At 64.3% G+C, this 45,096-nt stretch carries 41 protein-coding genes; 15 read left to right on the plus strand and 26 right to left on the minus strand.

Translation table 11 applies throughout. The annotated features are described in order from the left end of the window. The first annotated feature begins 86 nt into the window (after window positions 1-86). A complete protein-coding gene (locus RHODMAR_RS14055; protein ID WP_232433661.1) occupies window positions 87-1,511 on the plus strand; it encodes an RNB domain-containing ribonuclease in 1,425 nt (474 codons plus the stop codon). Here RHODMAR_RS14055 and pip read toward each other — a convergent pair. The 4 genes from pip to RHODMAR_RS14075 form a co-directional block, all read right to left on the minus strand. After that, window positions 1,501-2,457, minus strand: coding sequence for a prolyl aminopeptidase (pip, locus tag RHODMAR_RS14060; protein WP_008715634.1), 957 nt, complete (start codon window positions 2,455-2,457; stop codon window positions 1,501-1,503). The two genes, RHODMAR_RS14055 and pip, sit on opposite strands and share 11 nt — an antisense overlap. Continuing rightward, entirely contained in the window at window positions 2,458-2,904 is a 447-nt protein-coding gene (locus RHODMAR_RS14065) for a hypothetical protein (protein WP_008715636.1), read from the minus strand. A gap of 41 nt (window positions 2,905-2,945) precedes the next feature. Next, window positions 2,946-3,797: a 3-methyl-2-oxobutanoate hydroxymethyltransferase gene (gene panB, locus RHODMAR_RS14070; protein WP_008715637.1), complete on the minus strand. Its 852-nt coding sequence runs from the start codon at window positions 3,795-3,797 to the stop codon at window positions 2,946-2,948. Window positions 3,798-3,916: 119 nt separating this feature from the next. Next, window positions 3,917-5,665 carry an NAD+ synthase gene (locus RHODMAR_RS14075; protein ID WP_008715640.1) on the minus strand — a complete coding sequence of 583 codons (1,749 nt, stop codon included), beginning with the start codon at window positions 5,663-5,665 and terminating at the stop codon, window positions 3,917-3,919. Between the two features lie 75 nt (window positions 5,666-5,740). Between RHODMAR_RS14075 and RHODMAR_RS14080 the strand changes: the two genes are divergently transcribed. From RHODMAR_RS14080 to RHODMAR_RS14090, 3 genes are all read left to right on the plus strand, one after another. Next, window positions 5,741-7,294 carry an alpha/beta hydrolase gene (locus RHODMAR_RS14080; protein ID WP_042939241.1) on the plus strand — a complete coding sequence of 518 codons (1,554 nt, stop codon included), beginning with the start codon at window positions 5,741-5,743 and terminating at the stop codon, window positions 7,292-7,294. A gap of 102 nt (window positions 7,295-7,396) precedes the next feature. After that, window positions 7,397-8,737: a type I glutamate--ammonia ligase gene (gene glnA, locus RHODMAR_RS14085; RefSeq protein ID WP_042939226.1), complete on the plus strand. Its 1,341-nt coding sequence runs from the start codon at window positions 7,397-7,399 to the stop codon at window positions 8,735-8,737. A 146-nt stretch (window positions 8,738-8,883) separates the two neighbouring features. After that, on the plus strand, window positions 8,884-11,931 hold the full coding sequence (locus RHODMAR_RS14090) for a bifunctional [glutamine synthetase] adenylyltransferase/[glutamine synthetase]-adenylyl-L-tyrosine phosphorylase (RefSeq protein ID WP_008715647.1): 3,048 nt from the start codon (window positions 8,884-8,886) through the stop codon (window positions 11,929-11,931). Here the strand turns inward: RHODMAR_RS14090 and RHODMAR_RS14095 are convergent. The 5 genes from RHODMAR_RS14095 to glnA (RHODMAR_RS14115) all read right to left on the minus strand — a co-directional run bounded on the left by RHODMAR_RS14095 (window position 11,928) and on the right by glnA (RHODMAR_RS14115) (window position 17,202). Beyond that, the gene (locus RHODMAR_RS14095) at window positions 11,928-12,911 is read right to left on the minus strand and encodes a glycine betaine ABC transporter substrate-binding protein (RefSeq protein ID WP_008715648.1); all 984 of its coding nucleotides are present in this window, start codon (window positions 12,909-12,911) and stop codon (window positions 11,928-11,930) included. The genes RHODMAR_RS14090 and RHODMAR_RS14095 overlap by 4 nt on opposite strands. Next, entirely contained in the window at window positions 12,911-13,654 is a 744-nt protein-coding gene (locus RHODMAR_RS14100) for an ABC transporter permease (RefSeq protein WP_042939244.1), read from the minus strand. Before RHODMAR_RS14100 ends, RHODMAR_RS14095 begins: the two co-directional genes overlap by 1 nt. Window positions 13,655-13,719: 65 nt before the next feature. Continuing rightward, on the minus strand, window positions 13,720-14,934 hold the full coding sequence (locus RHODMAR_RS14105) for an ABC transporter ATP-binding protein (protein ID WP_008715651.1): 1,215 nt from the start codon (window positions 14,932-14,934) through the stop codon (window positions 13,720-13,722). Continuing rightward, window positions 14,927-15,577 carry an ABC transporter permease gene (locus tag RHODMAR_RS14110; protein WP_008715656.1) on the minus strand — a complete coding sequence of 217 codons (651 nt, stop codon included), beginning with the start codon at window positions 15,575-15,577 and terminating at the stop codon, window positions 14,927-14,929. Before RHODMAR_RS14110 ends, RHODMAR_RS14105 begins: the two co-directional genes overlap by 8 nt. A gap of 188 nt (window positions 15,578-15,765) precedes the next feature. Beyond that, window positions 15,766-17,202, minus strand: coding sequence for a type I glutamate--ammonia ligase (glnA, locus tag RHODMAR_RS14115; RefSeq protein WP_008715657.1), 1,437 nt, complete (start codon window positions 17,200-17,202; stop codon window positions 15,766-15,768). A gap of 167 nt (window positions 17,203-17,369) precedes the next feature. Here glnA (RHODMAR_RS14115) and RHODMAR_RS14120 point away from each other — a divergent pair, with 167 nt between their 5' ends. Then, a complete protein-coding gene (locus RHODMAR_RS14120) occupies window positions 17,370-17,834 on the plus strand; it encodes an RDD family protein (protein ID WP_042939230.1) in 465 nt (154 codons plus the stop codon). Between the two features lie 52 nt (window positions 17,835-17,886). Here RHODMAR_RS14120 and RHODMAR_RS14125 read toward each other — a convergent pair whose 3' ends face one another. The 5 genes from RHODMAR_RS14125 to sucB all read right to left on the minus strand — a co-directional run bounded on the left by RHODMAR_RS14125 (window position 17,887) and on the right by sucB (window position 23,398). Then, window positions 17,887-18,642, minus strand: coding sequence for a DUF4191 domain-containing protein (locus RHODMAR_RS14125; RefSeq protein ID WP_008715660.1), 756 nt, complete (start codon window positions 18,640-18,642; stop codon window positions 17,887-17,889). Between the two features lie 61 nt (window positions 18,643-18,703). Next, complete coding sequence (lipA, locus tag RHODMAR_RS14130) at window positions 18,704-19,717, minus strand: lipoyl synthase (RefSeq protein ID WP_008715662.1); 1,014 nt, start codon at window positions 19,715-19,717, stop codon at window positions 18,704-18,706. 10 nt (window positions 19,718-19,727) lie between these two features. After that, a complete protein-coding gene (lipB, locus tag RHODMAR_RS14135) occupies window positions 19,728-20,507 on the minus strand; it encodes a lipoyl(octanoyl) transferase LipB (RefSeq protein ID WP_008715663.1) in 780 nt (259 codons plus the stop codon). Window positions 20,508-20,528: 21 nt separating this feature from the next. Further along, window positions 20,529-21,419 carry a TIGR01777 family oxidoreductase gene (locus tag RHODMAR_RS14140; protein ID WP_008715665.1) on the minus strand — a complete coding sequence of 297 codons (891 nt, stop codon included), beginning with the start codon at window positions 21,417-21,419 and terminating at the stop codon, window positions 20,529-20,531. A 152-nt stretch (window positions 21,420-21,571) separates the two neighbouring features. Further along, on the minus strand, window positions 21,572-23,398 hold the full coding sequence (gene sucB / locus RHODMAR_RS14145; RefSeq protein ID WP_008715667.1) for a 2-oxoglutarate dehydrogenase, E2 component, dihydrolipoamide succinyltransferase: 1,827 nt from the start codon (window positions 23,396-23,398) through the stop codon (window positions 21,572-21,574). A gap of 377 nt (window positions 23,399-23,775) precedes the next feature. On the opposite strand from sucB, the gene RHODMAR_RS14150 reads away from it, so the two are divergent. Then, window positions 23,776-24,117, plus strand: coding sequence for a hypothetical protein (locus RHODMAR_RS14150; RefSeq protein ID WP_042939246.1), 342 nt, complete (start codon window positions 23,776-23,778; stop codon window positions 24,115-24,117). 40 nt (window positions 24,118-24,157) lie between these two features. Here the strand turns inward: RHODMAR_RS14150 and RHODMAR_RS14155 are convergent, their stop codons facing one another. Beyond that, complete coding sequence (locus RHODMAR_RS14155) at window positions 24,158-25,681, minus strand: leucyl aminopeptidase (RefSeq protein WP_008715671.1); 1,524 nt, start codon at window positions 25,679-25,681, stop codon at window positions 24,158-24,160. A gap of 128 nt (window positions 25,682-25,809) precedes the next feature. Here RHODMAR_RS14155 and gcvT point away from each other — a divergent pair, with 128 nt between their 5' ends. Both gcvT and RHODMAR_RS14165 read left to right on the plus strand, forming a co-directional pair. Continuing rightward, entirely contained in the window at window positions 25,810-26,910 is a 1,101-nt protein-coding gene (gene gcvT, locus RHODMAR_RS14160; protein ID WP_042939247.1) for a glycine cleavage system aminomethyltransferase GcvT, read from the plus strand. Window positions 26,911-26,950: 40 nt separating this feature from the next. Then, window positions 26,951-28,054: a branched-chain amino acid aminotransferase gene (locus RHODMAR_RS14165; protein WP_008715674.1), complete on the plus strand. Its 1,104-nt coding sequence runs from the start codon at window positions 26,951-26,953 to the stop codon at window positions 28,052-28,054. Here RHODMAR_RS14165 and RHODMAR_RS14170 read toward each other — a convergent pair. From RHODMAR_RS14170 to RHODMAR_RS14185, 4 genes are read right to left on the minus strand one after another with little or no spacing between them, the layout of a single operon-like run. Continuing rightward, window positions 28,051-28,812, minus strand: a complete 762-nt coding sequence (locus RHODMAR_RS14170; RefSeq protein ID WP_008715676.1) for an adenosylcobinamide-GDP ribazoletransferase — start codon at window positions 28,810-28,812, stop codon at window positions 28,051-28,053. The genes RHODMAR_RS14165 and RHODMAR_RS14170 overlap by 4 nt on opposite strands. A gap of 2 nt (window positions 28,813-28,814) precedes the next feature. After that, window positions 28,815-29,933, minus strand: coding sequence for a nicotinate-nucleotide--dimethylbenzimidazole phosphoribosyltransferase (gene cobT / locus RHODMAR_RS14175; protein ID WP_008715678.1), 1,119 nt, complete (start codon window positions 29,931-29,933; stop codon window positions 28,815-28,817). Beyond that, window positions 29,930-30,499 (minus strand): bifunctional adenosylcobinamide kinase/adenosylcobinamide-phosphate guanylyltransferase, encoded by a 570-nt coding sequence (gene cobU / locus RHODMAR_RS14180; protein WP_008715679.1) that lies wholly within the window; start codon window positions 30,497-30,499, stop codon window positions 29,930-29,932. The genes cobT and cobU overlap by 4 nt, the downstream gene beginning before the upstream one ends. A 5-nt stretch (window positions 30,500-30,504) precedes the next feature. Further along, complete coding sequence (locus tag RHODMAR_RS14185) at window positions 30,505-31,164, minus strand: DUF3043 domain-containing protein (RefSeq protein WP_008715681.1); 660 nt, start codon at window positions 31,162-31,164, stop codon at window positions 30,505-30,507. Between the two features lie 101 nt (window positions 31,165-31,265). Here RHODMAR_RS14185 and RHODMAR_RS14190 point away from each other — a divergent pair, with 101 nt between their 5' ends. The 3 genes from RHODMAR_RS14190 (at window position 31,266) to RHODMAR_RS14200 (ending at window position 33,876) form a co-directional block, all read left to right on the plus strand. Then, the gene (locus RHODMAR_RS14190; RefSeq protein ID WP_042939232.1) at window positions 31,266-32,339 is read left to right on the plus strand and encodes a glycerate kinase family protein; all 1,074 of its coding nucleotides are present in this window, start codon (window positions 31,266-31,268) and stop codon (window positions 32,337-32,339) included. A gap of 66 nt (window positions 32,340-32,405) precedes the next feature. Next, entirely contained in the window at window positions 32,406-32,783 is a 378-nt protein-coding gene (locus RHODMAR_RS14195; RefSeq protein WP_008715685.1) for a HesB/IscA family protein, read from the plus strand. Window positions 32,784-32,901: 118 nt separating this feature from the next. Then, complete coding sequence (locus tag RHODMAR_RS14200; protein WP_008715686.1) at window positions 32,902-33,876, plus strand: carbohydrate kinase family protein; 975 nt, start codon at window positions 32,902-32,904, stop codon at window positions 33,874-33,876. A gap of 39 nt (window positions 33,877-33,915) precedes the next feature. Here RHODMAR_RS14200 and asnB read toward each other — a convergent pair whose 3' ends face one another. Beyond that, window positions 33,916-35,844 carry an asparagine synthase (glutamine-hydrolyzing) gene (asnB, locus tag RHODMAR_RS14205; protein ID WP_008715688.1) on the minus strand — a complete coding sequence of 643 codons (1,929 nt, stop codon included), beginning with the start codon at window positions 35,842-35,844 and terminating at the stop codon, window positions 33,916-33,918. A gap of 237 nt (window positions 35,845-36,081) precedes the next feature. Here asnB and ctaC point away from each other — a divergent pair, with 237 nt between their 5' ends. Both ctaC and RHODMAR_RS14215 read left to right on the plus strand, forming a co-directional pair. Further along, window positions 36,082-37,161, plus strand: coding sequence for an aa3-type cytochrome oxidase subunit II (gene ctaC, locus RHODMAR_RS14210; protein WP_042939250.1), 1,080 nt, complete (start codon window positions 36,082-36,084; stop codon window positions 37,159-37,161). Window positions 37,162-37,179: 18 nt separating this feature from the next. Then, window positions 37,180-37,596 (plus strand): cytochrome c oxidase subunit 4, encoded by a 417-nt coding sequence (locus RHODMAR_RS14215; RefSeq protein ID WP_008715692.1) that lies wholly within the window; start codon window positions 37,180-37,182, stop codon window positions 37,594-37,596. A gap of 164 nt (window positions 37,597-37,760) precedes the next feature. Here the strand turns inward: RHODMAR_RS14215 and RHODMAR_RS14220 are convergent, their stop codons facing one another. The 5 genes from RHODMAR_RS14220 to ctaE all read right to left on the minus strand — a co-directional run bounded on the left by RHODMAR_RS14220 (window position 37,761) and on the right by ctaE (window position 42,796). After that, window positions 37,761-38,036, minus strand: a complete 276-nt coding sequence (locus RHODMAR_RS14220; RefSeq protein ID WP_008715693.1) for a helix-turn-helix domain-containing protein — start codon at window positions 38,034-38,036, stop codon at window positions 37,761-37,763. Window positions 38,037-38,281: 245 nt separating this feature from the next. Then, a complete protein-coding gene (qcrB, locus tag RHODMAR_RS14225; protein WP_008715696.1) occupies window positions 38,282-40,081 on the minus strand; it encodes a cytochrome bc1 complex cytochrome b subunit in 1,800 nt (599 codons plus the stop codon). Beyond that, a complete protein-coding gene (qcrA, locus tag RHODMAR_RS14230) occupies window positions 40,078-41,256 on the minus strand; it encodes a cytochrome bc1 complex Rieske iron-sulfur subunit (protein ID WP_008715698.1) in 1,179 nt (392 codons plus the stop codon). Before qcrA ends, qcrB begins: the two co-directional genes overlap by 4 nt. After that, the gene (gene qcrC, locus RHODMAR_RS14235) at window positions 41,253-42,101 is read right to left on the minus strand and encodes a cytochrome bc1 complex diheme cytochrome c subunit (protein WP_042939235.1); all 849 of its coding nucleotides are present in this window, start codon (window positions 42,099-42,101) and stop codon (window positions 41,253-41,255) included. The genes qcrA and qcrC overlap by 4 nt, the downstream gene beginning before the upstream one ends. An 83-nt stretch (window positions 42,102-42,184) precedes the next feature. Beyond that, window positions 42,185-42,796: an aa3-type cytochrome oxidase subunit III gene (ctaE, locus tag RHODMAR_RS14240; protein ID WP_042939237.1), complete on the minus strand. Its 612-nt coding sequence runs from the start codon at window positions 42,794-42,796 to the stop codon at window positions 42,185-42,187. Between the two features lie 151 nt (window positions 42,797-42,947). On the opposite strand from ctaE, the gene RHODMAR_RS14245 reads away from it, so the two are divergent. Further along, window positions 42,948-43,424 carry a hypothetical protein gene (locus tag RHODMAR_RS14245; protein ID WP_008715702.1) on the plus strand — a complete coding sequence of 159 codons (477 nt, stop codon included), beginning with the start codon at window positions 42,948-42,950 and terminating at the stop codon, window positions 43,422-43,424. 49 nt (window positions 43,425-43,473) lie between these two features. Next, on the plus strand, window positions 43,474-44,535 hold the full coding sequence (trpD, locus tag RHODMAR_RS14250) for an anthranilate phosphoribosyltransferase (RefSeq protein WP_008715703.1): 1,062 nt from the start codon (window positions 43,474-43,476) through the stop codon (window positions 44,533-44,535). A gap of 10 nt (window positions 44,536-44,545) precedes the next feature. Here trpD and RHODMAR_RS14255 read toward each other — a convergent pair whose 3' ends face one another. Next, complete coding sequence (locus tag RHODMAR_RS14255) at window positions 44,546-44,821, minus strand: Lrp/AsnC family transcriptional regulator (RefSeq protein WP_008715704.1); 276 nt, start codon at window positions 44,819-44,821, stop codon at window positions 44,546-44,548. Window positions 44,822-45,096 lie beyond the last annotated feature (275 nt).

Below are 45,096 nucleotides of genomic sequence, written 5' to 3' on the forward strand. Positions count from 1 at the left end.
GCCACCGCAGAGCGGGCTCTGAAGATCGCCGCTGCGCGCAACAAGGCCGCCGACTCCGACGACGACTGGAACAACTGACGGTGCTGCTGACCCGGCTGCGGGCTCCCAGCGTCGATTTCGGGGCCATCAGATCCGAGTTCGGCTTGTCCGAGGCCTTCGATGCGCAGGTGATGCAGGAGGCGATGGACGCCCGAGATCTGCACGCCGACAGCAGGATCGACCGTACCGACATTCCGTTCGTCACCATCGATCCGCCCGGTTCGAAGGATCTCGACCAGGCCGTACACATCGAGAAGACGTCGAACGGGTTGGTGGTGCACTACGCCATCGCCGATGTGGGTGCGCTGGTGGTGCCCGGGGGAGCGCTCGACCTGGAAACCCGACGGCGAGGCCAGACGTTCTACCTGCCGGACGGGTCGGTGCCGTTGCACCCGAGAGAGCTGTCGGAGGGCTCGGGGAGCTTGCTCGAGGGAGAGACACGCTGCGCCGCGCTGTGGACCATCGAACTGGACGATGTCGGTGAAGCGGTCGCCTGGACGGTGACCCGTGCGTTGGTGCGATCGGTTGCCCGGCTCGATTACGCCCAGGTACAAGCAGATGTCGATGCAGGCACACCACATCCGTCCATCGCGAACTTGGCGGAATTCGGATCGCAACGTGCGGCAGCAGCAATCCGCCGCGGAGCCATCGACATCACTTTGCCCGAGCAGGAAGTTGTGCCCGAAGGGCAGGGGTGGCGCGTCGCGCTGCAGCCACGCACGGCAGTGGACGGTTGGAACGCTGAGGTGTCGTTGTTGACGGGTATGTGTGCCGCCAGAATCATGCTCGACGCCGGAATCGGCATTGTCCGCACCCTTCCGCCCGCCTCTCCCGAGGCCCTCGAAGCCTTGAAGAACACCGCCGCCGCGCTCGGAATAGACTGGCCGGCAGGAGCATCCGCTGGAGCGGTACTGGCCGGGTTGCCTGCTGACGCGCCGTCGACCCTGGCGATGATGACCCGGGCAACCGGCTTGCTGCGCGGCGCGGACTACCTCGCCTTCGATCACTCGACGAACATCGCCGACCGAGACGAAACGGTGGAACACTCGGGCATCGGTGCGCCCTACGCCCATGTGACGGCACCGCTGCGGCGGCTGTCGGATCGTTTCACCACCGAGGTGTGCCTGGCCGTCGTGGCCGGTGAGTCGGCGCCGGACTGGGCGGCGCAGGCGCTACCCGAGTTGCCTGCCATCATGCGCGGATCCGACTCTGCGGCATCGAAAGTCGATCGCGCGTGCGTAGATTTCACCGAGGCGCACGTACTGAGGGACCGAGTGGGTGAGAGCTTCGATGCGGTCGTTCTCCGCGGTGCCGAGGGCAAGCGAGATGCGGAGGTGCTCGTCTCGGAGCCGATAGTCATCGGCAAGTGCGGCGGGGAACCACCCGCGGGAGAGTCGGTGACGGTCCGATTGGTCCAGGCCGACACCGACTCGAGAAAAGTCTCCTTCGACTATTCGCCCGTCACGGCCTGAGGCGATCGGTCGCCTCGACGAGGTGATGCACGATGCCCGGCTCGGCCGCCGAATGCCCTGCGTCGTCGACGATCACCAGATCTGCACCCGGCCAGGCCTTGTGCAGCGCCCAGGCGCTCGTCGCAGGACACACGACGTCGTAGCGGCCCTGCACGATGACGCCCGGAATGCCGTCGAGCAGGTGGGCGTCGCGTAGCAGTTGGTTCTCTTCCAGGAAGCAATTGTTGCGGAAGTAGTGATTCTCGATTCCGGCGAATGCCCTGGCGAATCGCGGGTCTGAATTACCCTGCACTGCATCCGGTTTCGGTAGCAGGTAGCTAGTCGCCGCCTCCCAGGACGACCATGCCACCGCCGCCCGGGTTGCGACGTCGTCGTCCTCGGACATCAGCTGCCGGTGATACGCCTCGACGAGGTCACCGTCACGCTCGTCCTCCGGGACCGGTTCGAGAAACTTCTCCCACAGATCGGGGAAGATGTGGCCGGCACCGCCCCGGTAATACCAGTCGATCTCGGATGGCCGAACCAGGAAGATTCCGCGCAACACGAGCCCGCGCACGCGCTCTCGGTGCGCCTGCGCATAGGCCAACGACAACGTCGATCCCCACGAACCGCCGAACACCAGCCAGGTATCGATACCCAGGTGCTCACGCAGCTTCTCCATGTCCGCGATCAACCGGTCGGTGGTGTTGACCGACAGATCGGCTCCATCGGCGATATGCGGGGTCGACAACCCGCAGCCCCGCTGATCGAACAAGACGATTCGGTAGGACTGCGGGTCGAAGTATCGCCGCTGCAGAGGATTGGTGGCACCGCCAGGCCCGCCGTGCACGAACACCACCGGCGCGCCGTCCGGGTTGCCGGAGACCTCCCAATAGACCCGTTGCCCCTCACCGACATCCAGGTGTCCGGTCTCGACAGGCTCGATCTCGGGATACAGAGAGCGCATCTAGAAGCCCACCAGTCCCGACGCCAGGTCCGGAATATCGAGCGAACGGATGGCCTCGTCACGCACGTCCGAGCAGGTGTCCTGGGTGATGTCGTCGACGATTGCGCGGTTCTGCACCACCTGCAGGTTGATGACGCCGCTCTGCGCGGCCCAGGTCTGCACCAGAATGTTCAGTCCACCGCGGCCCAGAGTGGGCCCCTGAACGCGCCAATTGGACAGCTGCGCTTCCAGATCGGTGCATAACTGCTGCTTCTGCGCGTCGGTGATCACCGCTTCCACCGGCGTCGTGGTGACCGTGGTGGTCGGTGCGATCGTCGTCGACGACGACGAACCGGTATTGGTCGTGTCGGTGCTGCATGCGCCCACCAGTGCGAGAAGCGCAGCCGCGCCTGCGAGAGCGACTGCGCCTCTACGTGCACCGAAGGTCGAACCCCGTCTGAGTGTCATGCCCCGAGTCTGCCATCTGTGCTCGGTGCAGACGAGCACGATCAGTAGCTGTGTTCGGGCCCCGGAAAGACTCCCGAACGGACCTCGGACATATACGTGGTTGCGGCCGTGCGCAGAGAATCTCCGACGTCGGCGAACTTCTTGACGAACTTCGCGGTCTTGCCGTTGGTGTAGCCGGCCATGTCCTGCCATACGAGGACCTGCGCGTCACATTCGTTTCCTGCGCCGATGCCGACGGTCGGAATGGTCAACTTGCGCGTGACCTGACCGGCGATGTCGGCGGGAACCATCTCCATGACGACGGCGAACGCACCCGCCTCCTGGACTGCGATGGCGTCGGCCACCAGCTGCTCGGACGCGTCACCGCGGCCCTGAACCCGGAAACCGCCGAGAGTGTTGACACTCTGCGGGGTGAAGCCCACGTGGGCCATGACCGGGATGCCTGCTGCAGTGATTGCCGCGATCTGGGCGGCGACGCGTTCGCCGCCTTCGAGCTTGACTGCTCCTGCGAGGCCTTCTTTCATGAAGCGGACCGCGGTCTCGAGGGCCTGCTGAGGCGAGGCCTCGTAGGTGCCGAATGGGAGATCAGCGACGACGAGGGCATGCGGCGCGCCGCGGACCACGCCGCGGACCAGCGGGAGCAGTTCGTCGACGGTGATCGGCACGGTGGTGTCGTAGCCGTAGACCACGTTTGCCGCGGAATCGCCGACGAGGAGAACTGGTACTCCGGCTTCCTCGAAGATGCGCGCACTCGAGTAGTCGTAGGCGGTGAGCATTCCCCAGCGTTCGCCGTCCGCCTTCATCTGCAGAAGGTGGTGGGTACGGGTCTTGCGGGTCAAGCCGGTGGCGGGTACGTCCTGGGTAGCGCCGCCGTACACAGAATTTTCGGACATCTTTGTCCCTTTCTGGTCCTCGAGGCCCGCTCGGCGGGTCCCCGGGATGGGGTGTGATGACATCGACGAGTCTGCCACCCATGCACGGCGCGGCGGGGCGCTACCGACAGTGCAATTGGTCACACCCGATCGGGGGTCTGCGCTGCTCGGTAGTCTCGCCAACCGTTGGTGATCGGCATGCGGCGATCCCGCCCGAAAGCGCGAGAGGTGACCTTGCTGCCGATCGGATACTGACGCCGTTTGTACTCCGACGCGTCGATCTTGCGCAGGATGTCTGCGACCACGTCGGCGTCGAAACCGGCCGCGACGATGTCCTCGAACCCCTGGTCGTGGTCGACATACCGAAATATGATGGCGTCGAGTTCGTCGTAGTCGGGCAGCGAATCGGTGTCGAGTTGGCCCGGCCTGAGCTCGGCGGACGGGGGCTTGTCGATGCTCGACTCGGGGATGGGAGGAATATCCCCACGCTCGGCCGCAGACTTGTTCCGCCACCGCGCCAGCTCCCACACCAGCGACTTCGGCACGTCCTTGATCGGCGCGAAACCGCCGACGGCATCGCCGTAGATCGTCGAATAGCCCACCGCCAGTTCTGATTTGTTGCCGGTAGCCAGTACCAGGTGGCCGGAGGTGTTCGACAGTGCCATCAACACCATGCCTCGGCATCGCGCCTGGATGTTTTCCTCGGCAAGGCCGGTCAGGTGCAGTTGGTCGACGTAGCAGGCGACCATGTCGGCAATCGGCTCGATGCTGAAGTGGATCCCGGTGCGCGACGCGAGATCCTCTGCGTCCGTGCGTGAATGATCCGAGGAGTACGTCGATGGCATCGACACCGCGTGTACCGCATCGCTACCGAGCGCATCGACGGCGATGGCTGCCACCACCGCGGAATCGATACCGCCGGACAAGCCGAGAGCAACCGACCGAAAGTTGTTCTTGTGCACATAGTCCCGCAAGCCGGTCACCAGAGCGCCCCACACCTGCTGCTCTACGCACGCGACGTCGGCCAGAGACGGTTCGGCTCGCTGCCAGCCGGTGATCGCCACGTCGGGAAGTGACACCCGATCGATGGTCCAGCCGGGGACCGCGGCCGCGTCCGGACGCGGATCAGTGGGGGTATCGACGTCGACGACAAGCAGGTGTTCGACGAACTGGGGGGAGCGGCCCCAGGTGGAACCGTCGGGGCCGACGACGAAGCTACCCCCGTCGAACACCAATTCGTCCTGGCCGCCGACCACGTTGACGTAGGCGATCGGAGCGCCGATCTCGGTGGCCCGGCGTTCTACTATGCCGCGCCTGACCTCGTCCTTGCCTTGCTCGAAGGGGCTGGCGTTGAGGCAGAGCAGCATGTCGACCCCGGCTGTGGCATAGGCCGAGACGGACCCGCCCGGTTGCCAGATGTCCTCGCACACAACGACACCGAGTCGTAGTCCGTTCACCGACGCGATGCTCAGGCGTGACCCGGGGGCGAAATAGCGAGCCTCGTCGAACACCCGGTAGGTGGGAAGCGAGTGCTTGTGGTAGCGAGATATCACCCGGCCGTCGACGATCATCGCAGCGCTGTTGCGTGAGCCCTCGGCGTCGCGATCGAGGTAACCCACCACCACGATGCGGTCGCCGCACCCGGCCGTGTCCAGCGCGGTAGCCAATTCGGTGAGGGCACGGGCCGATGCGGCCGCGAACGAGGGCCGCAGAGCCAGATCCTCGACGGGGTATCCCGTCAGGGCCATCTCGGGAAACACCACCACGTTGGCACCGTCGTGAGCGGCGCGGACCGTCCACTCGACGATCGCAGCGGAATTTCCCGCGAGATCGCCGACGACGGAATTGATCTGGGCCAGGGCGAGTCGAAGGGCCTGCACTGTGTCCACGCTAGTGCTCCGAGACCGTCCCCGCCGGGCAGTGAGAGCAATGCCCGGCTCGAAAGACCTGGCACGATCGTGACCATGAGAACGCGCACCAGGAGCTCGGCCGTGGCACTGTCCGCAGTCGCCGTGTTGCTCGCGGGCTGCTCCGGCCCCGAGCCCACTGCCGTACCGGAGAGCTCCGACGCCCCGGCATCGGTTGCCGGCCCGGTTCCCGCGGGACTCGAGACCTTTTACACGCAGACTCTGCAGTGGGAGTCCTGCGACCGCTACAACACCGATGGCAGCGAACTGGGCGGCGACGTCGAATGCGCGATGGTGACCGTGCCGCTCGACTACGCCGATCCCAGCGGCACGACGATCGAGGTCGCCATCTCCCGGACGCAGGCAACGGGCGAGAAGATCGGCTCGATACTGATGAATCCCGGTGGCCCCGGCTCCTCGGGGCTGTACCTGGCCACACAGGCCGGCGACACCGCCATCGCCGATCGTTTCGATCGCATCGGATTCGATCCGCGTGGGATCGGGGCCTCGGAACCGGAGGTGCGGTGCCTGACGCCCGACGAGGTCGACGCGGAGCGTCGTGAACCGGACGTCGACGTCAGCCCCGAAGGCATCGCAGCGACCGAGGCCGAACACCGGGATTACGCCGCGCAATGCGTCGAACGCACCGGGGCGGACCTGCTCGAGCATGTCGGTACCAGGGAAGTCGTCCGCGACATGGACGTCATCCGGGGGGTTCTGGGCGACGAGAAATTGACCTATGTCGGCTACTCGTACGGCACCCGAATCGGCACGGCGTATGCCGAGGAGTTCCCGTCGAACGTGCGGGCGATGGTGCTCGACGGTGCGCTCGACCCGGACCAGTCGCCCGTGGACGAGGCCGTCGCGCAAGGTGCGGCGTTCCAGACCGCGTTCGATCAATTCGCCGCCGACTGCGCACAGACCGACACCTGCCCGCTGGGAACCGATCCGGCTCAGGCCGTCGCACAGTTCCGGTCACTGGTCGACCCGTTGATCGACCAGCCGGCCGAGACGACCGATCCACGCGGGCTCAGCTACGACGACGCGATCACCGGAGCTCAGCAGGCGCTGTACTCGCAGCAGCTGTGGCGTCTGCTGCGGGCCGGATTGAGCGAGCTGCGCGACGGGCGGGGCGACACGCTGCTCCGGCTCGCCGATACCTACTCCGGGCGGCTCGAGGACGGCAGCTACACCAACATCGACGATGCGTTCAACGCCGTTCGATGCGTCGACGGCCCGCCGACCACCGACCGCGCAGCGGCCGACGAGGCCGACGCCAGGTTCCGTGCGGCCGCGCCGTATCTGGACGACGGCCGGGCCACGGGCGATGCGCCGCTCGACTTGTGCGCTTTCTGGCCGGTGCCCAACACGAGTGACCCGCACATCGTGGACGTGGAGGGACTGCCGACGCTGGTGGTGGTGTCGACGACCAACGATCCGGCCACGCCCTATCAGGCGGGAGTCGAACTGGCTTCGCAGCTGCGAGGGGACCTGGTGACCTACGAGGGAACGCAACACACGGTGGCGTTCTCGGGCGTCGAGTGCATCGACGATCCGCTGGTGAGTTACCTCGTCGATCTGGTGCCGCCGCGGGACGGATTGCGCTGCTGACGCGCTACCTCACCGACCGAAATGTGTTCGGAGAGTTCCACGAAGTGAGACCGAATTCACGATGTAACACAGATTTAACTCCGTTTGCTTACTCTCGCGTTCATGGATCGTCAAAAGGAATTCGTGCTCCGGACCTTAGAAGAGCGCGATATTCGTTTCGTCCGCCTTTGGTTCACCGATGTTCTCGGTTACCTGAAATCGGTGGCCATCGCCCCCGCGGAGCTCGAAGGAGCATTCGACGAGGGAATCGGCTTCGACGGTAGCGCTATCGAAGGATTCGCCCGCGTGTCCGAGGCGGACACCGTGGCCAAGCCGGATCCCTCGACGTTCCAGATCCTGCCGTGGTCCACCAGCAAGGGCCACCAGCACTCGGCGCGGATGTTCTGCGACATCGCCATGCCCGACGGCTCGCCGTCCTGGGCCGACTCCCGCCACGTGCTGCGTCGCCAGTTGAGCAAGGCCGCAGACCTCGGTTTCAGTTGCTACGTGCACCCGGAGATCGAGTTCTTCCTGCTCAAGGACGCCCCGCAGGACGGCTCGCCGCCCACCCCGGCCGACAATGGCGGCTACTTCGACCAGGCCGTGCACGACTCGGCCCCGAACTTCCGCAGGCACGCCATCGATGCACTCGAGTCGATGGGTATCTCGGTCGAGTTCAGTCATCACGAGGCCGCACCCGGCCAGCAGGAGATCGACCTGCGGTACGCCGACGCCCTGTCGATGGCGGACAACATCATGACCTTCCGTTACGTGGTCAAGGAAGTTGCCATCGAGGAGGGTGTGCGTGCAACGTTCATGCCCAAGCCGTTCAGCGACCAGGCCGGTTCGGCGATGCACACGCACATGAGCCTGTTCGAGGGCGACGCGAACGCCTTCCACAACCCGGACGATCCGATGCAGCTCTCCGAGACCGGCAAGTCCTTCATCGCCGGAATCCTCGAGCACGCGAACGAGATCAGCGCGGTGACCAACCAGTGGGTCAACTCCTACAAGCGGCTCGTGCGCGGCGGCGAGGCACCGACGGCAGCTTCCTGGGGACCGGCAAACCGTTCGGCCCTTATCCGCGTGCCGATGTACACCCCGAACAAGGCGTCCTCGCGACGCGTCGAGATCCGCAGTCCTGATTCTGCGTGCAACCCGTACCTCGCCTTCGCTGTGTTGCTCGCGGCCGGCCTGCGCGGAATCGAGAAGGGCTACACGCTGCCTCCCGAGGCCGAGGAAGACGTGTGGGCTCTGACCTCCGCGGAGCGTCGTGCCATGGGCTACAAGGAGCTGCCGGGCAACCTCGATCAGGCGCTGAACGCGATGGAGGGATCCGAACTGGTCGCCGAAGCACTGGGCGAGCACGTCTTCGACTTCTTCCTGCGCAACAAGCGTCGTGAGTGGGAGGAATACCGCAATCACGTCACGCCGTACGAGCTGAAGGCCTACCTGGGTCTGTAGTGCGACCCTGGGCATTTAACGGCGCGGCGTGGTCATGGGCTACGTTCTAGTCGATCGTGAATGGTAGTTCCGATGCCGGCGTGGGCACCCTCGCGTCGCATGTACTGACGACGAGGTAAATCTGTGGCACCCCGAGGTGGATTCTGATGGTGCGTCCTCCGACTTCCAGATCCATCGTTCCCGGACCGGGCCGTCTCGGTCTGGTCGAACAATCTGCTCCGTCCGATCTGCGCACCCTCGGTTGGACGGATGAAGAAAGCCTCGAACTGCTGTGGTCGCTGTCTCGCGCGCCCAACGCGGACCTCGCACTGCGCACCCTGGTGCGGTTGTACGAATTGCTCGGTTCCGGTTGGTCGGAGTTCGACACAGCGTTGCGAACCGACAAGGGATTTCGCGGGCGCATCCTGGGAACCATCGGCGCATCGAGTGCGCTCGCCGATCACCTCGTGGCCGACGACAGCACCTGGCGTCTACTGCTGACCAAGAAGGGTCAGAGCAGTGGAAACTCGGCGAAGATAGAGCTGCCCAGCAAGGCGACGCTGGTGGCGGAGCTCCTCGAGGTCGTCGGGGCAGAGCCCGAGACCGGACCCAATGCCGCACCCGACCTGTACCGCGCATCGCTGACCGGACCGCCCGCAGTGATCGCGCTGCGCAAGAAGTACCGCGACCAGATCATGGTGCTGGCTGCCTACGACCTCGCGGCAACCGTCGAGAACGAACCCGTCCTGCCCTACACGGTGGTCGGGTCGCAACTGTCGGACATGGCCGATGCAGCGCTCACTGCGGCGTTGGCCGTCGCCGTGGCCACCGTCTGCCCGGACGCCCCATGTCCGACGCGCCTGGCCGTCGTCGCGATGGGCAAGTGCGGCGCCCGCGAACTCAACTACGTCTCGGACGTCGATGTCGTGTTCGTCGCCGAGCCCGCGGACTCGCAGGCCAGCCGTATCGCGGGTGAAATGATGCGCATCGGCTCCTCCGCGTTCTTCGAGGTCGACGCGGCCCTGCGCCCCGAGGGCAAACGCGGCGAACTGGTCCGCACGCTGGATTCGCACGTGGCCTATTACAAGCGGTGGGCCAAGACCTGGGAGTTCCAGGCGCTGCTCAAGGCTCGGCCGATGACCGGTGACATCGCGCTCGGCAACGATTACGTCGACGCCGTCAACCCGATGGTGTGGCTGGCCAGCCAGCGCGATGACTTCGTGCCGGAGGTGCGCGCCATGCGCCGCCGAGTCGAGGAGATGGTGCCACCCGAGCTGCGCGAACGCGAGATCAAACTCGGCCGCGGCAGTTTGCGAGACGTCGAATTCGCCGTTCAGCTGCTGCAATTGGTCCACGGTCGAACCGACGAGTCGCTGCGCGTGCTCGGCACGACCGACGCACTGTCTGCCCTCACGGAGGGCGGGTACGTCGGCCGCGACGATGCGGCGAATCTCACCGCGTCCTACGAATTTCTTCGGCTGATCGAGCACCGCCTGCAGATGCAGAGAATGCGGCGGACGCACACGCTGCCTCCGCCGGACGACGAGGAAGCGCTGCGGTGGTTGGCGCGTTCGGCGCACATGCGCCCGGACGGCAATCGCGACGCCCTCGGTGTCCTCAACGCGGAGATCAAACGCAACGCGCAACGTATTCGGCGGCTGCACGCGAAGCTCTTCTATCGGCCGCTGCTGGACTCGGTGGTCAAGTTCGATTCCGAGACGGTGCGTCTGACTCCGGACGCGGCGACGCGTCAGCTCGCAGCCCTCGGCTATGCCACCCCGCAGAACGCACTGGGCCACTTGCGAGCACTCGTCGGCTCGGGCACTCGGCGCGGGCAAATTCAGGCGGTACTCCTCCCGACCCTGCTCGAATGGCTCGCCGACACCCCGGACCCGGATGCGGGATTGCTGCACTACCGGCGACTCTCGGAATCGGCAGGGGAGCAGACGTGGTTCCTGCGAGTGCTGCGCGACGAAGGCGCAGTAGCGCAGCGGCTCATGATCGTGCTCGGCTCCTCGGCGTACGTACCCGATCTGCTGATCAAGGCCCCCGAGGTCATCCGATTGTTCGCCGACGGACCCACCGGCCCTCGCCTACTCGACGTCGAACCGGAAGAGACATACCGCGCCATCCTGTCGTCCTCGGCTCGGTACGAGGATCCGGTGCGGGCGATCAATGCCGCCAGGGCGCTACGCCGTCATGAACTGGCCCGGGTCGCCTCGGCCGACATTCTCGGCATGCTCGATGTTCCTCAGGTGTGCCGGGCGCTGTCGTCGGTTTGGGCCGCGGTCATCAACGCGGCACTCGCAGCCGCCGTGCGCGCCAGCGAGAAAGAACGCGGAGAACCGGCACCGGCCAATCTGGCGGTGATCGGTATGGGACGGCTCGGCGGCGGTGAGCTGGGCTACGGTAGCGACGCCGACGTTCTGTTCGTCTGCGAGCCGGTGGACGGCATCGACGAGACCGTTGCGGTCAAGTGGGCCAACACGATTGCCGACCGCATCCGCAAATTGCTCGGCGCGCCCAGCACCGACCCGCCCCTCGAGGTCGATACCGGTCTGCGACCGGAAGGCAGAAGCGGGCCGGTGGTGCGCACCCTGTCGTCCTATGCCGCGTACTACTCGCAGTGGGCCCAGGCATGGGAGGTTCAGGCCTTGCTGCGGGCACACCAGGTCGCCGGCGACCAGGATCTCGGCATCCGGTTCCTGCTGATGGCAGACCAGGTGCGCTATCCCGAGGGCGGCGTATCCACCGACGCGGTCCGCGAGATCAGGCGAATCAAGGCGCGTATCGACTCCGAGCGACTGCCCAAGGGAGCCGACCCCGCCACGCACACCAAGCTCGGCCGCGGGGGACTGGCGGACATCGAGTGGACCGTCCAACTCATCCAGCTCAGGTACGCACACAAGGTTCACACGCTGCACAACACCTCGACATTGCAGTCGTTGGACGCGATCGGTGCGGCCGAGCTGATGAGCGAAACCGACGTGGAGTTGCTGCGCGAAGCCTGGATACTCGCGACGAAGGCGCGCAACGCTCTTGTCCTCGTGCGCGGTAAGCCGACCGACCAGCTCCCGGCACCGGGAGCTGTTCTGTCAGCCGTGGCGAAGGTCGCAGGCTGGCAGGACGGCGATGCAGGGGCGTTCCTCGACAACTACCTGCGCGTCACGCGTCGGGCAAAGGCAGTGGTGGAGCGAACGTTCGGTGGAAACTAGTCACCTTCGACGGTGACGAAGCCTTTCTCGACCATCCAGTCACGCGCGACGTCGGCCGGTTCGCGGCCGTCGACATCGACCTGCTTGTTGAGTTCGGTGATTTCGTCGTTTGTCAACGCCGCAGAGATCGGTGCGGTGATCTCGGCAATCTGCGGGTACTCTTCCGCGATTTTCGAGCGAATCACGACGGTGGCGTTGTACCGGGGAAAGAAATTCTTGTCGTCCTCGAGCACGACAAGATCGAGACCTTTGATGCGGCCGTCGGTGGTGAACACCTCACCGAACTTGCACTGGGAACCGTCGGCCGTTGCCTGATAGATGATTCCGGTCTGCAGAATCTGACGGGGAACGGCGTTGGCGTCGAAACCGTACGTTGCTGCCAGGCCGGGAAATCCGTCCTGTCGACTGTTGAACTCGGTCTCCACGCACAACGCTGACGCGGCCGGGTCGCGCGCCACGAGAGCCGCATAATCCGAGAGCGTCTTCACACCGGTCTGCTCGGCTGTCGCCCTGTTCGTGGCCAGCGCGTACGTATTGTCCATGGGTGCCGGGTTGACCCACACGATGCCGTTCTCGGTGTCGGCATCGCGGACGGCATCGAACTGCTCGGTAGCGTCGGTAATAGGAGTCTCGTTGCCCTGGTAGTTGATCCAGCCTGTTCCGGTGTACTCGTAGCTCAGGTCGACCTGGCCGGCAATCATGGCCTGACGGGTGCTGTTGGATCCCGAAATGTTGGTGAGGTCACGGACGTCCGCACCTGCGGCCGACATAGCGAATTCGAGTATGTAGCCCAGAATGATCTGCTCGGTGAAATCTTTCGAGCCGACCGTCAGTTCGGCCCCTTCGAGGCCCGGCATCGACTTGATGCTGCCGGGTTCGACAGATAGCGGCACGGCACCGCCCGACTGCAGTCCGCAGCCCGTCAACGCGACCGTGACGATCGCGCACAGAGCAATGAGTTGCCGAGTCGAGTGCCGCATCAGCGGAGTCCTTTCGGTCCGAGGTAGGCCTCGGCGAGTGCCCCGAGCCAGTCGACGAACAACGCGAGAGCCACGGCGAGAACGCCTCCCACGACGAGGATCAGCGGCTGATAGAGCTTGTATCCGGTGTCGATGAGAACTCCGAGACCGCCCGCCCCCACAAGGAAGCTCAGGGTGGCCGTACCGACGGCGAGCACCAGGGACGTGCGCAGACCCGCCAGCATGTACGGCACCGCCAGCGGAAACTCGATTCGCCACAGGATCCCGCTGCTGGACATACCTTGTCCGCGTGCAGCATCGATGTAGCTCGGATCGACTTGTTGGAAGCCGAGCATCGTGTTTCGGAGAACGGGAAGGAGTGAGTAGAACGCGATGGGCAATACTCCGATCCAGAAGCCGGTCTTTCCCGTTGCAAGGAAGAGCAACACCAGCAAGCCGACCGCCGGAGCGGCCTGGCCGATGTTGGCGATACCGAGGAAGATCGGTGCCAGTTTTCGGTAGCCGTTGCGGGTCAACAGAATTCCCAGAGGAACAGCAATCGCGAGCACGAGCGCGGTGACGACGATCGTGATGACGACGTGCTCGGAGAGCCGCTGGAACAAAGTGCTCGCGTTCAGCGTCTCCTTTTGCGTCGCACTCAGGTCACGAGTGAAGGTATAGAGGAGCAGGCCGACTACCACCACCACGATGATGGCCGGTTGCACAAGTAGACGAACACGTTCCGCGCGTTTGGCGGCCTGCACCGCCGCTTGCGCGCCGCCGTCGTCGTCCGGATCTGCGTCGACGACCGAAGGATCCGCCGCGGTCGTCACGACGGACTTCCTGCGGTCACGTCGTCGGCTGCAGTGTCGGTGTCATGGGCCTTCTCGTCGTGGTCGTGAGCGTGCTGCGAACGGATGGTCTTGATGGTGTCGATCAGCGCTTCGATGGTGATGGTGCCTGCGTATTCGCCGCGCTGACCGGTGACCGTAGCCGTTGCATTCCCCTCGGCGAGAAGCGCTTCGAGCGCGTCCTGCAGAGTGGACTGTGTCGAGACCATTTCGCCCATCGGAACACCGACGTCGCGCAGGCTCTTCGCGCCCGTGAGGTGACGTCGATCGGTCCAACGAATGGGCCGCTTGCGCGCATCGAGAATGATTCCCCACGCCTCCGGATCGTTTCCGAGGGCCGCGTTCATTGCCTCGACCGGCTGGTCTTCGGCCATGACCGGAACATCGGACAACTCGATGTCGCGCACACGCATCAGAGTCAGTTGCTTGAGAGCTGCACCGGCGCCGACGAATCCGGCGACGGTATCGTCGGCGGGATTGGCCAACACAGCTTCCGGAGTATCGAACTGCAGAATTCGAGATTGATTGCCCAGCACGGCAATCCGGTCGCCGAGTTTGACGGCTTCGTCGAAGTCGTGGGTGACGAATACGATCGTCTTACCCAATTCTGCTTGCAGACGCATCAATTCGTCTTGCAGCAGGCCTCGGGTGATGGGGTCGACCGCGCCGAACGGCTCGTCCATCAACAGCACCGGGGGATCGGCAGCGAGAGCGCGCGCAACACCGACACGTTGCTGCTGGCCTCCGGACAGCTGGCGTGGGTAGCGACCGCGGTACAGCGCTGGATCGAGCCCGACGAGGTCGAGCATCTCGTCGGTGCGATCCGATATTTTCGCCTTCTTCCAGCCGATCAGACCGGGAACCATGCCGACGTTCTCGGCAATGGTCATATGCGGGAACAGTCCTGCCTGCTGGATCGAGTAACCGATGGTTCGGCGCAGCTCGTTCGGGTTGATCGACAGCGCATCCTTGCCGCCGATGGTGATCCGGCCCGACGTCGGTTCGATCAATCGGTTGATCATGCGCATGGTCGTCGTCTTACCGCAGCCGGACGGACCGACCAGCACGACCACTTCACCGGCGGGGATCGTCATCGACACGTTGTCGACGGCGGCGTCCTTTTGTCCTGAGTAGCTCTTGGTCACGTTCTCCAGCACGATTTCTGCGCCGGATACGGTCGTTTTCTCACTCACGGATGCCCCTAGAGGTGGTCAGTTTGCCGATCACGACGTAGATCCCATCGAGGATCAGCGCCAGTAGAACGATGAGGATGGTGCCGGTCAATGCCTGGGGGACGGCGGTGGGGCTGCCGACCCGTGCGAGTCCGGAGAACAGAAGGTTGCCCAGGCCGGGGCCTTTGGCGTACGCAGCGATGGCCAGGATGCCCATGGCCAGCTGTGTGCTGACCCGCATTCCGGTGAGAATCGAGGGCCACGCAAGTGGAATCTCGATGCGCCGCAGCACGAGAATGCGGCTCATGCCGATTCCTCGGGCGGCATCGGTGACCGCAGGATTCACCGCATCCAGACCTACTACCGTGTTTCTGATGATCGGGAGCAGCGAGTACAGGACCAGAGCGGTCACTGTCGGTCGAACGCCCAATCCCAGAATTGGAATAAGCAGACCCAACAGTGCGAACGACGGAATCGTCAACACGGTGCTCGCCAGAGCTGTCGCGATGGCGGAGCCAGCGGGACTGCGATAGACGAGCACGCCGATGGCGACTCCGATAACGGTAGCGATGATCACGCATTGAATGACGGCGGAGACGTGTAGGTAGGAGTCGATCGCCAACTGCCTTCGCCGTCCGACGATGAATTCCCACAGTGCGTCCATGAAGTTCGTTGTCCTCTGTTCGCCCTTAGCGGATACAGGTCTTTACCCCGCGTATCAACTATCAAACTCCGACCGTCTCGAATTCTGTTGCCGTTTGCCGAAATCTGCGCCCAATGGAAACAATCGAGAACGCAAAAACGCCCGGCCGAAGAGATTCGGCCGGGCGATTTCTGGGTGAAGTTATCGACTCACACGTCGTAGTACAGCGAGAACTCGTACGGGTGCGGACGCAAGTTGACCGGAGCGATCTCCTGCTCGCGCTTGAGTGAGATCCAGGTCTCGATCAGGTCGGTCGTGAACACGCCACCCTCGGTGAGGTAGTCGTGATCGGCCTCGAGACGGTCGATGACCGCATTGAGCGAGGTGGGTGCCTGAGGAATGTTCTTGGCTTCCTCGGGCGGCAACTCGTAGAGGTCCTTGTCGACCGGTGCCATCGGCTCGATCTTGTTCTTGATGCCGTCCAGGCCGGCCATCATCTGCGCGGCGAAGTTCAGGTACGGGTTGCCCGAGGAGTCGGGCGCACGGAACTCGAGGCGCTTGGCCTTCGGGTTGTTGCCGGTGATCGGGATACGAACCGCGGCGGAGCGGTTGCGCTGGCTGTAGACCAGGTTGATGGGGGCTTCGTAGCCCGGCACCAACCGGTGGTACGAGTTGATCGTCGGGTTGGTGAAAGCCAACAGCGACGGAGCGTGGTGCAGGATGCCGCCGATGTAGTGGCGCGCGAGATCCGACAGTCCGGCGTATCCGGCCTCGTCGTGGAAGAGAGGCTTGCCGTCCTTCCACAGCGACTGGTGCACGTGCATGCCCGAGCCGTTGTCACCGAACAGCGGCTTCGGCATGAACGTCGCCGACTTGCCGTTCTTCCAGGCGGTGTTCTTGACGATGTACTTGAACAGCTGCAGATCATCGGCAGCGCGAAGCAACGTGTTGAACTTGTAGTTGATCTCCTGCTGGCCGCCCGTGCCGACCTCGTGGTGTGCACGCTCGAGCTCGAAGCCCGCGTTCTGCAGGTTGGTGGAGATCTCGTCGCGCAGGTCGACGTAGTGGTCGTACGGAGCGACGGGGAAGTAGCCGCCCTTGTAGCGAACCTTGTAGCCGAGGTTCGGGCTGCCGTCGGCCTCGGTCTCGGCGCCGGTGTTCCACCAACCCGAGGACGAGTCGAGCTCGTAGAAAGCGCCGTTGGCCTGCGAGTCGAACCGCACGGAGTCGAAGATGTAGAACTCGGCCTCGGCACCGAAGTACGCGGTGTCGGCAATGCCGGTGCTCGCCAAGTACTCCTCGGCCTTGCGCGCGACGTTGCGAGGATCGCGGCTGTACGCCTCACGCGTGAACGGGTCGTGGACGAAGAAGTCGATGTTCAGCGTCTTCGCGTTCCGGAACGGGTCGATCTGAGCGGTGGCGTAGTCCGGAAGCAGGATCATGTCGGACTCGTGGATCGACTGGAAGCCGCGGACGGACGAGCCGTCGAACGCAAGACCGTCTTCCAGAGTGTCCGCCGTGAACGCCTTCGCGGCGATCGAGAAGTGCTGCTGTGCACCCGGCAAATCCGTGAATCGGATGTCGACGTATTCGATTCCTTCATCTGCGATGAACTTGATGACCTCTTGGGCCGTGGAAAACGCCACGCTTTTGCTCCTTTGTTGAGTCCGTAGAGCTGACGTTATGGACTTGGTGTTGCCTGCCCGTCAAGCTCGTGTTTCGCCCGTGTTACGCGTCCTGGTTCACGAGTGGCACGAACAACAGTACGTCCGCGTGTTCTTCCATGTGCCCAGCCGCGCCTATCCTGGAAATCATGGCACGAATGACAGGGTCCTGGTTGTCCGGTCCGGCGGCTGCGAACCCACGGAAACCACAGAACTTTCGCGGCGAAGAACTAGGCCTACCCCAACACGGCGTCGGCGCACTGGCAGGTGCCGGGCGCAGAATCCTGGCCCTACTGCTGGATTGGACGATGTCCACCGGCGTGGCCTCGCTGATTCTGGGCGGCTACACCACGAGCGGACTCATCTCGACGATCGTCCTCGCTGTGTGGTTCGTCGTCGGACTCGCGTCCGTTTCGCTGTTCTCGTTCACCCCGGGGCAGTTCATAGTCGGTATTCATGTGGGCCGCATCGACGCCCCTGCCCCGGTCGGGTTCGTTCGAGCGCTGGTACGCCAACTGATTCTGCTGTTCGTCGTACCGGCCGTCATCACCGACATGGATGGCCGCGGAATGCATGATCGCGCAACAGGAACAGCCCTGCTGCGGACCCGCTGACGGGTCGCGCACCAGGGCTGTTGTCGAACAGTCGACAGGTGTTCCGGGGTCTCTAGCGGCGTTTCATGGTCCGCTGAACGCCCTTCATCTTGGCACCGCCGGGCACCGGACCCTTCGGCATCGCCGGGCCACCCTTGGTGCCCAGAGCAGCCAAGCGTGACTCGATGGTGTCCATACGCTTGCCGTCGATGTTCTTGGGCAACTTCGACAGATACTTCTGCAGCCCCGAGAGCGGGATCTGATTCTCTTCGTTTCCGACGATGACGTCGTAGATCGGAGTGTCGCCCACCAGGCGGGCAGTTTTCTTCTTCTCTTGAGCCAGCAGTGCTTTGACGCGCTGCGGTGCACCTTCGGCAACGAGGATGACTCCGGGCTTACCGATCACACGATGAACAGCATCGAGATGGGTGGTGCCGGCGATCGCATTGGTCACCCGCCACGAACCCTGCAGGTTGTCCAGGGCCCAGGCAGCCGCACCGGCCTGGCCGTCGGCCTTCTTGTATACCGACTTCTGCACTCGGCGACCGAAGATGATGAACGCGACCAGCACACCGAGCAACAGGCCGATAGGGAGCAGGAACCACTGGAAGCCGAAGGCCAGCCCGATCAGGAAGCCTACGAGACCGAGCCCGACCACCGACCCGATCATCAGCGGAAGGAGAGCCTTGTCGTCCTTGCGCTGCATCTGGAACGCCTGCCACAGCTGACTGCGCCGTTCCTTCGATGCCTTCCTCCGGGCCGCCTTCGCAGCCGCTTTTACTTCCTTGCTGGGCTTGCCTGCTTTGCCAGCTTTACTGCCGTTCGCCATAACTCACAGGATACGTCCTGTGCCGACGCTCACGCGCACCGCTCCACGTTGGGAACGGGCTTCAGCGAGCCGCCAGTCGTGCCATCAACGAACTGGCTTCCTGCGAGGCCTCGCCGCCGTCGGTCAGGTGGCTCATGCTCTCGGGCAGCTCGCGTCCGTGATGGGCCATGGCCTGCGCGTACAGCCGTCCGGCGCGGTAGGAGGAGCGGACCAACGGACCGGCCAGCACGCCGGCGAAGCCGATCTCGGTGGCGTAGTCGGAGTGCTCGACGAACTCTTCCGGCTTGACCCACCGCTCGACCGGATGGTGGCGCGGCGACGGGCGGAGGTACTGGGTGATGGTCAAGATGTCGCAACCGGCCTCGTGCAGGTCGCGAATGGCTTCCTGGACTTCCTCGGGGGTCTCGCCCATGCCGAGGATGAGGTTGGACTTGGTGACCAGACCGTCGTCTCGCGCCGCGGTGATGACGTCCATCGACCGCTGGTAACGGAAAGCCGGACGAATGCGCTTGAAAATGCGCGGCACGGTCTCCACATTGTGGGCGAGAACCTCCGGGCGCGAGGAGAAGACCTCGGCCAGCTGATCGGGCCTGGCGTTGAAATCGGGGATCAGCAGCTCGACGCCGGTGTTGGGGTTCAGCTTCTTGATGAAGCGGACCGTCTCGGCGTACAGCCACGCACCGCCGTCTTCCAGATCGTCGCGGGCCACTCCGGTGATGGTGGAGTAGCGCAGACCCATGGCCTGCACGCTCTCGGCCACTCTGCGCGGCTCGTCACGATCGAGATCCTCCGGCTTACCGGTGTCGATCTGACAAAAATCGCATCGGCGGGTGCATTGTTCTCCGCCGATCAGGAAGGTCGCTTCGCGATCTTCCCAGCATTCGTAGATGTTGGGGCAGCCGGCTTCCTCGCACACCGTGTGCAGACCTTCGCGCTTCACAAGACCCTTGAGCTCGGTGTATTCCGGGCCCATCTTTGCCTTCGTCTTGATCCAGCTGGGTTTGCGTTCGATGGGGGTCTCCGCGTTTCGGATCTCGAGGCGGAGCAGCTTGCGTCCTTCTGGGGCCACAGTCACATAAACGATGCTACGCGCCGAACCGAACCGTGGTGAACGGCGGGTTGATCGACGCGTCGGTGCTCGTCCGATGCTCGATGTCATGGTCCTGGACCTGCATCGACCCGTCCAGCGCTGCCAATACCGCTGCGGTGACGGCCGGGGTGACGTCACCGATCGTGACCTCTCGGCCGAGCTCGAGTGACAGAGAAGTCACGCCGGCGTCGGCGATGCCGCAGGGGACGATGGCATCGAATCCGGTCATGGCGGCATTGCAGTTCAAGGAGAAACCGTGCAGCGTCACCCCACGCTGAACCCGCACCCCGATAGCGGCAATCTTGCGTTCGGGGAGCCATGCGCCCTCGCGCATCTCTCCGGCAAGCCACACGCCGGATCTACCATCGACGCGCCCGCAGACGATGCCGTATCCGGACACCACCGAAATCAACGCCTCCTCGATGCGCCGCACGTACTTCACGACGTCGATCGGCTGTGCGAGCTTGACGATGGGATAGCCGACCAACTGTCCGGGGCCGTGCCAGGTGATCTTGCCCCCGCGATCGACCTCGACGACGGGAGTGCCGTCCCGTGGCATGTCTTCTTCGGCAGTGCGTCGTCCGGCCGTGTAGACGGACGGATGCTCGAGCAGCAGCAGTGTGTCGGAGCCGATACCGTCGGCCCGGGCCCCGGCCAGGTCGCGCTGCAGAGCCCACGCCTCGGTGTACTCGACGGTGCCCAATTCGCGCACCTCGACAGCGTCGGTGCTCGCGCGCGCCGATGCTCGGACCGACGAAGAGTTCGCGTCACTCATAATTCGGAACGGTACGCCGCGTCAGCTGCCCACAGCTACTCGCAGTGCCTCTCCCACGGTGTTGTGCTCGAACGTGTACCCCGCGTCCTCCAGAGCCTTGGGAATGGCACGCGGCCCGGTGAGAATGGCTTCCTCGGCGAACTCGCCGATCACTGCCTTGAGGGCGAAGCCGGGGACAACCCACGGCGCTGGGCGGTGCACCGCCCGCGACATCGCACTGTTGAACTGCGCATTCGTCACCGGGGTCGGACCCACCATGTTGACCGGTCCGCGCAAGGAATCGCTCTCGATGCCGTGGACGATGGCACCGATCTCGTCTTCCAAGGAAATCCACGGGAAGTACTGACGTCCGCTACCGAGCCTGCCGCCGAGTGCGAACAAGTACAGCGGGCGAAGCTTGCCCAGCATGCCGCCGCGTTGCGAGAGCACCACACCGCTGCGCAGCATGATCGTGCGGACGCCCGCCACCGACGCCGCAGACGTGGCGTGCTCCCAATCGCGGCAGACCTCGGCCAGGAATCCCTCACCGACCGGCGCGGTCTCGTCGACCACCCGATCTCCGGTATCGCCGTAGAAGTTGACGCCGCTGGCATTGATCAGAGTGGGTACGCCGGCGTCAGCGGCAGCTCCGGCGAGTACCTCGGTCGGGGCGATGCGACTGTCCCGGATCAACTGCTTGTACGCGCCGGACCATCTCTTGTCGCCGATCCCGACGCCGCAGAGGTTGACGACCGCGTCGGCACCGTCGAGCGTTGCCGCGTCGATGCTCCCGCGCGCCGGATCCCACTGCGACTCGTCCGGCCCTGCCGGTGACCGCCGTACGAGCCGGGTGACGTCGTGGCTTCGACCCCGCAGTGCTGCGACCAGGGCTGTGCCGATCAAACCCGATGAACCTGCAATGACTACGCGCATGTGAACGAAAGCCTCCTTGACGCAGATCGGGGCATCATTCGCGAACGAATGATGCCCCGATCTGCACGGTTCGTGCCCCTGTGTTCGAGACCGACGATGCGAATGTTTCACGCTCTCACGAGAATACGTGAGAGGCGCGATTCGCCGGTTGCCTACAGGCCGAGATCGGCCTCGAAGGACGCTACTTCGAGACGCTGCTTGATCGTCGTCAGGAAGCGTCCTGCATCGGCCCCGTCCACCAACCGGTGGTCGTAGGTGAGCGGCAGGTAGCACATCGAGCGAACACCGATCGACTCGTTGCCCGTGTCGTCCTTGACGACGACCGGACGCTTGACGATCGCGCCCGTGCCCAACATGGCCGCCTGCGGCGGAACCAGGATCGGCGTGTCGAACAACGCGCCCTGGCTACCGATGTTGGTGATCGTGAACGTGCCGCCGGACAATTCGTCCGGCTTCAGTCCACCCGAGCGGGCCCGAGTTGCGATGTCGTTGATCGCCCGCGCCAAACCGGCCAGTGACAGGTCGCCCGCATTGTGGATGACGGGGGAGAGCAGCCCCTGCTCGGTGTCCACGGCGATACCGAGGTGGACATCGGCGTGGTACGTGATCTCCTTGGCGTCTTCGTTGATGCTCGCGTTGACATTCGGGTGTGCCTTGAGGGCCTCCACCACCGCCTTCGCGAAGAACGGCAGGTACGTCAGGTTGACGCCCTCGTTCTCGGCGAACTTCGCCTTGGCCTTGGTGCGCAGACCGGCAATCTTCGTCACGTCGACCTCGAAGGTCTGCGTCAGCTGAGCAGATGTCTGCAGCGACTCACGCGTCTTCTTCGCGGTGATCTGGCGAATCCGGTTGATCTTCTGCGTGGTTCCGCGAAGATGCGCCAGCTCCGGGCGCACGCCTGCGGTGGCCGGGGCGGCAGGCTTCGACGCTGCAGCCGGTGCCGCGTCGGCGGCCGGGGTGGCCGGAGCCTTCTTGGCCTCGGCTGCAGCGAGCACGTCCTGCTTGCGGATGCGTCCACCGACACCGGTGCCCTTGACCGTCGACAGGTCTACATCGTTGTCGGTCGCCAGCTTGCGCACCAGCGGTGTGACGTACGGGCTGGAATCACCCGACGGTGCAGATTCCTTGGCCGGAGCGGCCTTGGGGGCCTCCTGCTTGGGCTCGGGCTTCGCCTCGGCCTTCGGTGCCTCCTGCTTCGGGGCCTCCTGCTTCGGCTCTTCCTTGGGAGCCTCCTGCTTGGGCTCTTCCTTCTTCGGCTCTTCCGCCTTCGGTGCCTCGGGCTCCGGAGTGGGCTCGGGTGCCTTCTCGGCCGGCGATCCGGATCCGATGACAGCGAGCTGGCCACCGACGGCCACTGTGTCGTCTTCTTCCGCGGAGATCTCGAGCAATGTTCCGGCGACCGGAGACGGGATCTCGGTATCGACCTTGTCGGTGGACACCTCGAGCAGCGGCTCGTCGACGGCGACCTCGTCACCGACTGCCTTTAGCCACCGAGTTACGGTGCCTTCGGTGACGGACTCGCCCAACTCGGGCATCGTCACAGAAGTGCCGGATCCGGACGAGTCGGACGATGCACTCGACGCGGGTGCCTCCTCCTCGGCCTGCGGCTCGGGCTCGGCTGCGGGAGTGGGCTCCTCGGCAGCGTCCTCGGGTGCCGAGTCCTCGGGTGCCGAGTCCTCGGGTGCCGACTCTTCGGCGGGCGCGGCGTCCTCGGCCGGTGCGTCGGACGAGGACGACTCGTCTGCGTCACCGATCTGCGCGAGCTCGCCACCGATGTCGACGGTGTCGTCTTCCTGAGCGACGATCTTGATGAGAACACCGGCAGCAGGCGACGGGATCTCGGTATCGACCTTGTCCGTGGAGACTTCGAGCAATGGCTCGTCGACTTCGACGGTGTCGCCTTCTTGTTTGAGCCACCTCGTGACAGTTCCCTCGGTGACGCTCTCACCAAGAGCTGGCATCTGGACGGAGAAGGCCATGTCTGTTGACTCCTCGACAGTTGTATGCGGGTGATTAGTTCTTACGACTTGTGGTCGCAGACCATTGTGCTGGCGGAACAGGGTTCATGGACGAGAGTTGCATGATTCGGTTCGACGGAGCCACCGGTGCACCGGACACCGACCGAGCATGTTCGGCTCGACACAGCGCCCACGTCGTCACTCCCTCTCGGCAATTCACTTACTCACTTCACGAGCCTTGGTTCATTATCAAGAGAGTTGAACCCTCTACTCTCATCCTTCCATTGATATCGCGTCCCCGTTCCCCTAGGGCGCACAACACGCCTGGCAAACTGGCGGGTAACAACATTCCGGCATCGGAACCGGTGCCGCACACGACGAACGAAAAGGATGTTTTCGTGGGATTGTTCGATCGACTCACGCGACGCGGCGGGCCTGCCAAACGTGGTCCGGAGGGTTCGGTCGCCCAGTACCTGGCCGATTGGACCGCCGAACGAATCGGTGTCGAGGCCTACGTCGAACCGAAGACGACGGTCACCCCGCTGACCGTGGTGCTCGTTGCGAACGACGGCGAATGGACCCGTCGGCCGCTCGATGAAAAATATGTACGAAAGATCGGATCCGACCTGAAGATCCCGGTGTACGACGTTCGCAAGACCGGCTATCCGCAACGAATGCGCGATCACGACGCCCGGCAGAAGATCGTCAGAAAGCGTGAACAGCAGCAGCGCGACCGGTGAGCCCGTGCGTGCGGAAGACGTTCCGCACGCACGGGATGAATCAGCCGTTCTCGACGATGTCCTCGAGAACCGCGAACATCGTCCGCACGGGAACTCCGGTGCCGCCCTTGCCGGTATATCCGAACGGTCCGCTGGTGTTGTATGCCGGGCCCGCGACATCGATGTGAGCCCATTCGACGCCATCGGCAACGAATTCCTTCAGGAAGAGCGCTGCCGCCAACATTCCGCCTGCTCGTCCGTTGGTGACGTTCGCCAGATCTGCCACCTTGGAGTCGAGTTCGCGTCGAATCTCCTTCGGTAGCGGCATCGCCCAGCCGTTCTCACCGATGGCTCGGGAGATCGCGGCTACCCGGTCACGGAAGTCGTCGGTTCCCATCACGCCCGGGGTTCTGTTACCCAGAGCGACGACCTGAGCCCCGGTGAGCGTCGCGGTGTCGATGAGGTAATCCGGATCGTCCTCGCAGGCACGCACGATCGCATCGGCCAGCACCAAGCGGCCTTCTGCATCGGTGTTGATGACTTCGACGGTGATGCCGCCGTACTGCGTCAGCACATCGCCGGGACGTTGCGCGGTGCCCGACGGCATGTTCTCCGCCATGGGCACCGTCGCGATCACGTCGAGTGGCAGACCGACCTTGGCGGCCAGCACGACCGTGGCGATGACCGCCGCGGCACCGCCCATGTCCGAGGTCATGTTCTCCATTCCCGCAGCGGGTTTGATGGAGATACCGCCGGTGTCGAAGGTGATTCCCTTGCCCACCAGTGCGACCTTCTTCGCTCCGCGTTTGCCGCCCGCATGTGTCAGGCGAACCAGCCGCGGCAACCGCGACGATCCCTTACCGACTCCATGGATGCCGCCGTAGCCGTCCTTCTCCAACGCTTTGTCGTCGAGGATCTCGACTTTCAAGCCTGCCGCGGTGCCCACTGCCTTGGCCTGAGCTGCGAACTCCTCCGGGTACAGGTGGCTCGGCGGGGTGTTCACGAAATCGCGGGCCACAGCGACCGATTCCGCGATGGCGATCGATCGCGCCAGCTCGTTCTTCGCATCCTTGGAGCGGGTGTCGGGGACCAGTAGCTCGACATGGGCGAGGGGGAGAGCGTCGGACTTGGGTGCCGAGAGCGCGGACTTGAATTCGGTGAACTGATACGCGCCGAGAAAGAATCCCTCCGCCGCCGCACCGAGATCGAGTGCGGACAATGTGGTCGCTACCGTGTCGACCCCCTTCAGCGAGCGAGCCGCGGTACCGGCCGACTGTCGGATGCGCTCGCTGTCGATGTCGGCCGCGCTACCGAGACCGACCGCCAGGACACTCGATACGGCCAGGCCTACCGGAGCCGGGATACGAACGAGCTCGTCGGCCTTGCCGGTGGCACCGACGGCTTCGAAGGCGTCCAGCAACGCGTCGGCGATGGAATCGTCGGAAATGTCGTCGGTGATGGCGAGCTCGAGACCGTCGTCACTGGTACTGAGAGCGACGACGAGAACGTCGACTTTCTTGCCGAGCTTGCCCGCGAGAACCAGATCGGGTCCGAGAGTGCGGGATAGCGTCGAGGGGGTAGGCACGTGGCTGCTCCTGTAGGGGTTGACGTGTACGTACCTCGATCCTAGTGACGATCGATCGCGTCGACGATCGAGGGACGCTGTCGGTCACCGGGCCCGTCCGAGTGGCCGAGTGAGCTAGCGTGACCGCCATGACCGACACCGAGCTGATCGAGGGACCACTGCACGCCGTACACACCGAATTGGGTGCGACATTCGCGCCTTTCGGCGGCTGGACCATGCCGGTGTCGTACGCCGGTGTGGTCGTGGAGCACGCCGCGGTGCGGGAGAGCGTCGGCCTGTTCGACGTCGGCCATCTGGGCAAAGCGTCGGTCACCGGACCCGGCGCTGCCGCGTTCGTGAACTCGGTACTGACCAACGACCTCAATCGAATCGAACCGGGCAAAGCGCAGTACACCCTGTGCTGCACCGAATCCGGTGGCGTCGTCGACGACCTGATCGCGTACTACGTCTCCGACGACGACGTCTTCTTGGTACCGAATGCAGCCAACACGGCTGCGGTCGTCGCGGCGATGGCCGCTCAGGCCCCCGACGGTGTCTCGGTGGTGAACCAGCATCGAGAGTTCGGGGTGTTGGCGGTGCAGGGACCGAAATCGACCGAGGTACTGCAGGAATTGGGTCTGCCGACCGACATGGATTACATGGCGTTCGAGGACGCAACGTGGAACTCGGTGGCGGTGCGCGTGTGCCGAACCGGGTACACCGGCGAGCACGGATACGAACTTCTCCCTCCGGCGGGAGACGTCGAACCGCTGTTCCGGGCGCTCATGGCTGCAGTACGGTCTCGCGGCGGGCAGGTGTGCGGACTGGGAGCTCGCGACACTCTGCGTACCGAGATGGGATACCCGTTGCACGGACACGAACTGGCGCTGGACATTTCGCCACTGCAGGCCCGCTGCGGCTGGGCGATCGGCTGGAAGAAGGATGCATTCTGGGGCAAAGCGGCACTGACCGAGGAGAAGGCGAGCGGACCGACGCGAATACTGCGCGGATTGAAGGCTCTCGACCGCGGCGTTCTCCGACCGGGCCTCGTCGTGCGGGTATCGGGGCAGGACATCGGAACGACGACGTCCGGCACTTTTTCGCCGTCCCTCAAGGTGGGTATTGCTCTCGCCCTGCTCGATTCCGAGGCGGCTCCGGCGGTCGGGTCGGAGGTCGAGGTGGACGTTCGTGGTCGAGCTTTGCGTTGCGAAGTGGTCGCGCCGCCGTTCGTCGCTGCGAAGACCAGGTGACTGCGCGAGCGCGTGTAACCGCCACGATAGGATCTCGGGCATGACAGGTGTTTCCGAGTTCAGGTACGTGCAGCATCCCTCGCCCGCTACACCGGTGGAGCGCGACGCGGTGCTCGCCGCACCCGGATTCGGAAAACACTTCACCGACCACATGGTGTACATCGACTACACCCGCGGCGGTGGCTGGCACGATGCGACGATCGCGCCGTACGGCCCCATCGAACTCGACCCGGCCGCGATGGTGCTGCACTACGGACAGGCCATTTTCGAGGGCCTCAAGATCTACCGTCAGCCGGGCGGTGAGCTCTCGACTTTCCGGGTGCAGTCCAATGCCGAGCGCTTCCGGAATTCTGCTCGACGGCTCGCCATGCCGGAACTGCCGGACGAGCTCTTCATCGGATCGATCGAAAAGCTGCTCGAACTCGACCACGACTGGGTGCCCGCGGCAGGCGGCGAAGACGCGTTGTACGTCCGGCCCTACATGTTCTCCACCGAAGCCGGCCTCGGCGTGCGCCCCGCCGACTCCTACCGCTACATGCTGATCGCCTCGCCCGCAGGCGCGTACTTCCCCAGGGGAGTCAAGCCGGTGAGCGTCTGGCTGTCGACCGAGTACGTCCGAGCAGCACCGGGCGGCACCGGGGACGCCAAATTCGCCGGCAACTACGCCGCGTCCCTCCTCGCGCAGGCGCAGGCCAGTGACGAAGGGTGCGACCAGGTGGTGTGGCTCGACGCCATCGAGCGCCGCTACGTCGAGGAGATGGGCGGCATGAACCTGTTCTTCGTCCTGGGCTCGGGCTCCGATGCACGACTGGTGACGCCTTCGTTGTCCGGATCGCTCCTTCCCGGAATCACCCGAGACTCACTGCTGGCACTGGCGACGGACGCAGGTATCGCGGTCGAGGAACGCCGAATCTCCACCGAGGAGTGGCGGAAGGGCGCCGCCTCGGGTGAGATCACCGAGGTGTTCGCGTGCGGAACAGCGGCCGTTATCACTCCGGTGGGCAGCGTCAAGTCCACCGAAGGAACATTCGAGATCGCCGGCGGCGAGCCAGGGGAGATCACGCTCGCACTGCGGGACACTCTCACCGGCATTCAGCGCGGCACTTTCGCCGACACGCACGGCTGGATGACCAAGCTCCGCTAATTGCCGACGAGCAATCCGATTGCAGCAAGTGCGGTGGTGGTCTCGATTCCTGCTCCGAGCACATCGCCGGAGAGGCCGCCGAAGCGTCGAACACAGTGGCGTGCGCCGACGACTGCGAGCACGAGGACAGCGACGACCACCAGCGGACCATGCCACGGGCGCTCGGGTCGCGCGAATACCGACATGGCTGCCGCCGCACCCACCCACAGCGCCACCGCAGCCTTCGATTGGGTGCCTGCCACGAGTGCTCCGAAACCGTTCGCTGCCGCCGCATCGATGCCCCTGCGGCAGCCGACGACCACCCACACGCGGCCGATCACCGAGATGAACACGATCGCCCACCACAGGTGCAGCTGGGCGAGCTGACCCACACTTGCGGCCTGGATCGCCAGAACCAGAGCCACAGCGGCAACTCCGAACGGGCCTGCGCTGCCGGACTTCATGACTTCGCGCGCCCGCTCGGGAGGGCCGTAGCAGCCGAGCCCGTCGGCCGTATCGGCCAACCCGTCGAGGTGCATGCCTCTGGTCAGCAGCGCCGCGGCGGCGACGCAGATCAGTCCCCCGAGAATCGGGGACAGCCCAGCGGCGACCGTCACCCACAGAAGTGCCGACGCCACGCCGCCGAGAACCAGTCCGACGAGTGGCGCGTGGGCAATCGCTCGCCCGGCCGAGGCGCGATCGACATCTGCCGGGCCTCGTACCGGCAGCACCGTCAGCCAGGAGAACGCGAGCAGCAGTCCATCGGCTCGCCCGCGCATCGTCAGTGGTCTTCGATGTGGCTGTGGTCTTCGAGGCTGCTGTGGGCTTCGCTCTCGCCGGTGCTGACCCCGGAATCGGCAAAGGTCGCCATCGAATTCAAAGTCCCGACACCCGCCTGAACCAGGGGGAGTGCCGCGAGTGCACCCGAGCCCTCGCCGAGCCGCATGTTCAGCTCCACGATCGGTTCGAGACGCAAATGGCGCAACGCAAGTGAGTGGGCAGGCTCGGCCGAGCGATGCCCGGCAACCCACCAATCCCGTGCCCCGGCCGCGCCGTCCTCGGCCACCAACGCGGCCGCGGTCACCACGAGACCGTCGAGGATCACCGGCGTCCGTCGATGGGCGGCCTGGGCGAGAAAGCCTGCCAGTGCCGCGATGTCCGCACCGCCCGCTACCCGGAGCAGATCCATGGGATTCTTGGCCACCGGACGCGCTCGGCGCATTGCATCTCGGACAGCTGCGGTCTTTCTGATCCATCCGGCGTCGTCGATCCCGGTACCGCGACCGACCGCGGCGACCGGTTCGGTATCGGTGAGGGTGGCGATCAATACCGTTGCGGGAGTTGTATTTCCGATACCCATGTCGCCCGCGATGAGCAGATCGGCACCGCCGTCGACTTCCTCGTCAGCAAGTGCGGCCCCCGCGGCGACGGCGGCTCGCACCTCGTCCTCACTCAGCGCATCCTCACGGTCGATCGACCCGCTGGACCGTCGAATCTTGAACGCGGACACCGATGGATCGGTCTCGGCGTCGACTGCGATGTCGACCACCCGTACGGTCGCACCGGCGATTGCCGACAGCACGTTGACTGCCGCACCGCCACCGCGGATGTTCTCGACCATCTGAGCCGTCACCTCGGCGGGATAGGCGGAGACACCGTGCGCCGCAACACCGTGATCGCCGGCGAAAACGACGACGCGAACCCGCCCGAGAGACCGCGGCGGACAGCTGTCCTGGCAGGACGCTATCCATTCCCCGAGTTCCTCGAGCCGGCCGAGGCTTCCGGCGGGCTTGGTCAGTTCGCGTTGCCGGTCTGCGGCGGCCGACCGAGCCGAGTCGGACGGTGCGGCTACCGGGCGAAACGGTGACGACGCCGAATTCACTTCCGAAGGAGTTGTCACACTGTGCCTTTCGCGGTGATGAGGTCAGCCGGTGGTTCCTTGAGGGTCAGAGCGAGCCCCGCGACGACGAGCAGAACACTGTCACACACCGCCGCGAGTCGAGAGTTGAGCAGGCCGAGCTCGTCTCGGAACAGGCGACCGGAACTGGATTCGGGCACCACGGACAGGCCCACCTCGGGGCTCACGAGTACGAGGGCCGAGCTGCACTGCGCAACCGCGGTGACCACGTCGTCGACGGCCGGTGCGATCGTGCCGCGGGGGCGCTCCCACGCCTGCGCATCGTCGAGCATTCCGGTCAGCCAGGTGCCGAGATCGTCCACGATTGTGGTGCCCTCCCACGGCTGCGAAACGACGGTGGCCAACGAGGTGACCGTTTCCACCGTGATCCAGTGGGTCGGTCTCGACGCACGATGACCGGCTATGCGACGCTGCCAATCCTCGTCGGTGGGGTTGCGTCTGCCGGTGGCGATATAGCGGACCGGCTCGGCGGTGGCACGAGACTCCGCGTGTGCGGACTTACCTGACCTGGCACCACCGAGCACGAGGGTTCGAGTCGGTTCACCCACCGACGTCAGACAGCCGCGCCGGCGCTGACTCGAGGTTTGGGAGCACGCATCTTCCGGATCTGGGACGCGCGAACGAAGGCGTACCACCCGATCTTGAAACCGCCGTCAGGGGTCTCGGGGAAGCGCGCTCGAATCTTGTTGTTGATCATCTTGCCGAGGTAGATCCCCTCGCCCACCATGAACAGCATCATCACGAACATGCCGAGGGTGACGTATGCCTGCACCGCGGGCTGCAGGAACAACGCGAAGATGAGGATCAGGGCGAGCGGCATGAACAGACCCACCAGATTGCGCCGCGCGTCGACGATGTCGCGAACGTACGCACGCACCGGGCCCTTGTCTCGGGGGAGCAGGTACTTGTCGTCGCCGGCGAGCATGCGTGCGCGACGTTCTGCGGCCGCTGCGCGGCGCTCGTTCGAAGCGGCTTTGCGATCTTCTTTGCTGCCCTTGTTCGCCTTGCGACGCTCGCGCGCCTCTTTGCTCGTCAGCGGAGCTGGCGCAACCGGACCGCGTCGTCGGGACTCCGCGTCCCGGCGCTTGGGAGTCGGCCGGCCCTTGCCGAGAGACACCGGCGACGCGGCCTCGCTCTCGGACGCAGTCGACTCGGATCGGTTCGAGTTCTGTTCGTCCGAATTGTCGGAGTTTCCACGGCGTAGCAGCTTCACGCTTCCAGAGTATGGGATGGCGTCTCGATATCGAACACCGGCCAGGTCAGCTTGCGGATCAGCAGATGCCGTCCTGGTGCCGCGCCCCTAGACTTTCCACGATGCGAGTGATGATTGCGCCGGATTCCTTCGGAGACACCCTGACCGCGGCGGACGCGGCCGACGCCATCGCCAGGGGATGGTCGTCCGTTCGAGAGCAAGACGAACTCGAACTCGCACCACAATCGGACGGCGGCCCGGGATTCGTCGAGGTACTGGCCGCACGTATCGGCACCGTCCAGTTCGCCGACGTCGACGGTCCCCTCGGTAACCCGGTGCAGGCGCGGTGGCTGCTCGACGGCACCTCTGCATACATCGAATCGGCGCAAGCGTGCGGGCTGCATCTGCTCGACGGTCCGCCGAGCCCACTGTCGGCTCTCAAAGCGAGCAGCTACGGCGTCGGCCAACTTCTCGATGCGGCTCTGGTCAGTGGGGCAACAACGATCTTCGTCGGGCTCGGCGGAAGCAGTTGCACCGACGGCGGTCGAGCGCTCGTTCGCGCACTGGGCGGCCTGGGATCCGCGGTGGCCCGATTGTCGGGAATCGACCTCGTCGCCGCGTCGGATGTGGAGAATCCGCTCTTGGGCGCAACGGGCGCGGCTCGGGTGTTCGGCCCGCAGAAGGGTGCCGACGCCGAGACGGTCGAACGATTGGAAGAGCTGAACGCCGACTGGGCTGCCGTGCTGTCTGCAGCGGGCCACGACGTCGCGGATCGGACGGGTGCCGGTGCCGCGGGTGGTCTCGGCGGTGCCCTGTTCGCTCTCGGCGCCAGACAGCAGCCCGGGGCCGCCGTGGTGGCCGAGCGGACCGGTCAGCAGGAACTGCTCGACACCGTCGACCTGGTGTTGACCGGGGAAGGGAAGTTCGATTCTCAATCTCTCCGCGGCAAGCTGGTGACCAGAATCGCTGCCGCCGGCGGTGCGACCGGCGTCGAGACCATCGTGGTCGCGGGCCAGGTGACGTTGACCGGGGACGAACTTGCGTCGGCGGGTATCTCGGCAGCGCACTCGATCAGCGAGTTCGCCGGATCGGTCGACGTGGCGATGTCCGATGCAGCGAATCAGCTCGAACGGCTCGCCGCGCGCGTCGCGACCGACGTTGCGGACTCTGCCGCGAATCCGAGGCGGCGAGCGTGAGGAATAGCGCCACCGGGAGTACGGTTGTGTAGTTCACGGGTTTTGTACGACTGATAGGGAGAGCCCATGACCGTTTCGAGTGAGACCACAACTGAGACCACAACGACCGAAACCACGGCGCACAAGGTCACCATGACCGAGACCGCGTCGTCCAAGGCGAAGGCGTTGCTGGACCAAGAAGGCCGCGACGACCTCGCGCTGCGCATCGCCGTGCAGCCAGGTGGTTGCGCAGGACTGCGTTATCAGCTCTTCTTCGACGACCGAAGCCTCGATGGCGACCTTGCGGTCGACTTCAACGGCGTCACCCTCGCTGTGGATCGGATGAGCGCCCCCTATGTGGAGGGTGCATCCATCGACTTCGTGGACACGATCGAGAAGCAGGGTTTCACGATCGACAATCCGAACGCCACGGGATCGTGCGCGTGCGGCGACTCGTTCAACTGAGCTGACTCGTCTTCGACTGTGACCGATACACGCATGCGTGTATCGGTCACAGTTGTGTCTGCCGACAGCACTTCATCAGCCCAGCCCTCCAGCAATCCGAATCGAAAGGCCCTTCTTCGTGACTCTCGCGGTATCCGGCTCGATAGCCACCGACCATCTGATGCGATTCTCGGGACGGTTCGCCGAGCAGATCGTCGCCGACCAGCTCGCGAACATCTCGTTGAGCTTCTTGGTCGACGACCTGGTCATTCGTAAGGGGGGAGTCGGCGGAAACATTGCGTACGCACTCGGAGTCCTCGGCGGCTCGCCGCTGCTCGTGGGTGCCGTCGGACCGGACTTTTCCGATTACCGCGCCTGGCTCGAAGAGCACGGCGTCGACTGCAGCGGCGTGAGTGTCTCCGCCACCGCGCATACCGCGCGTTTCGTCTGCACAACGGACGAGGACATGGCGCAGATCGCGTCGTTCTACCCCGGGGCAATGAGCGAGGCCCGCGACATTTCGATCGACACACTGGCCGACCAACACGAGTTGGACCTGGTTCTGATCGGTGCCAACGACCCGGATGCGATGACGGCGCACACCGCTCAGTGCCGCGCGGCAGGCATCCCATTCGCGGCCGACCCGTCCCAGCAGCTCGCCCGGCTCGACGCCGAGCAGGCAATCGAGTTGATCGACGGTGCCGCGTATCTGTTCACCAACGAGTACGAATGGGCGCTGCTCAAGCAGAAGACCGGCATGTCCGACGCCGATATCGCAGACAAGGTGAATCTGCGTGTCACCACGCTGGGCAAGCGCGGCGTCGACATCGTCGCCAAGGGTGGGCAGCACACCCACATCGGTGTCGTGCCCGAGACGAGCAAGGTCGACCCGACCGGAGTGGGCGACGGCTTCCGGGCCGGTTTCCTCACCGCGCACCTCGCGGGCGCAAGCATCGAGCGCGCGGCGCAACTCGGTTCGCTCGTCGCCGTGCTGATTCTGGAAACCACCGGCACACAGGAGTGGAGCCTGAACCGCGACGACGCGATCAAACGTCTGAGTGCGGCGTACGGCACCGAGGCAGCCGAGGACATCGGCGCGCTTCTGCCGGCCTGAGATCGGTCTTCCCGCCGAGGCCTCGGCGGGAAGACAAGGTCAGATGTTGACCGGGTACTCCGGTTCGGCGATCTGCGGCACGATGCGCTTCTCGACGAAAATTCCGTGCCACACCATGAAAATCAACAGGGTCCACAGCCGTCGGCTGTGATCGGACTTACCGGCGCGGTGATCGTCGAGCATGGCTACGATCGCGGGCTTGTTCAGCAAGTGATCTGTTTGTGATTCTGCGATCTGCTGGTGCGCCCAGTCGAAGAGTTCGGGGCCGCGGAGCCAGTGGCGAAGCGGTACCGGAAATCCCAGCTTGGCGCGATGGAGCACATGACCGGGAACAATTCCCTCCAGCGCTTGGCGCAGGGCGTACTTGGTGGTCTCCTTGGTGATCTTCTGCTCGAGTGGCAGCTTCTCGGCAACCTTGTATACCTCCGAGTCCAAAAACGGAACTCGCAGCTCGAGCGAATTCGCCATGGTGATCTTGTCGGCCTTGACCAGAATGTCGCCGCGCAACCACGTGAAGAGGTCCAGGTGCTGCATGCGGGCTACCGGATCCCATCCCTGCGACTGCGCATAGATCGGTGCGGTGACGTCCTGGTGCGTCCACTCCGGCCGGAACTCGCGCAAAACCGATCGCAACTGCGCGTCGTTGAAACTGCGCGCGTTGCCGTAGTACCGCTCCTCGAGAGTCATGGACCCGCGATTGAGCAGGCTCTTGCCCCGAGTGCCCTCCGGGATTCTTTCGCTCAACGAACCGGCTGCGCGGCGTAGGAACGCGGGCAGCGACTCGAACGGCTTCAGCGACAGCGGTTCGCGATAGATGGTGTAGCCCCCGAACAACTCGTCCGCACCCTCGCCGGAAAGCACGACTTTCACGTGCTTGCGCGCTTCCTTGGCGACGAAGTACAGCGGTACGAGCGCTGGATCGGCTACCGGATCGTCCAAATACCAGACGATCTCGGGGATGGATGCCGCGAACTCCTCCGGCCCGACGACCTTCACGATGTGGCGGGCCCCGATGGCGGCCGCCGACTCCGCTGCCACGTCGACTTCGGAGTAGCCCTCGCGCTCGAACCCGGTGGTGAAGGTGATCAGATCGGGATTGTGGCGGATCGCGAGAGCCGCGATGGCAGTCGAATCGATGCCGCCGGAGAGGAACGCGCCGACGGTGACGTCGGCTCGCATGTGCTTGGCGACCGAATCCTCCAGAGCTTCGGCGATTTCCTGGTAGCGAGCTTTCTCGCTGCCGGGTGCGAAGGGCTGGACCGGAAACTTCGGGGTGAAGTATCGAGTGACCTTCGGCGGAGCCCCGGGGGAGAGGGTGGCGTAGCAACCGGATTCGAGCCTGCGTATCCCTGCGTGGAGTGTCTCGGGCTCGGGCACGTACTGCAGCACCGTGTAGTGCTCGATGGCGCGCGGATCGAGATCGGCGTCGACCCCCACCAGATCCATCAACTCGAGCACGCTCTTCTTCTCACTGCCGAAGGCAGTGCCTCCGGGGCCGGTAGCCAGGAACAGCGGCTTGATGCCGAAGGGATCACGCGCGATGAACATCTGGCGGGTCTCGGTGTCCCAGACAGCGAATGCGAACATGCCCCGCAGTCGCTGTACTGCGGCAGGGCCCCAATAGTGGAAGGCCGCGACGATCGACTCGCTGTCTCCCTCGGTGACGAATTCTGCGCCGTGGTCGCGCGTGAGCTCGGCGCGCAGCTCGAGGTAGTTGTAGATCTCGCCGTTGAAGACCAACGCGTACCGGTCCGGGGACTCCGGTGGACCCCAGCGCATCGGCTGATGGGAATGTTCGATGTCGATGAAGGAGAGCCGATTGAAGCCGTAGACGACGTCGTCGTCGTGCCAGGTGCCACCCGGCTCGTCCGGTCCCCGGTGGCGCATGCAATGGGTTGCCGAATTCACGAGCTCGACTCCGGCGGCGGTCGTTCCGTGAGACGTCAGTACTCCGAGCAGTCCACACACAGCGTCTGCTACCTCTTCTCGCAGTTGGGGACAATCCAGTCTGGGGCGACGGGGGTTCTGGTCTCCGCGAGCGTCGTCAGCGGGACGGTAGGTCAGGATCCGAGTATGCCGCAGACACGCTCGAACGTGGGTAACGACCCAAGGGTGGTCCCCGGCGGGCTTTGGTCTACGCTGCGTAGTACTCGGGCATCTCCATGTGGAAGCCCTTACTCTTCAGTGGTGGGCAATCAGGAAGGCGTGAACGTGGCGCAGAGTCGGATCCTTCGGCGAGCGGGGCTGACAGCATTTCTCGGTGTAGCCGCGTTGATGCTGTCGGGCTGTTCCATCAGCAGTGACAACGTACTCAATTTCGGTTTCGCCTCGGGCGTCACCCCGCAGGGGCAACGTATCGGGGACCTGTGGACGTGGTCGGTCATCGCGGCCCTGGTCATGGGCATCATCGTGTGGGTGTTGATCTTCTGGGTGGTGCTTTTCCATCGTAAGAAGAAGAGCTCACCGGAGTTCCCCCGCCAGACGGCGTACAACGTTCCGCTCGAGCTGTTCTACACGGCAGTTCCGTTCGTGATCATCGCCGTCCTGTTCTACTTCACCGTCGTGGTGCAGAACTACGTCGACGAGAAGCAGGCCGATCCCGACGTACAGGTCGACGTCACTGCCTACCAGTGGAACTGGAAGTTCGGATACCGGACCATCGACCTCAAGGACGGTGCCGCCAAGTACGAGGGCACCGACGAAGAGGAGCAGGCGGCAGCCGAGGCTGCAGCGACCCCCGGCGAGGGTGCCGAGGGAAGCGAGGACGGCGAGTTCGTTCCCGGTCCGATCAACGGAGCGAGCACTCAGGACCTGTCGTACCTGCACTACAACAAGATCGAAACCGTGGGTTCGAGCGAAGAGATCCCGGTGCTGGTACTGCCGACCGGTAAGCGCATCGAGTTCGTGCTCGCGTCCTCGGACGTCATTCACGGTTTCTGGGTTCCAGAGTTCCTGTTCAAACGTGACGTTCTCCCGAATCCCGAAGAGAACCACTCGGACAACGTCTTCCAGATCAGCGAAATCGAGCGCGAAGGATCCTTCGTCGGTCGGTGCACCGAAATGTGCGGCACCTTCCACTCGATGATGAACTTCGAGGTTCGTGCGGTAACTCCGGACAAGTTCGAGCAGTACATCGAGCTCCGCAAGCCGCTGTCCGACGGTGGCGAAGCGCTGACCAATGCGCAAGCACTCGAGGCCATCGGCGAGAGTCCGCTCGCTACGAGCACATCTCCGTTCGATACCGATCGCACCGTTCGTTCCGCCGCCGTCGCCGAAGGCAACTGACCAAGGAAGCATGCTGATATGAAAATCGAAGCCAAGATCTTCGAGATCCTCACCGTCTTCTTCCTCCTGGTCGGCATCGTGTACGCGTTGTTCACGGGATTGAGTCGCACCGGAGTGGAGTGGGCAGGCGTCACCGCGATCTTCCTGTCGGTAGGCCTGACTCTGATTGTCGGTACCTACTTCCGGTTCGTCGCCCGACGTCTCGATACCCGCCCCGAGGACTTCGACGACGCAGAGGTCAGCGACGGTGCCGGCGATCTGGGCTTCTTCAGCCCCGGTAGCTTTTGGCCGATCGTGCTCGCAGCCGCCGCGTCCGTCACGGCCCTCGGATTCGCCTTCTTCCAGCCGTGGTTGATCGCGTTGGGTGTCGTCTGCGTCATCGGAGCGGCCGCTGGACTGGTCTTCGAGTACCACATCGGTGCCGAGCGGCACTGACCCTATACGTCCGAAAAGGGCCCCACTCGTTCTCACGAACGACTGGGGCCCTTTTCTGTACCCGAGAGAGCAGGGGCCCGCACTCGAGCGTGGCACAGGAACGATGTGACGGAACGAGGAGCGGTGGGCGACGGTGTCGCCAGGAGGCGTCGGCCTCGGTGTGGTCAGGAGGCGTCGGCCTCGGTGTGTTTCGATGTCGAGTCCGAGGCGGAGTCGGCTACAGCGTCCAACGAGATGTCGAGTGCGTCGCACAATGATGCAACGGTGAAGAACGCAGGAGTCGGTATTCGTCCGGTCTCGATCTTCCTGAGCGTTTCGACCGAGATGCCGGCAGCATCGGCAACATCGGTCATGGTCCGACTGCCTCTGTATTTACGCAGAGCAGTACCGAGCCTGGCACCACGAGCGAGTTCGCCTGGGGTGAGGGGAATGCGGACCATACCCCGATAGTAATACCGGTAAATCGAACGGCCGGAGCGGCGTCCTCGAGACCGAGAGATGAATACCGGAAGTCAACGGCCCGGTGCGGGGATTCATAACCGAGCCGGGGGAGGGGAGGGGCATCGAAACCCCGCAGCTGTGATGTGGGACTGCGTCGCCATAGCGGGGCCGGGCAAGGTCGGTGTGGACATCGAAAAGGGCGGCACCGTCACCGGTACCGCCCTTGTCGATGTTCTAGCGAATGTCAGCGATCGCTGTCGCTGTCCTGTCGACCGGAACTGAGTGCAGCGTCCTCGTGGCCGTTGCCGTTGGAATGGCCGTTGCCGTTCGAGTGACCGTTGCCGTTGGAATGGCCGTTGCCGTTCGAGTGACCGTTGCCATTGGAATGGCCGTTGCCGTTCGAATGACCGTTGCCGTTCGAGCCGTTGCCGAGAGTTCCCGCCTGGTAGTTGCGGAGCATCGCGAGCTGTTGGTGCTCACCCTCGTGCAGAGCGTCTTCGAGAGCCCTGCTCTGTGCAGCCGGGTCCGGAGTGAACAACGATCCCGAGCCGGGCTTTCCGGCCGAGCCGAGCTTGTTCATCTTCTTGGGTACGGGTGCGCCCTGGTAGTCGAGAGGAATCGGGTGACCGTGATCGTCGACCGGTCCGAGCGGCTGGTGGATTTCCACGTACTGGCCGTGCGGGAGACGCTTGATGATTCCGGTTTCGATTCCGTGCTCGAGCACCGCCCGATCGCTGCGCTGCAGGCCGATGCAGAACCGGTAGGCAACGAAGTAGGCGATCGGCGGCAGAATCAGTACGCCGATACGACCGATCCAGGTCATGGCGTTGAGCGAGATGTCGAACTTGTACGCAATCAGGTCGTTGACGCAGGAGAGCGTCAGAACAACGTAGAACGCAATGGACATCGCGCCGATGGCCGTACGAACCGGTACATCGCGGGGGCGCTGCAGCAGGTTGTGGTGTGCAGTGTCTCCGGTGAGGCGCTTCTCGATCCACGGGTAGGCGATCATGACCGTGAACACCAGACCCATGATCACTGCCACCCAGAACACGGCCGGGATGGTGTAGCGACCGGCGATGTAGATATCCCATGCCGGCCAGAGCCGAGCCAGACCGTCGGTCCACATCATGTAGAAGTCGGGCTGCGATCCTGCCGAGACCTGGGCCGGGTTGTACGGTCCCAGGTTCCAGATCGGGTTGATCTGAAGCAGACCGGCCATTGCGGCAATAACACCGAATGTCACGGCGAAGAAGGCACCGGACTTGACCGCGAACACCGGGAGAATGCGGACGCCGACAACGTTCGTCTCGGTGCGTCCCGGTCCGGGGAACTGGGTGTGCTTCTGGTACCAGACCAAAGCAAGGTGGGCCGCGATCAGAGCAAGGATGATCGCGGGCAGCAGCAGCACATGGGCCACGTACAGGCGCGGAATGATGATGGTGCCCGGGAAGTCGCCGTCGAAGATGAGCCAATGCATCCAGGTTCCGACGATCGGGATGCTCATCGTGATGCCCGAGAACGCTGCACGAAGACCCGTGCCCGAGAGCAGGTCATCGGGGAGGGAGTATCCGAAGAAGCCCTCGAACATGGCGAGGATCAGCAGCAAGCAGCCGATGACCCAGTTGGCCTCACGGGGGCGACGGAACGCACCGGTGAAGAAGATGCGCGCCATGTGCACGATGATGGATGCGGCGAAGATCAGGGCCGCCCAGTGGTGGATCTGTCGCATGAACAAACCGCCGCGAACCTCGAACGAGATGTCGAGGGCGGTGGCATATGCACGCGACATAGTCACACCGTTGAGGGGGGTGTACGCGCCCTGGTAGACGACCTCGCTCAGTGACGGGTCGAAGAACAGCGTGAGGAACACGCCGGAGAGCAGCAGGATCACGAAGCTGTAGAGCGCGATCTCACCGAGCAGGAACGACCAGTGGGTGGGGAACACCTTGTTGATCTGGCGGCGCAGCCCCGGTGCCAGATGGTAACGACTGTCTACGTCGTTGGCCTGCTTGGCTGCGAGGGTTTGCAGTGAAGGACTCATGAATCACGCTCCGGTCGACGTTCCCAGAAGGCGGGACCCAGAGCTTCGTTGAAATCGGATCGTGCCACTAGGTATCCCTCCTCGTTGACTGTGATGGGAAGCTGGGGCAGCGCGCGCGCGGCCGGTCCGAAGATCGGCTTGGCGTACTCGAGCGCGTTGAACTGCGACTGATGGCAAGGGCAGAGAATGCGGTTGGTCTGCTGCTCGTACAACGATGTAGGGCAACCCAGGTGCGTGCAGATCTTCGAGTAGGCGTAGTAGTCGCCGTAGTTGAAACTCTCCTGGCCCTTGCGCTTGATGACCGTGCTGGCGGCCTCGGGGCGCAGGCGGATGAGCATGACGGCATTGCGGATACCGCGCAGGGACACGAGCAGTTCGTGCTCGCTTTCGCGGTCCGCTTCGCGGAACGGGAAGACAGTCTCCATAGCACCAGCGTCCAAGTCCTCGGGCCGAACGAGAACGACATCTTCCGGTCGCCCGGTGTCTCGTCGGAGGTAGATGGTTTCTCCATCGTACCGAGGAGTCCAGCCGGATACCCACAACGGAGAATCTTCGCCCTTGGCCCACGGGTTCTTGATCAGACCACCGAGGGGGAGTAGTGCCATGACACCGAGTGCTCCACCACCGAACAGCAGTGAGCGCTTGATCACCTTGCGTCGACCGATGGTCGACGTGTCCAGGGAGTCGCCCAGTTCTGCCACCAGAGTCCTACGGTCCGTCTCCGAGGAATTTCCATCGTGGCGGTCCTGGATGGAGACCTCTTCGGGGATGAACTTCTTGGTGAACTGCACTGCACCGACACCGACGGCGAGGATCGCCAGGCCCATCGTGCCGCCGATCAACGGCGTGTACAGCGAGTAGAGGTGGTAGTTCTCGTCGCCGATGCCGGCGTACTGCCATGGCCAGAACAGGTAGACACCGATGAACGCGACGGCCGACAGGCCGGCGATGGCAAACCAGATCGCTACGCTGCGCTCGGCGCGCTTCTCGGCGCGAGTTCCCTCGACGGCCCAGCGGTTGCGACGGAAGGCGACATCGACGCCATCGAGGTTGGTGCCGAGTTCGACGAGCTGGTCGCGACTGAGCGAACCCAACTCCTCATCGGTGTACTTCTTGTCGGCATCCACACCGCTGGTGTCTGCCGTATCTTTGCGGCCGGAATCACCGTCGCTCATGACCTCGCTCCGATCCACAGTGTTGCGCCGACGACTGCGGCGATTCCGACAACCCACAGGGCGATGGCCTCGGTGCCCGGACCGAAGCCAGCGAGCCCCCAGCCGCCCGCGGCCTTCGTCTCCTGAGCCGACCTGACGTAGGCGATGATGTCCGACTTCTCCTCGATCGTCAGCTGACGATCGGAGAACTTCGGCATGTTCTGCGGTCCGGTAACCATCGCGGTGTAGATTTCCTGCTCGTTTGCAGGTCCGAGATCCGGCGCGAACTTGCCGGACGACAGGGCACCGCCCTGACCGGTGAAGTTGTGGCAGGACGCGCAGTTCAGCCGGAACAGCTCACTGCCTCGTGCTACGTCGTTGCCGCGCAGCGATTCCTGAGCAACGTCACCGTTCTCGTCGAGGATGACCGTGGGTCCGCCGCCGTTGGCCTGAACGTACGCACCGAGCGCGTCGATCTGCTTGTCGTTGAACTTCGGCGGCTTGCGCAGCGCCTGAGCCTCGTTACGCACAGCAGGCATGCGGCCGGTGGAAACCTGGAAGTAGACAGCCGCCTCACCGACGCCGATGAGGCTGGGGCCGCGGTTCTCGACGCCCTGCAGGTTGGCACCATGACACGTCACGCAGGAAGTGTCGTAGAGCTGCTTACCCTCGCGGATCAGTGCCGCCGAGTCGGCGTCTGCAGTGGCGACCTGCGGGGTTGGGGTCAGGGCCGAAGCGAGGAATCCCGCGCTCAGAAGGCCCATCATCAGAACGAGAGCGCCCGTGATACGTCGGCGACCCTTACGCTGCCGTCGTGTCTTGGAGGCGGCTTTGTCGACGGATGCTGCTGGGGGAGATGTACTCATCTTCTATCCCTTGTCGTGTCGGGACGGACCGAACGTCGGGGGCTGAATCCGTTCGTTCGTTATCTTTGGCGTGCTGACTGTCACTAGCGGATGAAGTAGATCGTCGCGAAGAGGGCAATCCAGACGATGTCGACGAAGTGCCAGTAATACGAGACGACGATGGCAGCGGTGGCCTGCGCGGGCGTGAACTTACTGACCAAGGTCCTGGTGATCAGAAACACGAACGCGATGAGCCCGCCGATCACGTGCAGGCCGTGGAAGCCTGTCGTGATGTAGAAGACCGAGCCGTAGACGCTGCTGGACAGCGTCGTGCCTTCTTCGACCAGGTGGTAGTACTCGTACGCCTGACCGGATACGAAGAACGCACCCATGATCAGCGTTATCGTGTACCACCGACGCAGCCCGAACACATCTCCGCGCTCGGCTGCGAAAACGCCGAGTTGGCAGGTGAACGAAGAAGCGATCAGCACGGCAGTCACCGGCACGGCCAGACCGAGGTTCAACTCGGTCGGTTCCGGCGGCCAAATTCCGTTCGCCTGGGCTCGCGCGACGAAATACATCGCGAACAGCCCAGCGAAGAACATGAGTTCACTCGACAACCACACGATCGTGCCGACGCTGACCATATTGGGACGGTTCAGCGAGTGCACGCGTTGGGTGATTGCCGATCCTTGAGTCCCTACAGCGCTCGTCACAGAAAGAAGTATGACCCGTCGTAGTACGGGAGGCATATCCGGGTCCGGTCTTGGCGCGTCGCAGCACAACGAATCCGGGTGGCCCGTTGTTCCCGGCCTGGTAGAAGCCCCCGTACGGGCCGGTAGGGTCCAGTCGTGCAAGGCTGGCCTCATGGCAAAGGGCAGCGAAGGTGGGTGGTTTCGACGACTGTTCTCGCGTTCGAGCGCAGAACGTCTGGACCCCACTCGTGAGGATCTGGTGATTGTGGCGCGTTGCTTCGACGACGCGCGGGCATGCTCGGCTGTGCTCGATGAGGCAGCCACCGAGCCGCCGGTCTGGAACGACACAGCGGACGTACTACTTCGACATCACCTGTTGTTGCCGGCCGGCGAAGTGGGGGACGCCGCAGCTGTCGCCGCTCAGGACGGATACGAGATCGGTCCCGATGCCGAACTGCCGCACACGCCCGGCTATCGCCCTGACGTCGAGGACGGCGTCGCACTGGTGCTGCAGCGTGTGCAGGTTCTCGATGCGCTGCACTGCTCGCAGGAACGTTCTCGGATGGCCGGCCTCGCCCAACGCCGAGGCGGAGTCGTCGTCGGGTGGGATGCGCTGCAGCCGACACCGGCCGACGGCGCATCTGGCTAAGCTTCCACCGCACCGAGCACCGACCGCAGAAGGGCACGGCAGAACCACCATGACCGCAGCGACCAGCGACGAACAGCCCCGAACCTGGCGTCGAATTCTCGGCGCGTTGACTACCCACACCGACCTCTCCAGCGCCGACACCGGCTGGGCCATGGACGAGATCATGGCCGACAACGCGACAGCCGCGCAGATCGCTGCGTTCGGAGTCGCGCTCAGAATGAAGGGTCCGACGCCGGCAGAGGTCAACGGTCTCGCCGAGTCGATGCTCGCCCACGCAGTTCTGGTGGACACCGATTCCGACGCCGTCGACGTGGTGGGCACCGGAGGTGACGGAGCGGACACCGTGAACATCTCCACCATGGCCGCGATCGTCGTAGCGGCCGGCGGAATCCGAGTGGTCAAGCACGGCAACCGAGCTGCGTCCTCGAAGAGCGGCACGACCGATGTGCTAGAGGCATTGGGCGTCCGGGTGACCCTGAGTGCCGACGCGGTCGCGTCGAGCGTCGAACAGGTCGGTATCGGGTTCTGCTTCGCGCCGATCCATCACCCGGCCTTGCGTTTCGCCGCGGCACCTCGCAAAGAGATCGGCATCCCGACGGTGTTCAACGTGCTGGGGCCGCTGACCAACCCGGGCCGCCCGCGGGCCGGTTTGATCGGTTGCGCCTTCGGAAGTCTGGCCCCGGTGGTCGCCGACGTGTTCGCCGCACGCGGCAGCTCGGTACTCGTCGTGCGTGGTGACGACGGACTGGACGAGATCACGCTCTCGACCACCACGACCGTGCACGTGGTGGCCGGTGGCTCGGTGACAGTCGAGACGATCGATCCCCTCGACTACGGAATCGACCGAGCTCCGATCGAAGCACTCCGGGGCGGTGACGCCGAATTCAATGCGGCGGTGGCGCACCGTGTGTTCGCCGGAGAACGGGGACCTGTCCGCGACGCCGTCCTACTCAACGCAGCCGCTGCAATCGCGGCCCATCACGGGGTATCGGGTGATCTCACCGCTCGCATCGAAGCCGGGTTGTCCACTGCTGCAACGGCTGTCGACTCAGGGGCAGCTGCGCAACTGCTCGCGGACTGGGCGCGTTGCACCACCGCGCTCGTCGACTGACCGAGCGGTCCTACTCGCCGATCGAGAACCCTGCATCGACGTCGGCACTCGAATAGGACTGAAACGCAATGTGAGTGGTGGTGTTCCGCACACCCCGCACCCGATTGATGTGCTTGGTGATGACCTCGGCGATCGAGGCGTGATCGCGAACCTTGACGATGGCGATCAGATCGACATCCCCGGCACACGAATAAACCTCCGACACACCATCGACATCGGCTACAGCCTGCGCCGCCTCCGGAATCAAATCGGCCTCGGCGTCGATCAAGACGATGGCATTGATCATCTGTGCTCCTCATGCGTCTCGAGCTCGATGTACGACGAGCTCCACCCAACTCCACCAACCCTAGTTCCTCGAGCGGGCCTACCGGTCGTTCCGCGGGCTCCACTCCTGCTCCCGATGGTCGTTCCGCGGGCTCCACTCCTGCCTTACCGGTCATTCCGCGGGCTCCACTCCTGCTCCCGATGGTCGTTCCGCGGGCTCCACTCCTGCTCCCGATGGTCGTTCCGCGGGCTCCACTCCTGCCTTACCGGTCGTTCCGCGGGCTCCACTCCTGCTCC

The organism is Rhodococcus sp. AW25M09 (genome assembly GCF_000333955.1).
In the GTDB taxonomy this organism is placed as follows: Bacteria; Actinomycetota; Actinomycetes; order Mycobacteriales; family Mycobacteriaceae; genus Rhodococcoides.

Excerpts from the sequence above, each read along its gene's own strand:
- trpD (WP_008715703.1), top strand. The coding sequence starts at position 43,474 with ATGACCGCAGCGACCAGCGACGAACAGCCCCGAACCTGGCGTCGAATT.
- qcrA (WP_008715698.1), bottom strand. The coding sequence starts at position 41,256 with ATGAGCGACGGTGATTCCGGCCGCAAAGATACGGCAGACACCAGCGGT.
- panB (WP_008715637.1), bottom strand. The coding sequence starts at position 3,797 with ATGTCCGAAAATTCTGTGTACGGCGGCGCTACCCAGGACGTACCCGCC.
- qcrB (WP_008715696.1), bottom strand. The coding sequence starts at position 40,081 with ATGAGTCCTTCACTGCAAACCCTCGCAGCCAAGCAGGCCAACGACGTA.
- RHODMAR_RS14095 (WP_008715648.1), bottom strand. The coding sequence starts at position 12,911 with ATGCGGCACTCGACTCGGCAACTCATTGCTCTGTGCGCGATCGTCACG.
- RHODMAR_RS14120 (WP_042939230.1), top strand. The coding sequence starts at position 17,370 with ATGGCACGAATGACAGGGTCCTGGTTGTCCGGTCCGGCGGCTGCGAAC.
- RHODMAR_RS14065 (WP_008715636.1), bottom strand. The coding sequence starts at position 2,904 with ATGACACTCAGACGGGGTTCGACCTTCGGTGCACGTAGAGGCGCAGTC.
- qcrC (WP_042939235.1), bottom strand. The coding sequence starts at position 42,101 with ATGAGTACATCTCCCCCAGCAGCATCCGTCGACAAAGCCGCCTCCAAG.
- lipB (WP_008715663.1), bottom strand. The coding sequence starts at position 20,507 with ATGAGTGACGCGAACTCTTCGTCGGTCCGAGCATCGGCGCGCGCGAGC.
- pip (WP_008715634.1), bottom strand. The coding sequence starts at position 2,457 with ATGCGCTCTCTGTATCCCGAGATCGAGCCTGTCGAGACCGGACACCTG.
- glnA (WP_042939226.1), top strand. The coding sequence starts at position 7,397 with ATGGATCGTCAAAAGGAATTCGTGCTCCGGACCTTAGAAGAGCGCGAT.
- RHODMAR_RS14255 (WP_008715704.1), bottom strand. The coding sequence starts at position 44,821 with ATGATCAATGCCATCGTCTTGATCGACGCCGAGGCCGATTTGATTCCG.
- RHODMAR_RS14165 (WP_008715674.1), top strand. The coding sequence starts at position 26,951 with ATGACAGGTGTTTCCGAGTTCAGGTACGTGCAGCATCCCTCGCCCGCT.
- RHODMAR_RS14110 (WP_008715656.1), bottom strand. The coding sequence starts at position 15,577 with ATGGACGCACTGTGGGAATTCATCGTCGGACGGCGAAGGCAGTTGGCG.
- RHODMAR_RS14125 (WP_008715660.1), bottom strand. The coding sequence starts at position 18,642 with ATGGCGAACGGCAGTAAAGCTGGCAAAGCAGGCAAGCCCAGCAAGGAA.
- RHODMAR_RS14245 (WP_008715702.1), top strand. The coding sequence starts at position 42,948 with ATGGCAAAGGGCAGCGAAGGTGGGTGGTTTCGACGACTGTTCTCGCGT.
- sucB (WP_008715667.1), bottom strand. The coding sequence starts at position 23,398 with ATGGCCTTCTCCGTCCAGATGCCAGCTCTTGGTGAGAGCGTCACCGAG.
- RHODMAR_RS14080 (WP_042939241.1), top strand. The coding sequence starts at position 5,741 with ATGAGAACGCGCACCAGGAGCTCGGCCGTGGCACTGTCCGCAGTCGCC.
- RHODMAR_RS14140 (WP_008715665.1), bottom strand. The coding sequence starts at position 21,419 with ATGCGCGTAGTCATTGCAGGTTCATCGGGTTTGATCGGCACAGCCCTG.
- gcvT (WP_042939247.1), top strand. The coding sequence starts at position 25,810 with ATGACCGACACCGAGCTGATCGAGGGACCACTGCACGCCGTACACACC.
- RHODMAR_RS14190 (WP_042939232.1), top strand. The coding sequence starts at position 31,266 with ATGCGAGTGATGATTGCGCCGGATTCCTTCGGAGACACCCTGACCGCG.
- RHODMAR_RS14220 (WP_008715693.1), bottom strand. The coding sequence starts at position 38,036 with ATGGTCCGCATTCCCCTCACCCCAGGCGAACTCGCTCGTGGTGCCAGG.
- RHODMAR_RS14090 (WP_008715647.1), top strand. The coding sequence starts at position 8,884 with ATGGTGCGTCCTCCGACTTCCAGATCCATCGTTCCCGGACCGGGCCGT.
- RHODMAR_RS14215 (WP_008715692.1), top strand. The coding sequence starts at position 37,180 with ATGAAAATCGAAGCCAAGATCTTCGAGATCCTCACCGTCTTCTTCCTC.
- RHODMAR_RS14195 (WP_008715685.1), top strand. The coding sequence starts at position 32,406 with ATGACCGTTTCGAGTGAGACCACAACTGAGACCACAACGACCGAAACC.
- RHODMAR_RS14170 (WP_008715676.1), bottom strand. The coding sequence starts at position 28,812 with ATGCGCGGGCGAGCCGATGGACTGCTGCTCGCGTTCTCCTGGCTGACG.